This window comes from Algibacter sp. YIN40, from assembly GCF_057219435.1.
This window is the reverse complement of record NZ_JBXVVC010000002.1, coordinates 519,044-576,714: the sequence shown is the minus strand read 5'-3', so window position 1 is coordinate 576,714 and position 57,671 is coordinate 519,044. Positions and strand designations below refer to the sequence as shown.

Here is a 57,671-nt window from a genome sequence, read left to right as displayed (position 1 = left end):
GAGAAGCATCCTGCTTACCAGCTTCACTTGAAGTTGACATCACTAAAAATGGTGAAGTGTCTATAAAATTAATGGCGTGTTTGTCTAATTTTGGAAGAACTTTGTCTTTTGCTCTTCCCTTAGGATAACCGTATAATTCTCTAAGTTGTTTTTGATTGGTGATTTTCATTCTCCAAAGTTACGAGAAAATCATTGAACTAATTTCCTAATAATATCTTTTACAGGAAGTATGGCCTCGGTATGTTCTATACTTGGACCAGCCACCCAAACAGTTTTGTATGTTGCTTTGGTTGCGGCATTTTTAGTAGCGTTCATGCCTATTGAGAAACGAATCATTTTAACCCATTTCTTGAGTCTTTTGTTCTTGTTTAGTATGGATTCAATCCAAGTTTGCTTCGTGCCAATTTTTTGAACGTAAGGTGTGTTAATCACAGTACATGGTGTACCAGAAATACGCTCTGTCATTACAATATCTTCTGCTCCATAATCCACGCAGGCTTGTTTATACTCTTCGGTAACATTAGCTTCTATAGATGCTATAAAAGGACTTCCCACTGAAACACCTGCAGCTCCATAACTAAGCATCTTATCAATATCTGCTTTACATCCAACACCTCCAGCAGATATTACTGGAATGTTGCAATTGGAACTCAATTGCTTAGTTAGCTCCTCCGGGGAAAGCTCACCTCTATGTCCTCCTGCCTTACTATTTACTGCTATAATGGCATCGGCCCCTAATTCTTCCACTTTTTTGGCGAATTTTAAATCGGTTACATCACAAAATACTTTGATGCCAACCTTATGTGCCTGCTTTATAGTCTCCTCTGGACTACCTAAAGATGTTATAATAAAATCACATCCTTCCTCACAAATAACTTTTAACTGCCCTTTATACTTGACATTCGATTTGTTAACTATTAAGTTGAATCCAAACGCTCCTCCTTCAGGTTTTGCTGCTTTTAATTCACGTAAGGCAACATGTAGCTCATTTAAAGTTCTATAATTTAAAGCTGGAATACAACCCGCAATACCACCATTCATAGCCTCTTTAACCATTGGCACATTAGAAACCAAGAACATTGGAGCTTGTATAATTGGGTACTTTATTTTGAGAAGTTCTGTGAGTTTTGTTTCCATTGTTAAAAATTGATTTCAACAAATATAATAAATATATCAAACTATTATGCGTGCATAATAACCAACAAATAATATTACAAACATTCTATCAATAAAATTTTTAAATGACCGATAATGATACTTTAACAAAACAATTTTCGCAAGCTAATTAATTACTTACATTTTAATTTAATAATAAACTATAACTAAAAATGAAAAATGATAATGCAACCCTTCTAGACTGATAGATATCATTGTGAGAATTTTACAAAAAATATATCTTCATCATATTAATCATAAAACCTTAATATCATGAAAAAATCAATTTTAAATTTAGTTGTTTTTTGTTTGACATTTGGGATGTATTCTCAAATCACTCAACTACCCGAAGTTACTATAACAGCAGTGAATTATAAATATCTAAACGCTGTTGAAAATGAAGACGTCGATCTAAATGTACAAATGCTCCAAGAACAAGTAGCTATGTACGATTTAAAAAATTCAGATCTCTATGGTGATGAATATAGTACTTATACAGTATCTTTCTTCATACCTAATGGAAAAATACTAGCTGCATATGATGGGGATGGTAAGGTTATAAGAACTATTGAAAAATTTAAGAATGTGAAATTACCTAAAAATGTTAGAAACGCAGTCTTTAAAAGATTTCCTAATTGGTCATTAGAGAAGGATGTTTATCTAGTAAATTATCATAATAAAAATGAAAAAGTTTCCAAGGAATATAAAGTGAAACTTAAAAATGGTAAAAAAACTATGAGAGTAAAATTAGCAGAGAACGGAAATTTTCTGTAATTTTTAAATGTTATTAAAATAATAAGCCTAAAAAGTGTAATCATTGATTTGATTGCACTTTTTTAATTAAAAATGCAATGCTAATATTTTTTCAGTAACACATTAAAAACTATGCCTCATTAATAATACGATAATAGCCACATTTTAAATACGCCCCTTCTGAAAATGAAATTGGATGATCTAAATCATGTTGGGTTTTTAAGACAACTTTGAAAGGTCTATTTGATGAAGCTAAACTTTGATAATTAATCTCTAAAAAATCTTCAACTAAGACTCTTGATGAACAAGATGCTAAAACTAACAAACCATTTTTAGCGGTTAATTTCACTCCTAATTCTGCCAATTGCGCATATTTCTTTTTGGCCAAATCAATTTCAGAAGCCTGTTTAGCAAAACTTGGTGGATCGATAACCACAACATCAAACGTGATTTTATTTTTAATGAGATTTTTTAATTCAACAAAAGCATCACCTACAATGGTTTTATGTTTACCTGAGTAATTATTTAATTTACCATTTTGAATAGCAATCTCCAAAGCTTGTTTGCTAATATCCAAGCTAGTGACTTCTTTCGCACCATTATATAAAGCATGAACTGAAAATCCGCCAGCATACGAAAACACATCTAACACCGTTTTGCCTTTACTCCACTCGCCTACTTGTTTTCTATTGGCGCGATGGTCTAAAAAATAACCTGTTTTATGGCCTTTGATTACGTTTGCAGAAAAATTGACTCCATGTTCTACGAAGTTTACAACTTCATTTCTTAAAGTTCCATAAACCACTTCACCATTTTCAAGTTGATGTCGTTTTGATTTTTCTAAACCTCTACTTAATCGAATAACTACAGTTTCTGCTTCTGAGGTTTCTTGTAAACTTGGTATGATGGTTTCTAAATAAGGCAACCATATTTCAGAATATATTTTTACAACTAAAACTGAGGCATAAACATCCGCTATTAACCCTGGGAAACCATCGTTTTCACCAAATAAAAGACGGTAACTGTTTGTGTCTGTTTTTAATAGTGATTGTCTTTTATTATATGCTATTTCAATTTTATTATTAAAAAACGCTGCATTAATTTCTGCTTTTTCATGGCTACTATGGAGCATTTTAATGCGAATTGGCGAACTAGCATCATATAATCCCAAGCCTACAACGCGATTTTTATTCTTTCCAAAAATGATAGCTAAGTCTCCAAATTTTGCGTCGTCATTTATCTTAGTAATATTATTTGAAAACACCCACGGATGCCCTTGTACAACAAATTGTTCTCCTTTGGAGTTAAGTTTAACTGCTAAACGTTTTGGTTTGTAATTTGATTTGATTTTTGGAGAAAAGGACATTAATATAAATTAGACATCGAAAGTACAAAACTTCTATTTCATAACAACCTAATAAATAGGATGTCATTGTGAGGACGAAGGACGTGACAATCTTTTTAATTTAAACTCATTCATTAACAGATTGCCACAGCTAACAAAAAAGTTAGCTTCGCAATGACACAAAACAAAAAAACGCAACCAAATTAATGATTGCGCTTTATAACTTCAGTCTTCCGACTTCGAGCTTTTATCTTACTTCACTTCTTCGAAGTCTACGTCTTCAACATCACTACCTTCTGCTTGTCCGTTTTGGCTAGCATCTGGTCCTGGTTGCGCATCACCTCCACCTTGTGCGTCAGCTTGTGCTTTGTACATTTCTTCAGAAGCTACTTTCCAAGCTTCGTTTATTTTATCTAAAGCAGGTGTGATAACTTCTAAATCTTTAGTTTCGTAAGCTTTCTTCAACTCTTCTAAAGCTTCTTCGATTGGTTTTTTCTTATCATCAGATAATTTATCACCAAACTCCTCTAATTGTTTTTCAGTTTGGAAAATCATAGAATCTGCTTCATTCAGTTTTTGAGCTTGCTCCGCTGCTACTTTATCTGCTTCTGCATTTGCTTCTGCATCTGCTTTCATTTTTTGGATTTCTTCTTCACTTAAACCAGACGATGCTTCAATACGAATATCTTGTTTCTTGCCAGTTGCTTTATCTTCTGCAGATACTTTAATAATACCATTCGCATCAATATCAAACGTTACTTCAATTTGTGGCGTACCACGTCTTGCTGGTGGAATATCACTTAAATGAAAACGTCCAATTGTTTTATTATCTGCCGCCATAGCGCGTTCACCTTGTAATACATGAATCTCTACTGATGGTTGATTATCTGCTGCTGTAGAGAATACTTGAGATTTCTTAGTAGGAATCGTTGTATTCGCTTCAATCAACTTAGTAAATACATTACCCATAGTTTCGATACCTAGAGATAACGGAGTTACATCTAAAAGTAATACATCTTTAACATCGCCAGTTAAAACACCACCTTGAATACCAGCTCCTAAAGAAACAACTTCATCAGGATTAACACCTTTACTTGGGGCTTTTCCGAAGAACTTCTCAACAGCCGCTTGTACAGCAGGAATACGTGTAGAACCACCTACTAAAATTACTTCATCAATATCACTTTTACTTAAACCAGCCGCTTTTAATGCAGAGGCACATGGCTCAATAGTACGTTTTACTAAATCGTCAATTAACTGTTCAAATTTAGAACGCGTTAATGTGCGTACTAAGTGCTTAGGTCCGCTAGCCGTAGCCGTTATATATGGTAAGTTAATTTCTGTTTGCGCAGAAGACGATAATTCAATCTTCGCTTTTTCAGCAGCTTCTTTTAAACGTTGTAAAGACATTGGGTCTTTACGCAAATCCATATTTTCTTCAGCATTAAACTCATCGGCTAACCAGTTAATGATTTTCTCATCAACATCATCACCACCTAAGTGTGTATCACCATCTGTTGAAAGTACTTCAAATACACCATCACCTAATTCAAGGATAGATACATCATGCGTTCCTCCACCAAAGTCAAAAACCACTATTTTTTGGTCAGTCCCTTTTTTGTCCATACCGTAAGCTAAAGCTGCAGCAGTAGGCTCGTTAATAATACGTTCTACTTTTAAACCAGCAATTTCACCAGCTTCTTTAGTAGCTTGACGCTGGCTATCATTAAAATAAGCAGGGACGGTAATTACAGCGCGTGTTACATCAGTTCCTAAATAATCTTCGGCAGTTTTCTTCATTTTTTGAAGAATCATTGCTGATAATTCTTGAGGCGTATACAAACGACCTTCAATATCAACTCTAGGCGTATCATTATCACCTTTTACTACTTTATAAGGTACACGTTCCGCTTCTTTTTTAGATTCAGAATATTTGTTACCCATAAAACGTTTAATAGAATAAACTGTTTTAGTAGGGTTTGTTACCGCTTGTCTTTTCGCTGGATCACCAACCTTAATCTCTCCTCCTTCTACAAATGCAATCACCGATGGCGTAGTACGTTTACCTTCCGCGTTTGGGATTACAACAGGCTCGTTACCTTCCATCACAGAAACGCAAGAGTTGGTTGTTCCTAAATCGATTCCAATAATTTTACTCATAATATATTTTTTTATTGTGTTGAATGTTCATTTTTAAATTCAAAATGTATAAGTCAATCATTATGCCAACTGAAAATATCTGACACAGTGTCAGATTTTATTCAGTTTGCAGTCCTAATACCAATTTTTAATAAAAAAACAAGCCAGAATCTTTTAATACAAGTAGCTCTAGAAGACCAAAAAACAATTTATATTTGCCAAGCTATAACGTTTGCGTAATTATGGAATGTATTTCAGTTTTTGATATGCTAAAGATTGGTATTGGGCCTTCAAGTTCTCACACACTCGGTCCTTGGCGAGCTGCTGAACGATGGATTGCTGAACTTAAGAACACTAACAAATTTGACGACGTAGAAAAAATTACAGTCGACCTGTATGGTTCTTTATCGCTAACAGGAAAAGGGCATGCAACTGATTTTGCGGTAATGCTTGGTTTAGGTGGCTCCAACCCTGAAACTATTCCAACTGACAATATTGGAAAAACTATTGAACAGATAAAAAACACCAATACATTAAACTTTAACAATGAAAAAGTTTTAGAATTTAATCCAGAAACAGATATCGTTTTCAATAAGAAATTTTTACCATTTCATTCAAACGGAATAACTTTTACTGCCTTTATTAATGGAAAGAATTCAAAATCGACCTTCTACTCTATTGGTGGTGGTTTTGTTGTTAAAGAAGAACGTACAAACCATAAAAAAAATTTTGAAATAAAATGCTCATTCCCTTATCCTATTGATAAAGGCACTGAACTTATACAATTTTGTAAAAACTTAAGCCTTCCCATCTCTCAGGTTGTTTTAGAAAATGAAAAGTCTATTCGAGATGAACAAGAAATTGATTTTAAACTAAAACGTATTTGGGATACTATGTTAGAATGCATGTACGTTGGATGCCATACAGAAGGAAATCTTCCTGGAGGTTTAAATGTAAGACGGCGCGCGTTTGATATGCATAAAAGTTTACGTGGAAGCTCTCCCTACTCTAATCCAGTAGAATGGATTTATGCTATTAGAAATACTGAAGTAAAATTTAGACAAATACTTAAATGGGTAAGTTGTTTTGCTCTGGCTGTAAATGAAGTGAATGCGTCGCTTGGTCGGGTGGTAACTGCACCAACCAATGGAAGTGCAGGTGTTATTCCTTCGGTTCTAATGTATTATTTAGTTATTGAGAATCATGACGGTAATTTTGAAGATATTAAACGATTTTTATTAGTGGCAGGTGAAATTGGAAGTATTTTTAAAAAAGGAGCAACTATAAGTGCTGCGATGGGTGGTTGTCAAGCAGAAATTGGTGTGTCTTCTGCTATGGCAGCTGGAGCTCTAACAGAACTACTAGGTGGTACACCAGAGCAAGTATTAATTGCTGCCGAAATTGCCATGGAGCATCATTTGGGATTAACTTGCGATCCTATTGGTGGCTTAGTACAAATACCATGTATTGAACGGAATGCGATGGGCGCTATTAAAGCCATTAATGCCGCAGAATTGGCTTTAGATACTAATCCTGAAAATGTAAAAGTACCACTAGATAAAGTTGTAAATACTATGTGGGAAACAGCAAAAGATATGCATTCTAAATATAAAGAAACCTCTAAAGGTGGTTTGGCAGTAGGTGTTAACTTAACAGATTGCTAATCAGCTTTTATCACAAGTAGATTTTCTTCTAGTATCAATTAAATAGATGATTTTCCACTGATCACCATCTTTAAATAATTGAAATGAGTTAACTCCGCAATGACTAAAATTATCATTAAACCAGAATTCATAAGATGCCCAAGCATTTGCCATATTACCATCAACTTGAATACTATAATCTAAAAGGCGTTCATCCCATTTCTGGTCTTCGGGTCTATTAGCTATGGCGTTTATTAATTTTCCCGGTTCATCATTAACCAAAATATCTTTTCCTTCTTTGTTTCTATAAGCAGTCTGCATAATTACCTTATTCATCATAACAGATTTCATAAGAGTTGTATCTCCTTTATGAAATCCTTCAAAAAAAGTATCAACAGCTGCTTTTACTTTTATTTTTTCTTCCATTTGTGCTTCCATTGTAGATGTTAATAATAAAACTAAGACTACTACTACTCGTGTCATTTTTATAGAATTTTAAACTAATTTATAATATCGAGATTAATTCTGCTCGCTCTTAAAGAAAAGTTTAACACTATACTTTTTAATTTATTACTTTTACAAGCTATCACTTTAAACAAATTTATATGTCTGTTGCCAAGAAAGAATATAAACGTATTACTGTAAAAACATTAGTAGATATGAAAGCTAATGGTGAAAAAATATCTATGCTTACGGCCTATGATTATACCATGGCAAAAATTGTTGATGGTGCAGGTGTTGATGTTATTCTTGTAGGCGACTCTGCAAGTAATGTGATGGCTGGTCATGAAACCACACTTCCTATTACGCTAGATCAAATGATTTATCATGCCTCATCTGTGGTTCGCGCTATATATCGAGCTTTAATTGTGGTTGATTTACCTTTTGGAAGCTACCAAAGTGATCCAAAAGAAGCATTGCGTTCTGCAATTAGAATTATGAAAGAAAGTGGTGGGCATGCTGTAAAAATGGAAGGTGGCAAAGAAGTTAAAGAATCTATAAAGCGTATTTTAAATGCGGGAATTCCTGTTATGGGCCATTTAGGACTAACACCACAATCTATTTACAAATTCGGAACATATACTGTAAGAGCAAAAGAGGAACAGGAAGCTTTACAGCTTTTAGAAGATGCCAAAATGCTTGAACGAATTGGCTGCTTTGGAATTGTATTAGAAAAAATTCCAGCGGCATTAGCTAAACAAGTTGCGGAGAGTGTTAGCATTCCTATTATAGGTATTGGTGCTGGTAATGGTGTAGATGGTCAAGTACTTGTGCTACATGATATGCTTGGTATGACTCACGAATTTAATCCGCGATTTTTACGGCGTTATATGAACTTATATGAAGACATGACAACTGCTATGCAACAATATGTAACTGATGTAAAAAGTCATGATTTCCCTAATGACAGTGAACAATATTAAGTTTTCTGTCACAGTCTCAGTATTCTACTTCACTCATATGTCTTAAAATTTTGCAACTTTGCGCGACAAAAAATAATTAATGTCACAAAAAATCCTTTCAAATAAAAACAACCTTCAGGTTCTTTTTGAAGACAACCATATTATCATTGTAAACAAACGTGCTGGCGACATTGTTCAAGGTGATAAAACTGGCGACAAGCCTTTAAGCGATATTGTAAAAGACTATATTAAGGACAAGTATAATAAACCAGGGAATGTTTATTTAGGGACGGTCCACCGCTTAGATAGACCAACTACAGGTATTGTTATCTTTGCAAAGACAAGTAAGGTACTTCCAAGACTTAATAAATTATTTCTTTCAAAGGATATTCAAAAAACCTATTGGGCTATAGTTAAAAATCAACCATCAAAACCAGAAGGCACTTTAATTAATTGGTTAAAAAAAAATCCGAAAAACAATAAATCTTACGCGTACACGAAAGAAATTAAGGATAGTAAAAAAGCGATTCTTCATTATAAAACCTTAAAAAAATTAGATAATTATTATTTACTTGAAATTAACCTTGAAACTGGGAGACATCATCAAATCAGAACTCAATTATCAAACATTGGCTGTCCAATTAAAGGTGATTTAAAATATGGTTTCGATAGAAGTAACAAAGATGCCAGCATCAGTTTACACGCAAGGCATATTGAGTTTATTCATCCTGTTAAAAAAGGACCGGTTTCAATTGAAGCACCTCTACCTGATGATACTATTTGGAATGCTTGTTTGGTATAATTTTAGTGTTTTTTAATTATGATAACTGATAGTCCAACACCAATTGTACGCCTTCACTTGGTTTAGAATGTAATTCAAAATCGGCATTAATTAAAACTGCTCTGCTTTTCATATTAATTAAACCTGAACCTTCTTCAACATCAGTTACATCAAAACCTTTACCATCATCAAAAGCAGAAATTTTTAAATGATTTGGTTTATTATAATCCAAAATAACCGAAATGTTTTTTGCATCTGAATATTTAACAGAATTGGATAAAAATTCTTGTAAAATTCTGAAAACAATAATTTCATGCTTTTTATGGATAAAATCTATCCTATCTCCAATAATTTCAAGCTTAGCAGAATCAAACTTCATCTTTTTAAGCCTTTCTAACTCATTATTTATAGACTTAACTAAGCCAATATTTAAAACAACATCATTATTTAGTGTTTTTGAAAGTGATCTAACTTCTTTCAAACTATTACTTAAAGCTTCAGAAGTATCTTTAAAATTATCTTTAATGTCATCAGAAACTTGCATTTTGAGTATACTTAATTGCATGTTTGCAAAAGAGAGTAATTGCCCTATATTATCATGTAATTCCCATCCTATATTCTTTAATGTTTGCTCTTGTGTTTCTGTTTGTGCCTGTATAATTTCTTCTTCAAAAGCCTGCTGCTGTTCAATTTTATCTAACATCAATTTGTTTTTTCGTTTTAAGAAAACCACAAAAAAGACAATAACTAAAGTTGTCACGATCACCAATACAGCAATCATATATACCAATAAATAACGTTCTGATGATGTACTAGCTAATCGTTCTGAGGTTTGCACCATATTAAAGCAAATGTAAAGGTTGAATACATAAAAATATTTGCAAATAAATATAACAATCTTCTTAATTGTAGATAATTTAAATCTCTATTTTCTCCATAAATATCATAGAAAACAATTGGAGTAATGATTAACCACCAAATAAAAATAGCTACACTTATATAAAAATATATCGATTTATAAAAAATCAATATTTTATCACTTTGCAATAGTTCCATAAAATAAAAACCTACACAAAGAAATATAATAACTGCGCCTAAAACACTTATTATAGGGAAAAAACTAGTGAAATACTGATCCCAATTTAAGAGAATATAACTTACTGATATTAAAAGAAAAAAGTAACTGGCAGGCTTTAATATAGTTTTGTATATATATGTCTTTAGAATCTTATTGTAGAAAAAAACGAAAAACAAAATAGCTCCAATTTTCCAAAATAAGGTTGACCACCAATAATTTTCCTCTAATACAGTCCCTTCTAAAAAACTTAGAATTCCATTATTTTTAATAAGCTTTGTGTAATTACTAAAAAAATCACCTATTGAAAGATAGCATAGAAAATAAATAAAATATTTAACTGCTGTCAATTTATACTTTTTAAAAAGTAAAATTCCAGTAATAGCAGACAAAACTTCGACAAAACGCGTAAAAAGAGAATAATTTTTTAATATAAATTCTTCCACAAATTCTAGTCATTATAATCTCCAGGTCCTCCATCACCATCATTTAAAGGAGGCACAGGAATAGTACCGCTACCAGGCTGTAAAAAACTCATACTAGCCTCTGACCTTGATTTTTTACCAGTTGGTACAATAAACATAGTCGTCAAATCTTTTTTGTTTTGTCCTGCATTTTTACCGTAAACGCCTAGATATACACGAATACCTGTCATATCATACTTTATACTATCAGAATAATGTTTAGCGTAATCCAAATAGTCTTCAATGTCGTCTAACGACCATGAAACCCAACGATTATCTTTATTTCGACCTTGCTTTTTTGCAGCAGAATCAACTGCAGCTTGTCTGAAATCAGTCCAATTCTTATTTAATTCTTTGGCTTTTATAATAGAAATAACACCTTTTGGCTTTACTATGGCTATTTCTTCTTCCATAACAAGCGGTCTCGGACAAAAATAATACGTTAACAAAGCGCCTATAATAAAGCCGATAATAATGCTTCCCAATTTTTTCATTTAAAATAAATATTTAGTTAATAGTTTTATAAAAATAGAAAAAAGAAATAATAAACAGTAGCCAAATTGTAAATATTATTGTACAATAATCACTATGATGGAAAACCAAGCATTTCTCCCATTCCTACTGTAAACAACCAACAGCCATAAATAGCATGTTCAATCGACACTAAAACGGTAGACTCTGTTTTTTTATAAGTAATCGCAAATAATAACCCTCCTAAAAAAGTAAGAATTAAAACTAAAATATTTCTAAAGAATAAATGTGCCAAAGAAAACAGAATAGCGTTTAAAAAGATGAATAAGATTTTATTTCTAAAAAGGTAGTTATATCGATGAAAATAAAATGTTCGATAAATTAATTCTTGCGGGTATACTGAAAAAATGGTGTAAATAAATAATATGAACACCCATAACTTTGGTTTATTAATTACAACACTAAAAAGTGCCTGAGCATCGGTTTTCCAAACAAAAAATACTGTTAGCACTGCTATAATAGCTAATTTAATAAAGGTTTCTTTCCAAAATAATTTCCATTCTAACCGTTTGGCTAATTTGAATTTTAGATTTTCTACTTTTAGCAAGACTAAAATAATGTATATAAATCCTATTAAACCGATACATAATTTAATCCAAGCAGAAAAGTTTAAAGCAAAACTTATAGGGATTAATATATAGATAGCAAAAAATTCTATTGCTTTATAGCGGCTTGTTTTCATTTTAAAAAGTAATAACTGTAGAATGTTTGACTTCATTAATAACAAACATACTTTGCGTACTCCCAATATGATTAATTGTGGTTAACTTTTTAACCATAAATTCTCTAAATGCTGTCATATCTTCGACTAAAACCTTCAGAAGGTAGTCGTAATCGCCACTAATATGATAACACTCTAATACTTCATTTAATTTTTTTACTTCTTTTTCAAAGCTAACAACATATTCTTGACTGTGCTTTACCAGTTTTATATGGCAAAATACAACGAAGTCTTTTGCTACTTTTTCTTTATTCACCAAGGCAATATACCTATCTATAAAGCCTGCCTTTTCAAGTTTTTTTATACGTTCATAAACTGCGGTAACAGATAAATTCAGTTTATTGGATAGCTCTTTATTAGTCTGTTTACTATCTGTTTGTAAGTACTCAAGTAATTTCTTATCTATTATATCAAATATCATAAGTGAAGATTTTTAACTTAAAACTATATTTTGAATTAAAATACAATTAATAAATCTAAAATTATTCATAATATCAATTTTATTTTCTAAATAAATTACTAATCATTGTTATTTAATCTAAAATTATTCAATTTTGTAGTTATAAAACAGTAAGATTATGGAATTTAAACCAGCAAATAACATTCAAGATTTACAATACTTTGGGGAGTTTGGAGGTGTTAACCCTTCTATTTCAGATTCATCAACTTATACATTTTTATCTGCTAAAACTATGTTCGATACATTTGAAGGTAATGCCGATGGATGTTATTTATATTCGCGTCACTCCTCCCCTTCTAATTTATATTTAGGTGAAGCTTTAGCCGCCATGGAAGGCACAGAAACTGCTAATGTTTCTGCATCTGGCATGGGAGCCATAACACCGGTATTATTACAATTATGCAATACTGGTGACCACATAATTTCTAGTAGAACTATTTATGGTGGTACTTATGCCTTCTTAAAAAACTTTACACCAAAGTTTAATATTAAAACCTCTTTTGTAGATATTACCAAATTAGATATTGTAGAAGCAGCAATAACAAAGAATACTAAAATACTTTATTGTGAATCTGTGAGCAATCCACTTTTAGAAGTAGCGGATATTTCTGGTTTATCAGAAATTGCAAAAAAGCACAATTTAAAATTAGTCGTTGACAATACCTTTTCTCCATTATCAATTTCTCCAGTAATTTTGGGTGCTGACATTGTAGTGCACAGTTTAACAAAATTTATAAATGGATCTAGCGATACCGTTGGTGGTGTAATATGTGCAAGTCAAGAATTTATAAATGATCTAAGAAATGTTAATAATGGTGCCTCTATGCTTCTTGGTTCAACAATGGATAGTTTGAGAGCTGCATCCGTTCTAAAAAACTTGCGCACACTGCATATACGTATGCAGCAACATAGTAAAAATGCCATGTTTTTAGCTGAAAAATTTGAGAAAGATGGATTAAATACAGTCTATCCTGGATTAAAATCTCACCCATCTCATAATTTATTCAAAAGCATGATGAATGAACAATATGGTTTTGGTGGCATGTTAACTATTGATGTTGGCTCGCTAGACAAAGCCAATGAGTTAATGGAAATGATGCAAAACAAAAATTTAGGATATCTTGCTGTAAGCCTTGGCTTCTATAAAACGCTTTTTAGTGCACCAGGTAGTTCGACGTCTTCTGAAATTCCAGAGGATGAACAAAAGGAAATGGGTTTAAGTGATGGACTAATTCGTTTCTCAATTGGCTTAGATGCAGATATCGAACGGACCTACCAACTGATGCGAGCATGCATGGAAGAATTAAATATATTGAAAGGTAACAATAAGTTTGAATATGCTTAATTAAAATTTATTTGCCTTTTAGTCTTTCCCATAGAGTATTTAGGGCGTCTGAAACATTATCTTCATTTCGTTCAAAAGGCTTCATGTTTAATTCACTTTGATCTTCGAACAGACGAAACTTAAAAACCGATGAATTTGAGGCTTCGTCATTTGTGAGCGGGTAACGCAAATCATTATATTGATATTCATTATCGCTCAACTTGTAGATACTGTAATAATTGTTACTAAACCAGGCTAAATCTTTGATGCGTTTATAATCTTTGGTATTCAATGCACGTTCCTTATGTAACTCCTTAAAATCTGAGAATTTATTTTCTTTATCAAATAAAGAATAATAACCGACATAGTAAGTCGAATCAGTTTCGGCTACTCCATACCATAAAATATTGTTGAAAATTGTGGGTTGAGAGAAATACCGTTTATAGGCTATCTCATTAGTATGCAACGATGTTTTAAATAGTGCATCCATATATAGTTTATTCCCAAAGGTAAAAAGCAAGTACAGAGAACTAATAAAAATACCAATTTTTAGACAATAGCTTCTTTTCTTCGAAGTTCTCTTAAAGAACATTAAAACAATCATGCAAAGCAAAAAGGGAATGGTATATAATGGGTCGACCACCGCAATGTTATTTAAAGCAACTCTATAATTGGTGAAAGGTGTAAACAATTGTGTGCCATAAGGTGTAAAACAATCAAGAATTGGGTGCGTAAAAAGAGACCAAAAGAACAAACTTATCCAATTATGCTGCGTAGTTATATCTAGTCGTTTTCCAGAGTTATAAAGTTTGTATACCAACCATCCTAAAAGAAAAGCAGCAAGTACCGAGAACAAAATCGAGTGCATAAAACCTCTATGAAATAACATTGCATCAATTTCATTCCCATATAGTAAGTTCCCTACGTAAACGTCTAAGTCAGGAATGGTACCACCAATTGCACCAAAAAGCAATGCTTTATTTCCGATTTTTTTACCTAGAACAGCTTCACCACAAGCGGCACCTAAAACAATTTGGGTTAATGAATCCATAAAATTTCATATTGAAGTGTAAAAATACTGAACTATTTCCATTTGCATACATGAAGCTAAAATCGTAACATTACAAGACTAAAAACCCTTCTATGCAAGACGACAAGAATATTTCCAAGATTAAAATCGGAGACCAAAATATTATTGAAAACGCAGAATTAAATATTTGGGAAGCTTTGATTCCAGTTATAGCGTTAGTATGTATGCTGGCATACAATATTTATGTTTACGGCGATGACGCATTAAGCGGTAGTAATCAATTTATATTATTAATGGGAGCTGCCGTTGCGGCAATAATTGGTTTTAGAAATAAGGTAACATACAAAAGAATGTTAGAAGAAGTGGCAGAGAATGTAAAATCTACTACTGGAGCATTATTAATTTTATTAATGGTTGGAGCATTAGCTGGAACATGGCTAATCAGCGGCATAATTCCAACTATGATATATTATGGTTTACAAATATTAAATCCAACAATTTTTCTAGCTGCTTGCGTTATTATATGCTCAATAATATCCATTGCAACAGGAAGTTCATGGACTACTTCTGCTACTGTTGGTATTGCCTTAATTGGTATTGGAGAAGCGTTGGGTATTTCAATTGGAATGACTGCTGGTGCTGTACTTTCAGGCGCTTATTTTGGGGATAAAATGTCGCCTTTAAGTGATACTACAAATTTAGCTCCTGCCATGGCAGGAGCAGAATTGTTTTCTCATATTAAATATATGTCTTTAACAACAATTCCTACGATTTTAGTGACTTTATTAATTTTCATAATAATAGGGTTAAACCTTGATACAACAGGCACGCCTCAAATTCAGGATAAATTACAAGCTATAAATGAAGCCTTTAATATTTCGCCATGGCTATTTATTGTTCCAGCTATTGTTATAGTCATGATAATAAAGAAAACACCACCACTAATAGCTCTTTTAATTGGAGCCTTACTTGGAGGTGTTACAGCTATAATTGCGCAACCCAATATTGTTGCTACTATTGCAGGGTTTGAAAGCCTTACATTTCAATCTGCTTACAAAGGAGTAATGAATGCATTAACTGTCGATACAGCAGTCAAAACAAATAGCGCTGAATTAAACGATTTATTTACTGCCGGAGGAATGAAAGGTATGCTCGGAACAATATGGCTAATAGTATGTGCTATGGTATTTGGTGGTGTTATGGATGCTATTGGTGCATTAGCTAGAATCACCAAATCTTTGCTGAAATTAGCAACAACTACCTTTGGTCTTTTTGCAAGTACAGTAGCAAGTTGTCTCGCACTAAACCTTACGGCATCAGATCAATATTTAGCATTAGTAGTTCCAGGTAAAATGTTTAAAAAAGCATATGAAGACCGAGGTTTAGCACCTGAAAATTTAAGTAGAACACTTGAGGATTCAGGAACAGTTACTTCTGTACTTATCCCATGGAATACTTGTGGTGCATATCATTCAAAAGTACTTTTTGGTTATGCAGGAGCAACAGCTTATATTCCTTATGCTTTTTTTAGTATAATAAGTCCTTTTATGACGCTATTATTTGCAGGGTTTAATATTAAAATTAAACAAATTCAAGGCAAATTAGAATAAGTTATACTTATATAAATTTTTAAAATAATTAAGCATTGCCAGTCTCTTGGCATTGAATATATTTGCAGCCAATTAATAAAATCTAACAAAATTTATATATAAAAAATGGCTGTATTAGTAGGAAAAAAAGCACCACAATTTAATGCGCAAGCGGTGATAAATGGGGGCGAATTCGTTGAAAATTTTTCTTTAAATCAATTTATTGGAGAAAAGCATGTGATATTATTCTTTTATCCAAAAGATTTTACATTTGTGTGTCCAACTGAGCTACACGCATTTCAAGAAAAATTAGAAGCATTTGAATCTAGAAATACTGCGGTTATTGGTGTATCAACAGATACTGAGCAATCTCACTGGGGATGGTTGCAATTAGATAAAAACAATGGCGGAATCAAGGGAATTACATATCCATTAGTGGCAGATACCAACAAAACAATTTCAAAAAATTACGATGTTTTAGCTGGTGACTATTTTTATGATGATAACGATATGCTGCAAGCTAGTGGAGAATTAGTTGCTTATCGCGGTTTATTTTTAATCGATAAAGAAGGCATTGTGCGTCATCAAATTGTAAACGACTTACCGCTTGGTAGAAATGTAGATGAAGCATTGCGCATGGTAGATGCTTTGCAATTTAATGAAGAAAACGGTGAAGTATGCCCTGCTAACTGGAACAAAGGAGAAACAGGTATGCAAGCGACACATGAAGGTGTTGCAAAATTCTTGGAAAAGCACGTAAACTAGAAATACGCTAAATAGAATATTTTTAAAAGCTCAACTATTAAGTTGGGCTTTTTTATTTCTAAAAAATCTCTAAACTCCCTTTACCCTCTCTAACAACAATCGGTTCATCCTCCGATAAATCAATAACTGTAGATGGTTCGTTATCTCCATAACCACCATCGATGACTAAATCAACCAGACTATTCCATTTTTCTAATATGAGCTCAGGATCTGTGGTGTATTCTAGTACTTCATCTTCATCACGTATTGATGTAGAAATAATTGGGTTTCCCAACTGCTTCACAATTTCTAAAGCTATATTATTATTAGGAACTCGAATACCAATCGTTTTCTTTTTCTTAAACGGATTTGGCAAAGATTTTGCTCCAGGAAGAATAAACGTATAAGGTCCAGGAAGTGCTCGTTTTAATATTTTAAAGGTCGAAGTATCTATTTGCTTAACATAATCGCTTAGATTACTTAAATCATGACAAATAAATGAAAAATTAGATTTTTCGAGTTTTACACCTTTAATTCGAGCTACACGTTCTAAAGCTTTCAAATTTGAAATATCACAACCCAAGCCATACACTGTATCTGTTGGATAAATAATTAAACCACCGCGTTTAAGAATGTTTACAACCTTCTCAATCTCTTTTGGGTTTGGGTTTTCCTCATAAATTCTATAAAACTCTGCCATTACCCTATTATTTCCAACTTAGCAAATCGTAACAATAACTTTTTAACACCACCATGCTGAAAATTTATCTCAGCTTTTATATCGGCTCCTACTCCTTCAATTTTCATAACTTCACCAGTTCCAAACCGAATATGTTTTACAGTATTTCCAACAACTAACTTACTATCAAACAGATTTGTGTTTCCGTTTGTTTCAGCTACAGGTTTCAAGTTTTTAGGTGTTGTAACTTGAAACTTAGTCGGCTCGTTTTTAGCTGCTTTATTTTTATTAAATATAGGTTGCTTTGCTGGTTTATATCTAATTTTATTAGGCTCAACATCGCCAAAAATATCGGCACTTAACATTGGGTTAAATCGCCGTTCTTCAATTGGTGTTACAATATCCAAATATTGCTCATCAATTTCTTCAATAAATCGACTTGGTTCAGAATCAATAAGTTTTCCCCAACGATATCGGGATAATGCGTAGGTTAAATAGGCTTGTTTTTCGGCTCTTGTTAAGGCAACATAAAATAAACGTCGCTCCTCCTCTAGCTCACTGCGCGTGTTCATACTCATGGCGCTTGGGAATAAATCTTCTTCAAGTCCAACAACAAACACAGTAGGGAATTCTAATCCTTTAGCTAAATGTATTGTCATTAACGCCACATGGTTGCTATCTCCTTTATCGGCATCTAAATCAGTAGCTAAAGCTACATCTTCTAAAAACTCAGCCAAATTACCTGCTGTGTCGGCGATTTCTTTTTGACCTTCTACAAAGTCTTTCATACCATTTAAAAGCTCTTCAATATTTTCCATTTTAGCAACACCTTCTGGTGTACCATCTTTATTGAATTCTTTTATTAAACCTGTGGTTCTGGTAACATGTTCCGCTAATTCAAAAACATCAGCAGTTTGATTTAACACCTGAAAACTTTCAATTAGGGTCACAAAATTTTGAAGTTTGGTTCGTGTTCCTAAATTAATTTTAACATCCGTTTTATCAATATGCTTCATTACTTCAAAAATGGTTTTGTTATAACCATTTGCTGATACAATGAGTTTATCTACTGTAGTTTGACCAATCCCACGTGGTGGGAAATTAATAATCCGTTTAAGCGCTTCTTCATCAGCAGGATTAATAATTAATCGTAAATAAGATATGGTATCTTTAATCTCTTTACGTTGATAAAAGGACAAACCACCATAAATTCTATACGGAATATCGCGCTTTCTTAAAGCATCTTCAATGGAACGTGATTGTGCATTGGTTCTATACAAAATAGCAAAATCACTATTCTTTAACTGATTTTTCATTTTATCCTCCCAAATCGTGCTAGCCACATAACGTCCCTCATCGCCATCTGTTAAAGAACGGTTTACTTTAATCTTAGTTCCTTCATCATTAGCAGTCCAAACGATCTTATCAAGTTTGGTTTGATTTTTATCAATTATAGAATTCGCAGCGTTCACAATATTTTTAGTAGACCGATAATTTTGCTCTAATCTAAAAACTTTTACATCATCATAATCCTTCTGAAAATTTAAAATATTATTAATATTCGCGCCTCTAAAAGCGTAGATACTTTGAGCATCATCGCCTACCACGCAAATATTTTGAAACTTATCTGATAAGGCCCTAACAATTAAATATTGCGAATGGTTGGTATCTTGATACTCATCTACTAAAATATATTTAAATCGATTCTGGTATTTCGCTAAAACCTCTGGAAACCTAGTTAAGAGTTCATTAGTTTTAAGTAACAAATCATCGAAATCCATGGCACCTGCCTTAAAACAGCGTTCTACATATTCCTTATAAATATCGCCCATTCTTGGTCGGCGAGCCATAGCATCAGCCTCTAAAAGTTCTGGATTATTAAAATAAGCCTTAACTGTAATAAGACTGTTTTTATAAGATGAGATTCTTGAACGTACTTGCTTGTATTTATAAATATCCTTATCCAGACTCATTTCTTTAATAATAGATGCAATTAATCTATCTGAATCTTGCGTATCATAAATAGTAAAATTACTCGGATATCCTAACCTATCCGCTTCAATGCGCAAAATTTTAGCAAACACCGAGTGAAACGTTCCCATCCATAAATTTTTAGCTTCACTAGCTCCCACAATGGTAGCAATACGCTCCTTCATTTCACGTGCTGCTTTATTAGTAAATGTCAGCGACAAAATATTAAATGGGTCAACACCCTTACTCATCATATAAGCAATACGATACGTTAGCACACGTGTCTTTCCAGAACCAGCACCAGCAATTACTATCATAGGTCCGTCCATTTGTAATGTAGGAGCCAACTGCGCTTCATTTAACTGTTCTAAATATGCTTCCAAAATCATTGTAATTTAAGACGTGAAAATAACCAATGTTATGCGTTTAATTAAGTGTTCTTATTAATAATTATAAACAATTAAAGGATATACAATCCTTTATCAAATTTTGAATATCTTTAAGCTTCAAAATTTACTAATCTTATCTATTTAAATGAAGTACCTCCTATTAATTTTTAGCACAATATTGGCATTTAATACTCAAGCACAATCCAATCTCGATAAACAATTTGAAGAAATAGAATCAAAAGTCATTGAATGGCGGCGGCATTTTCATGAATATCCAGAATTATCAAACAGAGAATTTAAAACTGCTAAAACCATTGCTGAACATCTAACATCATTAGGTTTAGAAGTTAAAACAGGTGTAGCGCATACTGGTGTAGTGGCGATTTTGAAAGGGAGTCAACCAGGAAAGGTTATTGCTTTAAGAGCAGATATTGATGGCTTACCGGTAACGGAACGGAATGACCTTTCTTTTAAGTCTGAGGTAAAAACAACTTTTTTAAATACAGAAACTGGCGTGATGCATGCCTGTGGGCATGATACGCACACTGCTATTCTAATGGGTGTAGCTGAAATTTTGACTAAAAATAAGGAGAAAATTAAGGGAACAGTAAAATTCATTTTTCAGCCAGCTGAAGAAGGCCCGCTTCCAGGAGAAGAAGGTGGTGCTAAACTGATGATAAAAGAAGGTGTTTTAGATAATCCAAAAGTGGATGCTATTTTCGGATTACACATTCGTTCAAATTATGAAGTTGGTACCATTCATTATAAAAAAGGTGGTGTAATGGCATCCGTAGAGCGATTTGTAATAAATGTAAAAGGAAAGCAAACACATGGTGGTAGACCTTGGCAAGGTGTAGATCCCATATTAATTTCAGCAAAAATTATTGATGGTTTGCAGACTATAATAAGTAGAGAATCAAAACTAGTAAATGAAGCTGCGGTTATTACAGTGGGAAAAATTACAGCTGGAACACGTTTTAATATCATACCAGAAACTGCCGAACTCATTGGCACTGTAAGAACATTAGATCCAGAAATGAAAGCGCATATTCAAGAACGAATGACTGAAATGGTAACTACTTTAGCAAAAGCTTATGGTGGTGAAGCAACCATAAGTTTTCAAAATAACACCGCCATCACTTATAATGATTTCGATTTAGTTGATAAAATGTTACCAACACTTCAAAAAGTAGTTGGAACGGAAAATGTTCGTTTACGAAAAGCAACCACTGGTGGTGAAGATTTTTCATATTATCAAGAAATTGTTCCTGGTTTTTTCTTTTTCTTAGGCGGTATGACACCTGGTAATACGGAAGCATTTCCGCATCATACACCCGATTTTTTTATTGATGAAGGTGGGTTAATCTTTGGTGTAAAAGCATTAACACAAATATCGTTTGATTATTTAAATAATTAATATGGATTCAGTTTTAGATTTTTTAGCGAATATGCCTTGGTGGACTTGGGTTTTAATTTTCTTGGTTCTTGTAGCCATACGAGATGTGTTTTTTCAAAAATCACATACCATAAGTCACAACTATCCTATTGTTGGGCATTTACGATATTGGCTTGAAAGTATTGGTCCAGAAATGCGTCAATATTTTGTGGCGAATAATAGAGAAGAATTGCCTTTTAATAGAATTGAGCGTAGTTGGATTTATGCATCTGCAAAAAAAGAAAACAACTACGAAGGGTTTGGTACCGATAGAGATATTTATGAACATCAGCATATTTTTATCAATAATGCCATGATGCCTTTTCAAATTGATCAGAATCATCCTAATAGCATAGATAAAACCTTTCTCCCATGTGCTAAGGTAATAGGTGCTTTCAATAAAAGAAAAAAACCCTACAGGCCTGCTTCTATTATAAACGTATCAGCGATGAGTTTTGGTTCCCTCTCTGCAAAAGCGGTAGAATCATTAAATAAAGGTATTAAAATGGCTGGGGCTTATCATAATACTGGTGAGGGCGGGTTATCCCCTTATCACAGTCATGGTGGTGATGTTGTGTTTCATTTTGGAACAGGCTATTTTGGTGTTCGCTCTGAAGATGGTGGTTTTTCTATGGAGAAAATGAAAAAGCTTGTTAATGATAATCCATTTATTAGAGCTATAGAAGTCAAATTATCTCAAGGAGCTAAACCTGGAAAAGGAGGCGTTTTACCAGGAGCAAAAATAACTAAAGAAATTGCTAATATTCGAGGTGTTGAGGTAGGTAAAGATGTCTTATCTCCTCCTAATCACAAAGCTTTTTCTAACGTTCCGGAGATGGTTGACTTTATAGAGGATATTGCTGAAGCAACTGGCTTACCCGTTGGAATTAAAGCTGCCATTGGCAAATTAGAGCAATGGGAAGAATTGGCAGATATTATGGTTAAAACAGAGAAAGGCCCTGATTTTATTACTGTTGATGGTGGCGAAGGTGGTACTGGAGCTGCACCACCAAGTTTTGCAGACCATGTCTCCTTACCATGGGTTTATGGTTTTAGTGATTTATACAAACTATTTGAGAGTAAAGGATTAACTGAACGAATTGTTTTTATAGGAAGTGGAAAATTAGGTTTTCCTGCCAAAGCTGCTATGGCATTTGCAATGGGTGTAGACTGTATAAATGTTGCAAGAGAAGCTATGATGAGTATTGGGTGTATACAAGCCCAAGTGTGCCATACAAATCGATGCCCCAGTGGCGTAGCTACACAAAGTAAGTGGTTACAAAATGGTATTGACCCAACTCTAAAATCTGCTCGTTTGGCACAATATTTTATGACTTTTAGAAAAGAACTCGTAGAAATAACACATGCCGCTGGCTATGAGCACCCATGCCAGTTTAAAATGAGTGATATTGAAATAAATGTTGACGACCACAATCTTTCAAAAGAATTGAACAGAACCTATATGTATGTTAAATCCCCTGTTCCTTTTTCTGGTATGCAAAACTTAAAAGATTGTGTATATTTGGGAGGTAATAAATAACTTCAAATCTAATTACAATGGACGCAGAACGTATTGTTGACCTATTTATGTTTGCTATTCCTTCTTTAATTACAGGGGTATTAGCGTATTATTTTTTTAAAGAACACACTAAAAATGAAGATGGTAGAAGACGCTACTTGTTAAAAAAAGACATGCAAGTAACCGCTCTCCCAATTCGTTTACAAGCATATGAACGTTTGGCACTTTATTTAGAGCGAATTTCACCTAATAAACTACTAGTTAGGGTAAAGCCAACTTCTTCAAATAAAGAGGATTACGAATCTTTACTTATTTCAAGTATTGAACAAGAATTAGAACATAATTTATCGCAACAAATCTATATTAGTGATAGATGTTGGAGTATCATTTCAGCAGCTAAAAATGCTACCATTCAATTAATTAGAAAAGCAAGTTTGTTACCCAAAACCAATACATCTGAAAAATTAAGAGAAGTCATTTTAACAGAAATGATGGAACGTCGAGCACCAAGTGATGCTGCGCTTTCTTTTATTAAGGAAGAAGTAAGTGGTCTTTACTAATCTATTCGTAATTCGTTAGAACGTGCTTTATTTAATTTTTCTTCAGCATAATCATAACCTTGTTGCCACCACGAAGTCATCAATTTTTTATTAAAAATTAATGAGTTTTCTGTTAATTTTGATGGTGTGTAATACAAATTAAGCTGTACACCTTTATTTTTTGCAGCCAACTTTCCTATAGTAATATCATTTCTTTCTAATTGATCTGATAAATGTCCAAATAAATTAATCATCAAAGAAAATGGGTTTTTACCAAGCACTTTATTGTACTCCATAGACTCCTTTTCTAAAACAACAGCATCTATTTCTGTGGCTCCTCTAAGAATTGCTTCGCGTATTGGTACGACACACCCTAATCCCCCATCGGCATATTCAAAACCATCCTTTTCTACCAAAGACATGAAAGGTATGTAATTACACGAAATCCATATCCAATCACAAAACTCATCATATGAAAAATCTTTTATAGACTTATACTCTACTCTATTCTTTGATAAATTAGAGACTGTAACAACCACATCGTCCTTAGTTTCTTTAACCAAATTATACTCCTGTTCGGTAAAATTCTTTCTTATATAGCGGCGTAATGCTCTGCTTTCACCAAAAGTTCGTTTCATTTTAATAAACTGCCAAAGTGTATTGATAAAATCAATCGATACAAATTCTCGCCTACCTTTCTTTCTAATAACAAATGGATTCACACTAAAGATATTGTGCTGATTAACATTGGTAAAAATACCATAGAGTTTATCAATTTTTCCTGCTGCTAAGTGCGGCACCAATAGGCTACCTGTAGAAGTTCCTAAAAACATATCATAATTGTTTCCTGCTTCTTGAATCAAATACTGGGCAACACCACCAGCATAAGCACCTTTACTTCCTCCACCTGAAATTACTAATGCTTTCATATTAATTAATGTCTTTTAATAATTGTTTCGCAAATTTAGAAAACCGCCAGTTATGATGTTTCGTGGCTTGTTGTAAATTTTCCTGACAAACCTCTCCACAAGAACTAATCCACGCCAAATAGCTAAATGCATTTTGGCGGACTTCAAAACCATATTTGGAACCTGTATAATCTATTAATTCATTAAAATATAAATCATCGTTCTCAGGTTCATATTCATCAGTTAATAAAGCTAATGTTAACCATAGTGTTCTTATATTTTTATCACTAAAACCTTCTAATCCCCTTGTTTTAATTAAATATTTACTTTGCTCGTCTGGAAAACTATTCCATAATCCAAACAAGGCGGCCTCTATGGTTACATAAGATTTATCATTTAGAAGTGATTCGTATTCTATTTTTAATTCTGATGGGATTTTGGAAAATGATTGAGCAATTGCTTGACGCACTTTTAAACTATTTTTAAAATCTTTACTTTTTATTCTATTTGGCATCTGCCTAATAACCTTAATTTTGGCTTCATCAGAGATCCACGACGATAAATAATCTTTACACTTCGAAGTATATGCTTCACAATCTACCATCAAATATTCTTGTATAAAAGCAGATTTTTTAAGACTTTCTAAGACATCATTATAGTTGAAGCTTTTAGTTTTCAACCATGCTTCTATAAACTCTCTTAAATTTAAGCCACTTTCCTTCTCTACTTCATTTATAAAATCATTGGTGTCAACGTTTTTAAACTGATGCTTTAACAAATAATTCTTAATAGATGCTTTAAATGCATTATCACCCACCTTCTCTCTCAATAAATGTAATACCCAAGCTCCTTTTTTATAGAATGTTGTACTACTTGATTTTGGATCCAGAAGCGAAGTACTTTGCCGTGACTTATTTTGATCTAATAATTCTTGAGCATATTCATAAAGTCTCCAGTAATAATAATTTTCTCCAAAAATGTCACGTTCAGCTAATAACGCATAGTATGTTGCAAAACCCTCATGTAACCAATGGTGTGTTCCTGATGTTTCAGTTACCAAATCACCAAACCATTGATGCGCTAATTCATGAGCATTTACATTCACATAATTCTTATCAGTAAAACCAATAGAATCGACTACAAAGCTATCTGAAAAAATCGTTAAACTCGTGTTTTCCATGCCTGCATACAAGAAGTCCTTTACAGGAACTTGTTTATAATTTTGCCAAGGATAAGGCACGCCAATCTCTTCTTCTAAAAAATCGAACATACGCTTGGTATAAAGATAAGTAGGCTCAAATTTTAACGAATCTTCTGGATAATAATACATTTCTAAAGGAATACCGCTTTTAGAATACACTACTTTTTTATCATACTTCCCTATAGCTAACGCCACCAAGTAGCTTGACATGGGTTCTTGCATATCGTAATGCCAGGTGATTGTTGAGTCGTTGATTTGTTTATTTGTTAATTTACCATTAGCGAGGACTTCATAGTCTTTATCAAAAGTGATGCTTAAATCAAATTCGATTTTGTCATTCATATCATCAATTGATGGTAACCAATTACTGGTGTATTTCCCTTGGCCCTGGGTCCATATTTGCCCTGAGCTTGTCGAAGGGTCTTCCCAATCAATAAAATACATGGTTTTTTTTGGTTGAGCTTTCCAAACAATATCAAGTTTGTGTTTCGAATTGGCTTTAAAAGGATGCCTAACAATTAAATGGTTTCCATCATAGAGATTCCCTGTAATAGTATCGTTTAGAAGACATGCAATGCTTTCAAAATTTTTAGCATCAATAAAAATAGAATCCGAATCTTTTAAAATATTAAATGTGTATGAAATGATGCCTGAAACTTCTTTTTGCTTTACATCTTCAAAAGCAATATTGGCTTTTGCTGATTTAAAATCAACAAAGTCTGTTTGTTGAGAAGCACAAAAACGCGTTAGCAAAAAGAATATTAAGCAGCCTAAATATTTCATAAAACTAATATAGCAAACTTTAGTCCAAATTACTCCTTGCCATTACTTTCAAAAGAATTATTTTAGTTTTATGAATTCCAAACTCCAAACTCCAATAGACTATTTAAAAGGTGTCGGTCCTAATCGTGCCGATTTACTGCGTAAGGAGCTAGGCATTCATACCTATCAAGATTTAATTAATTTATTCCCAAATCGTTATTTAGACCGTACAAAATATTACAAAGTGAACCAATTACAGCGTAGTAATGCGGAAGTTCAAATAATTGGAGAAATAACAGGTTTTAAAGAAGTTGCCCAGAAACATGGCAAAAGGCTTGTAGCAACTTTTCAAGATGATACTGGAAGCATGGAACTCGTATGGTTTCGAGGACAGAAATGGATTAGAGAAAGTCTTAAATTAAACACTCCTTATGTGATTTTTGGCAAGACCAACTGGTTTAGTGGCAAGTTCTCCATGCCACATCCAGAAATTGAATTGATTTCAGAACATGAAAAAAATGTACGATCTGCTTTGCAGCCTATTTATCCTTCAACTGAAAAACTAACAAACAGAGGTATTACAAATCGCGTAATTAATAAAATTATGCAACAATTATTTCTGGAAACCAAAGGAAATTTCATTGAAACACTATCGAATGATATTCTCACTGAGTTGAAACTCATAAATAAAAAAGACGCTTTGTTGAATATTCATTTTCCTAAAAGTCAGGAATTATTAGCTAAATCGCAATACCGATTAAAATTTGAAGAGTTTTTTTATATACAACTTCAGTTAATTTTAAAAAATCTCATTCATAAATCTAAAATAAAAGGATTTCCTTTTGAGCAAGTTGGCAATCATTTTAATACTTTCTTTAAAGAGCATTTACCGTTCGAATTAACAAATGCTCAAAAACGAGTTTTAAAAGAAATTAGAGCAGATTTAGGAAGTAATGCGCAAATGAATCGGCTTCTTCAAGGTGATGTAGGTTCCGGAAAGACCATAGTCGCGTTCATGTCAATGCTTATAGCACTTGACAACGGTTTTCAGGCCTGTTTGATGGCGCCGACTGAAATTTTGTCAGTACAGCACTATAACGGGTTATTAAACTGGTGTAACTATTTAAATATCAGTATTAAAATACTAACAGGATCAACTAAAACTTTAAATAGAAGAGAAATTCATGAATCTTTAGAAAATGGTAATTTACAGATCCTTATTGGCACCCATGCCTTACTTGAAGACAAGGTTAAATTTAAAAATTTAGGGCTAGCAATAATTGATGAGCAACATCGGTTTGGTGTTGCTCAAAGAAGTAAGCTTTGGAAAAAAAATACAAATCCTCCACATGTTTTAGTTATGTCGGCTACCCCTATTCCACGTACATTAGCGATGTCTGTTTACGGTGATTTAGATATTTCTATAATAGATGAACTACCTCCTGGTAGAAAAGAAATTAAAACAGTTCATCGGTATGACAAAAACCGATTAAATGTATTCAAATTTATTCGTGATGAAATTGCAAAAGGCAGACAAGTATATGTAGTATATCCGTTAATTCAAGAAAGCGAAGCTTTAGATTATAAAGACCTAATGGATGGCTATGAAAGTATCTCAAGAGATTTTCCGCTTCCAGAATATCAAATATCTATTGTTCATGGGAAAATGAAACCAGCAGACAAAGATTTTGAAATGCAGCGTTTTATTAAAGCTGAAACACAAATAATGGTAGCCACAACCGTTATAGAAGTTGGTGTGAACGTTCCTAATGCTTCGGTTATGATAATTGAAAGCGCAGAACGTTTTGGTTTATCCCAACTACACCAATTAAGAGGACGTGTTGGTCGTGGTGCAGAGCAAAGCTACTGCATACTAATGACTGGATACAAGCTAAGTAATGATAGCAAAACACGCTTAAAGACTATGGTTAAATCCAATGATGGTTTTGATATTGCAGAAGTTGATTTGAAGTTACGTGGTCCTGGGGATATTATGGGAACCCAACAAAGTGGTGTTTTAAACCTAAGAATTGCTGATATTATTAAAGATAAAGACATACTACAAAATGCACGTTTTTATGCAAAGAAAATTCTCCATAATGACCCAACACTTGAGACCGATAAAAATGAGCCAATTTTAAATACTTATAAATCTATGGGGAAGTATAGGAATATTTGGAATTATATAAGTTAAAAAAAGCTCAATCATTAATTTGATTGAGCTTTTTAACTGTTGTAGTTTGATTGATGTTTCTTTTATTTAATTTATATCTTCTCCTTTTTTAAGTTTTTCAATATTTGCTTGAACCCGCCCTTTGGCCCCATCATTCGGTGCATTAGTCAACGCTTTTTCAATATGTTTAAGAGCCTCTTTGTGCTTCCCTAAGGCAGAATAACCCCTAGCCAATCCATAATGTACTGGCCAAGTATCTTTATTCTTTTCTGCATTCATTTTAAAAACCACCAAAGCTTTTTCCTTATTACCTTGACCTATTAGAGTTCTTCCGTACTGATGAATTTGAAAGATTGTAGCATGTTCTAAAGCTTCATCCATAAACTTTGATGATTCATCAACTTTACCCAATTTTGCGAGAATCTGAGATTTTATTTGAAGGTTATTAAATGTTTTCTGACTAAAGAATTGTCCGACTATAGCACTATCTATCCACCCAAGAGCTTCTTCTAAATCACCTCCATTGTTTAAAGCATAATTAGCTGCTTGTTCCCAATTTTGACGTTGAAAACCTGCTTGACCACTAAAATCTTTCCTAATATTTGCAAAAACAATATTAGCTACGTCTACTTCAACTTTAAATGGAAATTTCTTTTTTCCCCAACTAAGTGTTGCTACTGTAGAGTTTGTACTTACTTCATCAAAACTGTATGTTAATAATTCTGTATGTGAGCCAGTAGTAGTAGAAATATCTACTCTTAGAGCATCATTTTCTGGTACATAAAAATAACTACCCCAAGCTTTATAGTCTTTAGAAAATATTAGAGTAGCTGTTTCATTCTTGTTAACAATTATGTGAAAACCATATTTACCAGCTTTTAATGGCTGACCCTCAATTTTTACATCATGGGTGAATTTTATAGTGGTATTTTCATCTGCTCCAGCTCGCCATGGCGATTCTTTTGCTGTTCCAAATCCTAAGTTATTCATGCCGTAAGGCACTAAACTTCCCCAAATTTCCCTATCATTAACACTTGGTCTAGAATACTTTATATAAATATCTGTAATCCCTACACGTTGCGAGACAGTTGCTTGTTGACTACCCCGAGGAGTGTTTAATTGTGCATGTGTATTAGCACTAAATATAAATGCTAAACAAAAAAATAAATTGGTGAGTTTGTTGATTTTCATCTCTTGATTGTTTTTAGTTTGATGGTGAAGTTATAGACAATAAATAGCGGTAGTTGTTAGGGTTTTGTTAAAGAGAATAGCAAAACTGTTAATTAACTATTATTTAAGAAATAAGGGTTTCCATTTTTTTGACTAAAAAGTTAATATTAGAGTACTTATTCTAAACATTTTTTAAAACAAAGAGTGGCGCTATAAATAGCACCACTTTTAATTAAAAATATATTAATTTATTTTTATTCTTCTTCTTTATATATTTTAGATAGTTTCTCTTTTTTCTCTTTTACGCGCTCTTTACCTTTCTTTATAGCCTCATCTAGTTCGGCAAGTTTTTCTTCAGCTTTCGAAATTTTAGTTTCTTTTTCAGCAACTTCTTCATCTTCCAATTGGCCTTCTTCTTTAGCTTTAGTTAGTCGCTGTTTAGCCGCTTCTATACGCTCGCGACTTCTCTTTAAAAGAACATCTTTCTTTTCTAATCTTTCTTCTGCTTCATCCATTTTTTCTTCGGCCTCAGCTGCTCGTGCCTGACCAAATTCACGTCCAGTTAAATTGCCCTTATTTTTTCCATAGGCATTTCCTTGTCCTTTATTCTCTTTAGCTTCTTTGTGCTTTTTATGATCGCCATCATCACCATTATAAGCTTCTTCCAACTCTTTTATTTTTTCCTTTTCTTCTTTTTTTAATTCTTTTCTCTCTTCTTTTGCCGATTGCTTAGTTTGCTTCATTTCCTCTCTTAAAGATTCACGCTCTTCCGCAGTTGCATTCTTCATTTTCTCTTTCGATTCCTTAATATCTTCTTTTTTCTGCTTACCAACTTGTTTTAATTCTTTATCTGCATGTGCTTTTGCCTTATTAGATTGACCTTGCGCAAATACTGTTTGATTAGCTGCAAACACCAATAATACAGCCATAACCATAATATATTTTATATTTTTCATCTTAAATTATTTTAAATACTATCTAACTCTTTTAATGCAGCCTCTAATTCTTGAGCACTTTGCTCAACTTCGTCCGCTAATTCTTTAATTTCAGCTTCTACAGCTTCTATTTCTTGTAAAGCTGCCTTAGTTTCTTCTTCCTCCTTTTTAGTGTCTCTACATGAGACAAAACCAATTAAAAGAAGTGCTAACAATAGTTTAGTCATTAATTTCATAAATATGCTTTTTATTTTATTTAAGGAGAATAATATACAATTTATATACCATTGTTTGAATGCTTCGAGCAATCTTTTATCTTTGCTAGCTTAAATAGAAAATGATTTATGAAGATTTCATATAACTGGTTGAAACAATTTATAAAAGTTGATTGGACGCCAGAACAAACAGGAGAATTACTAACAGACTTAGGTCTTGAGGTTGAGGGTATTGAGAGCTACCAATCTGTAAAAGGAGGCCTAGAAGGTGTGGTAGTTGGCAAAGTACTAACCTGTGTTAAACATCCAAATGCTGATAAACTTAAAATCACCACCATAGATGTTGGTTCCGACTCACCATTGCAAATCGTATGTGGTGCACCAAATGTCGATGCTGGTCAGAAAGTACCTGTTGCAACTATTGGAACAACCTTATATACTAAAGAAGGAGAAGCTTGGAAAATTAAAAAAGGAAAAATTCGTGGTGAAGAGAGCCATGGTATGATTTGCGCTGAAGACGAATTAGGTTTAGGCAAATCACATGATGGTATCATGGTTTTAGATGATAAAATAAAAATAGGTACTCTAGCTGCGGATGTTTTTAAAATTGAAAACGATGCTATATTTGAAATTGGACTTACGCCAAACAGAGCAGACGCCATGAGCCATTATGGTGTGGCAAGAGACTTAAAAGCTGGATTAGTTCAAAAGGAAATTAACTTAGAACTTATTACACCATCGGCAAGCGCTTTTCATACAGATAATCGCACACTAAAAATTGATATAGATGTTAAAAACAAAGATTTAGCGCCAAGATATTGTGGTGTTACTATTTCTGGAATTAAAGTTGAAGAATCTCCAACTTGGTTGCAAAATCGACTAAAAGCTATTGGACTAAATCCAATAAACAATATTGTTGATGCTACTAATTATGTATTACATGAATTAGGACAACCTTTACATGCTTTTGATGCCGTAAAAATATCGGGCAATAAAATTGAAGTAAAAACCTTAAAAGCTGGCACAAAATTTACAACGCTCGATGGTATTGAAAGAGAATTGCATCCAGAAGATTTAATGATTTGCGATGCAAAGAAACCTATGTGTATTGCAGGTGTTTTTGGAGGTATTGAATCTGGTGTTACAGAAAATACGACAAGTATATTCTTAGAAAGTGCTTACTTTAATCCTGTTAGTATTCGTAAAACCGCAAAACGTCATGGACTAAACACTGATGCTTCTTTTAGATTTGAACGTGGTATCGATCCAAATATCACAGAATATGCATTAAAAAGGGCAGCTTTACTAATTCAAGAACTAGCTGGTGGTGAAATAACGAGTGATTTAATTGATGTTTATCCTAATAAAATAAAGGATTTTGAGGTGAGATTAAGTTTTGATAAGGCAAAAAAACTCATTGGAGAAGAAATTCCGAAAGAAATAATCAAGCGTATTCTTACGTCATTAGATATAAAGGTTAATAATGTTACTGAAACTGGTCTTGGACTTACAGTACCTTCTTATCGCAACGATGTGCAGCGTGAAGCCGACGTAATTGAGGAAATATTGCGCGTTTATGGTTATAACAATATTAAAACATCTGAAAAACTCAATGCCTCTATCTCTAATGCTTCAAGATTTGAAGATCATAAAATTCAAAATGTTGTTAGCAATCAACTGGCGTCTCAAGGTTTTTTCGAAATTCTTTCTAATTCGCTTACAATACCAAATTATATCGCGCTAAGTGAGCAGCTTAAAGAAGATCATAATATTTCGATGCTTAACCCTCTTAGTGGAGATTTATCTGTTTTAAGGCAGTCTTTATTGTTTTCTGGATTAGAAGCCGTGTCTTATAATATTAATAGAAAAAGACAAGACTTAAAGTTGTTTGAGTATGGAAAAACATATCACGGCTACAGCGATAAACGAGATGAAATAAAGCACTTAACGCTATTTGTAACTGGTAATCGATTTATAGAACAATGGCACACAAAAAATGAAAAAAGTGATTTTTTCTATTTAAAAGGCATTATTGTTTCTATTTTGGAACGTTTGGGAATCAATAGATATAATGAATCACCTATTAATAATGATTTATTTAGTGAAGGAATATCCTTTAGTTTAGGAAAAATTAAGCTACTTGAATTTGGGTTAGTTTCTAAATCAGTATTAAACCATTTTGATATATCACAAGAAGTTATTTATGCCGATTTTAATTGGGATAATATTTTAGAGATTGTGAAGAGAAATAAAATAACGTTTAAATCAATTCCAAAATATCCAGAAGTACGTCGTGACTTTGCTTTATTATTAGATGATAACGTTAGTTTTGAAGCTATCCATAAAATTGCAGAGCAGAGTGAGAAGCAATTATTGAAATCTGTTAATCTATTTGATGTTTATCAAGGCAAGAATTTACCCAAGGGTAAAAAGAGTTATGCTGTTAGTTTTACCTTGCAAGACGAAAACAAAACACTTACTGATAAGCAGATAGACAAAATTATGAGCAAACTTCAAAGTAATTTTGAAAAACAACTTAATGCTGAATTGAGGTAACTATTTTGAATTTATTTTACTAAAGCTACAATTCTTAGTGGACCACCACTTCCGCCTTTTATTTTCATGGGTAAAGCAACAATAGCGAAACCTTTAGTTGGTAACATTTCCAAATTTGTGAGATTCTCAAAAGCTGGAATATTTTCGCCTAAAAGAATGATGTGGCTTTTAAAATCTGTTGATTGCCCGTAATCAATACTTGGTGTATCTAAGCCAATAGCATGAATATTTCTATTTTCAATTAACCATGATGCAGCATATGGGTCTAATCCAGGAAAGTGCAAATCTTTTATGGCTTCTGGACCTCGCATTTCTGTACCTAAATATTTTAGTTTGTTTGGATAATGTCTAGAAAAGCCAGTTTCAAGCAAAATAATACATCCTTCTGGTATCTGCATGTTTTCAGATTCTTCCCAGTCTTTAAAATCGTCTATGCTTACTAAATATTCTGGATTGCTTAAAGCTTTTTTCGATATATCAATTTTTATAGCTTGTCCAATCAAATTCTCAATAGGTATTTCATCTACTGTTTGACCTTGTTTCGCAAAATGAATGGGTGCATCAATATGAGTACCTCCATGTTCGGCAGTAGTGAAGTTATTGGCAGCATAAAAGAACCCCTTGTCTGTATCACCATGTGCAACAGTATCAAGGTGAAATTCTTTTGCTGTAACCCAGTATATAGTTTCATCAGAAAAATCGTGAGTTAAATCAATTATTTGACTATATTCTATAATATTTGAATTTAAAGTATCGTCTTGTATAGTTACTTTTTCTTTACAAGATGTAATATGCAAGATACATATCGATAAAAATACTGTAGTTTTTTTCATAATTAATAAATTTTTAAAATGTAACCTAAAAAGAAGTTTTTTACTCCTTCTAATTTAATGATTTTATCCATTCATAGTTAATATCAATTCAATAAAACTTTTAATTATCCTTAATATTTTGTATCTTTAAGATGAACCTAAAATCCTTTTTAGCTATGACAGATTCTAATTATATTAAAGTTTTTACGGGTAATCTTGTAATAAGTGAGCACATAAAGCAAAGCTTAGAAGAAACAGGAATTAGTGCTGTTATAAAAGCACAAAACGAATCTAACCTCAATCCTATTTTTGGAGGTCATTTACTTAATGAAGTTTATGTACACAAGGATGAACTCGATAGAGCTGTAGAAGTTGTGCAAGGTATTACTGCCGAGTTAGAGTCTTAAAACAAAAAAATCCTGATGTCTCAGGATTTTAATTTTATCTATACGTTAACAGAATACATCTTGTCTCGTAGCTCTTTAATTTTCTTATCCTGCATATATTCATCAAAAGTTGTATATCTATCAATTACACCATTTGGAGTTAACTCCACAACTCTGTTTGCTACAGTTTGTGCAAATTCATGATCGTGTGTTGTAAACAAAACGGTCCCTTTGAAATTTTTAAGTGAATTATTAAATGCTGTAATACTTTCTAAATCAAGATGATTTGTAGGTTCGTCAAGTTGTAATACATTGGCTCTCATCATCATCATTCGTGATAACATACATCTTACTTTTTCTCCTCCAGACAAAACAGATGACTTTTTAAAAGCTTCTTCACCACTAAATATCATTTTGCCTAAAAACCCACGAATATTCACTTCTTCTCGCTCTTCTTCTGTAGTCGCCCATTGGCGTAACCAATCTATTAAAGTAAGTTCATTATTAAAAAACTCACTATTATCTAATGGTAAATAAGACTGAGTTGTAGTTACTCCCCAAGCAAATTTACCAGAATCAGCTTTTTCCTTATTATTTAAAATTTGATAAAATGCTGTGGTAGCTCTTGAATCTCTTGAGAACACAACTACTTTATCTCCTTTTGCTAAATTTAAATCTATACTTTTAAACAAAACTTCACCCTCTGTTGAAGCCGTAAGTTTGTCTAAATTCAATATTTGATCACCTGCTTCTCTATCACGTTCGAAAATAATAGCAGGATAACGACGACTTGTTCTTCTAATATCAGCGATATTAAGTTTTTCAATCATCTTTTTTCTACTAGTCGCTTGTTTACTTTTGGCAACGTTGGCTGAAAACCGTCTAATAAATTCCTCTAATTCTTTTTTCTTTTCTTCGGCTTTCTTATTCTGTTGAGCGTGCTGTCTCGCTGCTAATTGAGAAGACTCATACCAAAAAGTATAATTACCCGAAAAGTGATTTATTTTTCCAAAATCAATATCAGAAATATGCGTACAAACAGCATCTAAAAAGTGACGGTCATGCGAAACAACTATAACGCAGTTATCATAATTAGCCAAGAAGTTCTCCAACCATGCAATTGTTTCATAATCTAGATCATTAGTAGGCTCATCCATTATAAGTACATCTGGATTTCCAAAAAGCGCTTGTGCTAATAAAACACGTACTTTTTGTTTACCATCTAAATCTGCCATAAGTGCATAATGAAAGTCTTCTTTTATGCCTAAATTAGATAACATTGCAGCAGCATCACTATCGGCATTCCAACCATTCATTTCTTCAAACTCTACTTGTAGCTCTCCAATTTTTTCGGCGTTCTCATCAGAATAATCTGCGTATAAAGCATCTATTTCTGTTTTAATTTTGAATAATGGTTTGTTACCCATTAATACGGTTTCTAACACAGTATGTGCATCATACAAATTATGATTTTGTTCTAAAACAGACATACGCTTTCCTGCTTCTAATGAAACATGCCCAGAAGTAGGATCTTGTTTTCCAGATAAAATCTTTAAGAATGTAGATTTTCCAGAACCATTGGCACCAATAATCCCATAGCAGTTGCCATTATTAAAGGCCGTACTTACCTCATCAAACAATACGCGTTTTCCAAATTGAACTGATAGATTAGAAACTGATAACATAACTTTTATTAAAATTTTTGCAAAAGTAGAAAAATCAATCTGTTAGGCGAAATGTAACCTAGATATTTTTAAACTTTAGTGAATTAATTAGAATCTAACAATAATAACATTTAACAGCGTATTAACAGGTCATTTTAAATACAAGGCATATTTTTGTTGAGAATACTGGGAGTCTCACCTAAACAATGAGAAAGGGATTTATGAAATTATATATTGGAATACTATTAATTGCTTTTACTTTAATTGGTTGTAAAAAAGACAACAATTCTAGTCAAGATAATTATGCATATATAGGAGGACAAATTATTAATCCGAAAAACAACTTTGTAGTTATAACTAAATCTGAAACTACTTTAGATACAATTATTTTAGACGGTAATAACAGGTTTTTATTTAAAATAAACGATTTAGAACAAGGTTTATACACTTTTCGCCACGGTGATGAATTTCAAATGGTTCTTTTAGAACCCAGTGATAGCATAATTTTTAGATTGAATACTTTAGATTTTGACGAGTCACTTGTTTACACTGGCAAAGGGGATAAAAAAAACAACTATTTTATTAATGAGTTTCTTCAAAATGAAAAGAAAGAAAAGGAGGTCTTTAAACTTTGTCAATTAGATCCAGAAGCTTTTGAAAAACGAATTGAAGAACTGAAAGACCAGAAGCTTGATTATCTATATAGATTTAAAAATAAGCATGAAACTTCTTCCTTATTTAATAAAGTAGCGCATGCTAATATTGATTATAGTCATTATTTTAATAAAGAAATTTACCCTTTTGTTCATTACGGAAAAAACAAAGCTGATATTTTAGAATCCTTACCCGATAACTTTTATGCCTACCGCCAAAATGTTAATTACAATGACGACTTTTTAAAAGATTATTTTAGTTATCAATCTTTCTTAAAATCTAATTTTAACAATTTAGCTCTTAAAGAACATCTTGGACATGCTAAGAATGGTAAATTCAATGGTAAATCCGTTTGTTTCACTTTAGACAAGTTAAAAATTATTGATAGTTTAGTTGATAATGTATCGATTAAGAATGAGTTACTTTACCACTACACAATTAACTTTTTAACCAAAAATAAAAGTGAGGAATGCAGTGATGCAGTTTTAAAATCGTTTTTAGCTAAAAGCGAAAGTGATAAAAACAATACTCAAATTAAGCATTATGCTTCTTCAATTTATAGGCTAAAAAGAGGCAACAAATTACCAGAAATTTCTGTAGTAGATTGCGATAATAAAGAACAAGATATTAATGCCGTAATTAGTTCTACAACCGTATTATGCTTTTGGTCTCATTCTATATATGGCCATTTTAAAGATACTCACAAAAAATTGAAAGAATTAGAAGTAAAATACCCTGAAGTAACCTTTATTACTATTAACGTTGATGATTATAACTTAGAAATGATAACAAAAACATTGAAGCGAAATCATTTGTCGTTTGATAACAAATATCAATTTAAAGACCATAAAAAGGCTAGAGAAGTATTAGCTATCTACCCAATGACTAAGGCTATTATTATAGACAAACACAAGAAGATATTTGATAGTAACACCAACATATTCTACTCAGATTTTGAAGAACAACTGTTAGGATTATTAAATAACTAACAAATCACATAACAAACAAAAAGGCCTTTATAAATTTAGTAAAGGCTTTTTTTTTATTTTATAAATTCACTTGTTAATTTCCTTTTTTATAATCTGCTAAAAACTTAGCTAAACCAATATCTGTTAATGGGTGCTTAAGTAAACCTTCAATTGAACTAAGAGGTCCTGTCATTACATCAGCACCTAATTTAGCACAATCTATAACATGCATGGTATGACGCACAGAAGCGGCTAGTATTTCCGTATCGAAGGCATAGTTATCATAAATATGTCTAATCTCAGCAATTAAGTTTAAACCATCGGTAGAAATATCATCAAGACGACCAATAAAAGGAGAGACATAAGTTGCTCCTGCTTTAGCAGCTAAAAGAGCTTGACCCGCTGAAAAAACAAGCGTTACATTTGTTTTCACTCCTTTTTCTGAAAAATATTTACAAGCTTTAACACCATCTTTTATCATTGGTAGCTTAACAACTATTTGGTCATGTAATTCCGCTAGAGCTTCACCTTCTCGAATCATGCCATCAAAATCTGTAGCAATAACCTCTGCACTAACATCTCCATCTACTATATTACAAATATCAACGTAATGTTTCAAAATATTGTCATGACCAGTAATGCCCTCTTTAGCCATTAAAGATGGATTAGTCGTTACACCATCTAAAACTCCAAGGTCTTGAGCTTCTTTTATCTGATCTAGATTCGCTGTATCTATAAAAAATTTCATTCTAAAAAATAGTTTAGGTTATTATTTAATTAATAGGCGAATTTACAATAATATGCTAGTTTGCTCATTAAATTATATTAAAATATATTAACAACTTAAAAGAAGTTAATTGACTACCAGTCTATACCTTTCAATAGTAGTGTCTTCGCATAAACCATCACAATCATTCAATCGATTTTCACAATTGTCATAATAATCGTTAGCCTGTTCAACAGTTAAGCGAATAGAGAAATTATAAACCCCAGATTCTAACGGTTGCCCTTCAATGAATACGCTTCTATAATCTATAATAAATTCAAGTCCGCGCGGTAAATCACCATCAAATGAAAAATAATAGTAATAACTGTCATCACGTGGTTCATTATTGATATCGGCCCGAATTTCTTCAAAATAATAATTATTTACCTGACCTGTTGTAAGTCTTGCATTTTGCAGCTGTGGATGTCTGTTAATAACACACTCTAAGATGTCTTGACAAGAATTAAGTAAAAAGAAAGAAAGTAGTACTGTTATTGATAATGCTTGTTTCATGATTTACGAATTTAGAAACAGTAATATCAAATAACGTACCAATTAGCAACTTAAAGTTTATAATGGTTCATCAAGAGGCTTTCGTAAACCTTATCTGGAAGTATTCTTTTAAGAACAATAGAAAATTTTTGCATAAATTCTCCAACTTTATAATGTCCTTTAGGGTTTTCGGTATTTATTATTTTGAATATTTGTTGAGCCATCATATTAGGGTTACTACCACTATCAACATGTTCGTTCATTAATTTTAATGTATTCCCATAAGATTTATTATATGGAGAATCCTCCAAAAGAGGCGCATGGTAACGTCCCGACGCTATGTTGGTTGCGAAATCACCTGGAGCCACATTAACCATATTTATATTGAAGCCTTTTAATTCCATTCTAAAAGCTTCTGTTAAAAGCTCTAAAGCACCTTTACTCGCGCTGTAAATGCCACGATATGGTAAGCCCATATAACCAGCAATAGAAGTGATATTAATAATTAAACCTGCTTTTTGATTACGCATATATGGTAGCGCAGCTTTAATAACATTAATTGGCCCAAAAAAGTTCGTGTCAAAATTTGCTTTAATCTCCTTTTCTGGAGTTTCTTCAATAGGACCGGTTATACCAGCTCCAGCATTATTTATTAAAACATCTAGTTTTCCTTCTTTTTCTATGATACTAGTTATTACTTTTTCAATCGTATTAGTATCTTTAACATCAAGTTCGAGGATTGGGAAAACACTGCTTTTATAATTAGCGGGGTTTCTACTCGTACCATATACGGTATAGCCTTTTTCAGTTAGATATTCACCTGTAGATTTACCTATTCCAGATGAACCACCAGTAATTAAAACAACTTTCGACATAATAATTGAAAATATAAAATCAAAACACCAAAATACAATTTAAAATAATTTGAATTATAATTAGTATGATAAATTAATGTGACTCCCTCCCGATAGCTATCGGGATTCGAGGGAATGTTCAATAAACTAAAAAATCTTGACTAGCCAAAGCTTTCAAGATTTAATTTTATTGTACAAAAAAAGGCAAGCTACCTACATCACACTGCTACAACCGTATACCTTTGCTGCGTTCCCGCCCTGGAGGATTCAACAGGAGCTAGTTGTGTAGGACTTGCCGGCTGCAAAGATACAACCTTTTAAAATTTTCACAATGATTTTTTAAACTGATTTTAAATAAATATCTTGCTTAAAATTTAAGTTTAAAATGAAGTTATTTAAAGCTCTTATAATCATATTTTTAGCAGGATTAGTAATTTCTTGTGGTTCTAACTCTAGTCAAAAAAAAAGTGATTTTTCTATAAAAACTAATGCTAAAAAAGGGAATATTTCTATTTCTGAAACTTTAAACATTTCATTAATAAACAAAAAGAATCATCCTGTTGATTCTGTTAATTATACTTTAGAAGGAAAGGCCATAACTGAATCCCATAACTTATTAAATTTCAAGTTAGGAAAGCATACTATTGAGGCTATAGTATTTTTTAATAATGAGAGACAAGTGGCAACTAGTAAGATTACCATTTTAAACAATGAAGCCCCTAAAATATATACATATAACATTATAAACGAGTACCCGCACGATATAACATCATATACACAAGGTATTGAGTTTTTTAACGGAAAACTTTATGAAAGCACTGGGCAATATAAAGAATCTAAGCTTCGCCAAATAGACTATAAAACGGGTGAGGTTATAAAAAATATTGATTTGGCAGATGAATACTTTGGTGAAGGGCTTACCATATTAAATGATAAAATATATCAACTAACTTGGAAAGAAGGTACTGGCTTTGTTTACGATGTGAATACCTTTGATAAACTAAGTAGTTTTAAGTATGGTAACAGTAAAGAAGGTTGGGGTCTGTGCAACAACGAGAATATAATTTATAAAAGTGATGGAACTGAAAAAATATGGCTACTAAATCCTGGGACTTTAATAGAAGAAGATAATATTCAGGTTTACACGAATAAAGGAAAGATAATTGGCATTAATGAAATGGAATGGGTTAATGGTAGTATTTATGCTAATCGGTATCAAAAAGATGGTGTAGCTATTATCAATCCTAAAAACGGTGCTGTTATTGGAGTTATTGATTTTAAACCATTAAAAGCTAAAGTAACTCAGCATGACGGTTTAGATGTACTTAATGGTATAGCCTATAATCCAACAACAAAAACATTATTTGTTACTGGCAAGCGCTGGGATAAGCTTTTTGAGGTAGAAATTGTAGAGAAATAGATTTTAATACCTCACCCTTGTCTTTGTACATGGACAATTACTGATAGCACGTAAAAAGTTTAATCCAATAGTAACAACATGCGTTCCTGAATTATACGCAGATAATTCGTTAGTAGTTATTTGATAAGCATATCCGAAATAAACAATGGACTTATTAAAACCTACCATAGGTCCTATATTGAGTGGTTTTAAAAATTGATCGTTTAAGAAACGGTATGAAATACCTGCCCAAAAATAATCGTCATTTCTACCAAATTTTCTCATTTTAAAATTTAAATCGGTACTCGAACGTTTATCACTACTAAAGTATTGATAGAACATAGAAGGTTCGAATTCAATCCCATTCTTTTTAGTTTCACCAAAAGTAATACCAGAGTATACTTGATAATTCATAAGCAAATTAGGTTCTGCAACTCTAATTTCACTAACACTTTTTTCAAGAATATTATTTGCATTCAAACTAAAAAAGAATGCTTTATATCTATAAAGTGCTCCAATATCAAAATTTGTATTTGAAGTTCTTCTGTCATCTGTTACAAACGGATCAATAATTGGGTTTTCGTATGATGTATTAAAATTATGGATATCAATTTTAAAGTTATTTACATTCAGTGAAATACCTAATGACAAATATTGTTCTGAGCTAACATCCAAAATTAAATGATGTGCAAACGAAAATTTTGCACCTGATTGAATGGTGTTTCCATTTCTATCGCTATAAAATGAAAAACCTAAACCAGAACGGTCACCTAACCTTACATCTGCATAAACCGATTGATTATCTGGTGCTCCTTTTATACCAACCCATTGTGTTAATCCGTTAGCTCTAATTTTTAAATTATCCCCTATTCCAGCGTAAGTTGGAGAAACCACGAAATTGTTATCTGCCAAGTATTGTGTAAATACGGGCAAATTTAACTCCTGACCATAGTTGTAGGAGGCAACTAAAAGTAGTAGGTATATTATTGGTTTTCTTAGGTTCATAATTTTAATGTTTGAGGCATTCATTAATAATTTAGCGGTATAAAGTAAAATGTCCTACAAATTCTCGTCTATCTTTTTCATCGTTTAATTTCACAACATACCAATAGTCTCCGGTAGGTAGTTCTCGTCCATTATACTTACCGTCCCACTTCTCTCCTACTCGTAGGGTTACTATTTTACGACCATACCTATCAAAGATATCGAAGGTTAAGTCTCTATATTGATCGGTACATCCAGGTCCCCAACCATCTTGATTACCATCACCATTAGGTGTGAAATAATTGGTAATACATACGTCTACATATTCGAAATACGCTGTTGCTATTGCTATACAACCATTACTATCAGTTACAGTTACTGTATAATCACCAGATTCATAAATTAAAAAAGTACTAGTACTTCCATAAGATTCTCTATTTAAGGTATATTCATAATCTCCCGTTCCCCCTGATGCTACAGCAACAATTTCGTTTATCGCTCCATCTTCTAATACTAACTGTAAAGGCGCGTAATCTACTATATCAAATGGTAATGTTTGTTGAATACAACCGTTACTATGTCTCACATCTATGAAATGACCTATTCCAGCAGGCACATTTATAAACACATTACTTGCTTGATATGGCCCTCCGTTTAAAGAATAATCTAAATGCGTAAGATCTGTATTACTAGCATCAACCGTTACGGTAACTAAACTATTAGAGATATTATTAGTACAGCTATATTCTACTATCACTTCAGGGTTAATTATTACAGATTCTGGGAATGTGATATTCCATTCAGATTCACATCCCAAAGCATCACGCACATAAACAATATGGTCGCCGCCAATCAACCCAGTAAAATCAAACTGAGTTTGGGTCGCTGCTCCAGTAGTGTATATTCCATTAATATCATCTATACTTACACTATAAGGTAAATTACCACCAGAAATATCAATACTAAATTCACCATTCATATCACCATCACAAACTTCAGGTAAAATTGAATTTGGTAAGATGTTAACAGAAACTGGTATTGGATCCGATAATGTTTCAGTAAAGGTTACAAAACAACCTAATTCATCCTGTACGATTATATCATAAGTTCCAGGGGCAAGGTTATCAAATATTGGATCGTCAAAGAATTGATCTAAACGTGGAGAAATTGCGTATTTTATAATCCCTGTTCCGCCTGCTGCAGTTATTTCGATAATACCATCATCTCCTCCCGCACATGTTACTGGTGTAACCGTATGAGTTTCGCTTAAAGGTGCAGAGGGCTCTGTAATTGTAACTTGAACTGAAACTACTAAACAATCACCACTTTCTACTTGTACTTGATAGGTTCCAATAGGCAGATCTGTAAAAACTCCTGGACTATTTTGTGTTGCTCCTGGTAAATCATTTCCAGTACCATCTTGTAATGTATAAACGTAATTTCCTAAACCGCCTACGGCTTCAGCTACAATAACACCAGTACTATCTCCAGCACAGTTTATAGTCGCATTAGTGATGTCTAAATCTAATGCTAAAGCAGGTAATGGATCTATTGTTATTTCATTTGAAACATTAGCAATACAACCATTTACATCTCTCACATAATATGAATAAGTCCCAACTGCTACTGATAAAGTAATATTTGTTGTAAATGAACCTAATATGCTTGCAAAATTTGATGTATTACTATACTCATAAGAACCAGTCCCTCCATTTGCACTAAGGGTTAACGTCGCATTATTTGTACAAGTTTGCGATGTTGCTTTTACTAGGTCAACTTCAATCTGAGTTAGTTCATTTATTGTTACGTTTGGTGCAGTGAATTCACAATTATATCCATCGTTTACAACGACGTTGTAAGTTCCAGCTCCTAATCCTGTAAAGACATTAGATGTTTGAGGTCCAGATGTGCTTACGGCTGGCGCTACCATATTAAGTGTATATATGTAGTTAGAACCTTGACCACCTGTAACATTACTTATTGTAATGGTCGCATTATTATCCCCAAAACAGTCTAATAATGTTGGAGTAGCCGCAATAGTTGCTGCTATTGGTGGTGGAATAATTAGGGTTATATTATCTGAAATAATGCATCCTCCAGAATCTCTTACAAACACTGTATATGATCCTGCAGACAAACCTGTAAATGAACCATTAGATGAAAAACCTACAGAAGATGCACCAGTAAGTGCATATTCATAAGTGCCCCAACCTCCAGTTGCTACAGAAGTTATAGTTCCATTATCGTTATCACAAGAGACATTAGATGTTTCAGAAATTACTAAATCTAGTGGTAAAATAGGTGAATCGATAGTTATAATATTTGATGTTCCTGTACAAAACGGACTTGTAGTTTCTGTAACTTCAACATAATAATTACCGCCAGATAAACCAGAAACAACTAAAGGATTTGTTGATGTATTTCCAGTCATAGGTCCAATTACTAACGCACCAGTGTTATCATATACATTATAATTATAAGGCCCCGTATAACCACTTATATTTATTTCAAAAGCACCATTATTGTCTCCAAAACATGATACAGCCGTTGTAGCCGTCGCAACTACATCTATAATGTCGAAAGGTGCTACTGTAAATGGCGCTGTCGCTATAGTACATCCTGTGTCTAAATCGTTCACTTGGAAATAATAATCACCCGGATCTGTAATGTTAAATGTATTTGATCCTTGAGGTGTTCCATTAGGCAACATCTGATAACTGAAATTACCAGAGCCACCAGTTACAGTTATTGAAATTGTTCCTGTGCCGTTACAATCTATTGGAGTAGCACTAGCTACTGAAGCTGCAGTTAACGCGGGTAATGGATTTATTATAACTGTGTTTGTAGCAATACAACCATTTGAATCTCTTGTATAAATGTCTATATTTTGAATACTTCCATCATCTATAATGTCGAATATGTTTAAGGCGAAATAATTTATACCATCTATACTATAACCGTATGGTGCAATTCCTCCAACTTCTGTAATTGTAATAGTTGCAGTGTTAACCGAATTGTCAGGAGCACAAGAAAAATCTGTTGCCACACCAGAAACGTTTAAAAGCGTTGGCTCTCCAACTACTACGTTAGATGTTGTTGCACATCCTTTTCCAGAATTTACTTGAATTGTATAAGTTCCAACAGCTAATCCCGTAAATATATTTGATGTTTGAGGTGCCACAACAATCGGTGCTATAATTTCATACGTGTATGGCGGATTATCGTTACTTACAGGCAAGGTTATTGTTATTGTTCCTTCATTTCCACCATTACAGACTGCATCTGTTGCAACGGCAGTAAAAGTTACTGGTGTAGCTGGTTCCAATGTTATATTAGCGTCGCTTGTACATAATGTAGTCGTATCATTAATTCTCAATGTATATACTCCTGAAGCCAATCCAGAAAAGATATTTGACGCTTGAGGTGCAACTATAATTGGTGCTATAATTTCATATGTATATAAACCAGAGCCACCAAAACCTGTTACCGTAATTACGCCATCATTATCTGGGCAAGTTGGTAAAGCCGTTATTACTGGTGTTAAATTAAGTGGTGGGTAAATAATTATCGTATCTGTTGCAATACAACCATTCCCATCTCGGATAGTAACTGTATATGTCCCATCTGATGATACTATAAATGTTGGACTGGATTGGAAATTCACGCCATCAACACTATAGCTAACAGGTGCTACTTCTCCCCCTCCAGCTATTGCTGTAAATGTATATGAGCTGCCATTTGAAGTACATTGATCGTCTGCCAAGGTTGGTAAAGTTGCAGATGGCAATGGATCAGATGCAATAACAATATCTATAGGAGTAAGGATATCACATCCATTTGTATCTCTTACATAAACATCCCAATCCGTATTAATTGCAACATCTAAAATAGCTAAGTTATTAGTGGTCCAGTCACCAGCATTTGGTGCTACACCATCTTCAACAAAAGCATATTCATATGGCGGTGTTCCTCCACTACCATTTACGACTACTTGCGCATCTTGATTACAATTTGCATTGATGTTTGCTACTTCGGCTAGCAATAATTCTGTCGGTTGGCTTATTTGGAAATTAACAAGTGCTGTACATTGCGTTGAAGTAATATCAGTTTCAGTAATTAATAAATAATAATCACCTGGTGCTAAATTAGTAACGGTATCACTATAATTAGCTCCTGTTAATCCTAACGCACTCCCAGTAATTCCAGTTGATATGTTTGTTAAGTTATTAAATACTTCCCATCCTAAGGCATTTCCATTATAACTAGACACCGTAAAATCAAAGATTCCATTATCTAACCCTGGTACTTCATAACAAGTCACGTTAGTGGCGGTTCCTGTTACCGATATAGTTGAAGGACTTGATACAGCAGGAACTTGTTCAATATAAGAACAACCCGTATTTATATCTAATACTTCAAAAGAGTAACTAACATCAAACTGTAATCCTGAAAACTGATGGTTTCTTTCATTAGGAGATGCATCCGATGTTGGTAGTCCATTAGGTGCTATACCATCGGTTGGATTAAATGTTGTTGTTCCATCATAGATCCTAACTCTAAATGGTCCTGTTCCATTAAAGATGCTAATATTATAATCTACACCTGTTAAACAACTTCCAGATGCATTAGTCACTATATCTAGTTCGCTTACATCAGATGCCACTAAATATGGTCCAAAATTATATTCACAACCATTAGCGTCGATAACTCTTAAATAATAGTTCCCAAAATTCAAATCGTTAAACGTCACATTAGTGCTGCTAGTTGGTCCAACAGGATTTGTAGATGTGGTTGACGCCAAATTACCAGAACTATCCAATAATGAATATGTATAATCAGGTGTTCCTCCTGTTACATTTAAAATTTGAATGGCACCAAGTACATTTCCAGTTCCACTACAGGTAATAGGAATCACTATTTCTGTACCTAAATTTACTGCAAGCGGTTCATTAATAGTAGCGACACCATTAAATTCACATGAATTGTTATCTCTAACTGTATAATTATAATTACCAGAAGCTAACCCATTATATACTGTTTGAGAAGTAAATCCAGATCCGTTAAAACTTATTTGATATGGAGGTAAACCAACAGTTTCATCTACATCAATAACAACTATACCACTACTATCTCCATTACAAAAAACATCTGTTTCTATTGCAATTGCCGATGGATTAGTAATTGATTGAATAGCCACTACATTGGTTAAAGTCGTACAACCTAATGTATCTGTAATACGATATTGATAATCTCCAATTTGCACACTATTATAAGCGTATGGCGGATTCCCGGTTGCACTAAAAGCACCTCCGTTATAGGATACTTCGTAAGTATAAGGTGCCGTTCCTCCTGAAACTGAAATATCTATAACAGCGTTTGGTGATGCTGTACAATCCAATCCCTTTGTTAAAGTTGCTGTAGCCGTTAATTGATCTGCAATAGTTTGGCTTGGTACATTATAAATACAACCAAAAGCATCTCTTACAGTTATATAGTAATTTCCAGGTGTTAGGTTAGAAAACGTATTACTTAATCCATAAGGTCCACCATTAATATTGTATTCGTATGGCGCCACACCTCCAGAGGCATTCACTATTAAAGTTGCACCATCGGTGCCATCATAGCAATAATCTGATGATGCATCAATTGTTGCAGTTGGATTAGTTGGCACATTTAAGGTGAATGTTGTATTCTCCACACATACATTAGCATCTGTAACTACCGCCGTATAAGTTCCTGTTTGTGTAAGGTTAGTAAATGTATTATTCCCTTGAGGTCCAATAACCGTAGTATCTGGTTGGGTAATTTCATAAGTATATCCTCCCCAACCTCCAGTGGCATTAATAGTTACACTGCCATTTGCATTACAAGTAATTGGTGTAACGATTGTTGAAATATTTAATGCTGAAGGCGGTCCATTAACGGTGACTGTTTCAGTAGCAGAACAATTTGTCAAGTTGTCGGTTATTATAATTGTATAATCTCCCGATGATAATCCTGTTAAATTGATTATTGAAGTCCCTGCTGTTGAAGAACCTCCGTTAATGGTATAATTGAAGTTCGCAGTTCCTAAAATTGTGAATCTTGCAGAACCATCTGAAGCTCCCAAACAACTAACATCATTCAATACTTGCCCCACAATGGTTAATGCTGGCAATGCATCAATGGTATACGATTCACTATACGTACAGTCGTTAGCATCTCTAACTTGAAATGTATACGTTCCTGAGGCTAACCCAGTAAATACATTTGATGATTGATAAGCCGTAGCCGAACCTGAAGGTGCAATAATTTGATATTCCAATGGTGACGTACCTCCAGTACTTGTTAAGGTAACATCAGATGTATTTGAAGGACAAGTTAACGCCGAACTACTAAAATCTAAATCTGTTGGTGGATCTAAAGAATCTATTGTTATTGGTGCCAAGATTGAAGAACAATCATTAACATCTCTTATCGTTACGGTATAAGTTCCATCGGTTAAACCTGTAAACGTTGTACCACTTTGAAATGTTACACCATCAATACTATAGGTATAAGGTGCTGTACCTCCTGATACTCCTGTTATTGCAATTTCTCCATTTGCACTACAAGTATATGGTGCTGTAATAGTAGCTGTTCCTGTAATTGGTGTAGATGTAGTAATTGTGACTGTTTGAGGTGCAGTTACACATATAGCACCATCAATAGTATACTGCACAACTACATCATAATTTCCTGCCGAAAGACCAGAAAAAACTGGAGAGCTAACAAAAGTTATTCCATTATCTATACTATATTCTAAACTATTCCCATTAGGATTAGATACATTAACTGTTATCGTTCCACTATTAGGGTCATCTGAACAAAGAATATTTGTTGACGCCACTGTAAAATCTGGAGGCAATATAGCATCTACAGTAATAGACGTAGTTGCAGAACAATTATAAAAATCTCTTACGGTAATATCATAAACACCTGGGGTTGTAACCACATAGGTTGGTATGTCTTGAGAAACAGTTGTACTATTTATATAGTATGTATATGGTGGTGTTCCTCCTACTGGATAAATAGTGATTTCTCCATCTGTACATGTTAGAGGCACTGTAATAGCTGCCGTAACTGTAATTATTGGTGGGTCAATAATTTGAATATCTTCAGAATAAGTACAACCATCATCGGTTGTAACATTTACAGTATATAAACCAGGGTTTAATGATGAAAACGTATAATCACTTGCCGTAATTGGTCCAATACTATTTACTAGAACGCCACTTTCATAAATACTAAAATAGTATTGGGGAAGCGCATCATTAGCAGCTAAACTAATACTACCAAAATCACCATTACAATTAGGTTGAGTAACATTAGTAGTAACTGTAAAGTCACGTTCTCTAACTAATATGCTAGGTGTTTGAAAAATACATGGGTTTGTTGCAACACCAATTTGTCTGATATAAACTTGATAATAACCTGGAGTATTTATTACAAACGTATTAGAAGATTGAAATGGACCACTAGGGTCTAAACTATATTCATATCCCGATGGTACACCACCAACAGTTACACTTCCTGGTGTTGTACATAGAATATCTTCTGCTGTAATAGTTGGCGTTAATAAATTTTGATAAACATTAAAGTAGAATATACTAAAGCATCCACCTGGATAATTAATAACAACTCTAAATTCACCTGCTGTATCTGCAATATAATCGGCTCCCGTTCCTACTTGGTTCCAAGTACAGGTATCATCTTCATTAGCACAATCATCAACCGCTACTGGAGGACAACTCGTATCATCTAATTGCTCCCAGATTATTGAAACGGAATCACTAATGTTTGTATTAATAGTTCGTGTTTCATTTCCACCACATAAGAAAATATAAGGTAATACCTTCCCGTCATTTGGACATATAGGCAATAAATCTGCATAAGGGATTACCGGATTTGTTAAAGAACTTCCGTAAGTAATTACATTGAATTGTTCATTTATTGAAATACACGTTGCGACGGTCGTATTTTGAACATAATAAGTTCCTGTAGTTGTCGCCGTATACGTTTGACCTGTCCCTATAACTGGAGTTCCAGAAGGACTTGTAGACCACGAATAACTATCATAACCATCGGCTGCAGTTAAATCTACGCTAGAACCACATAATACTTCTGTTTGCTCGAAATCACAGTTAGAAATATCTACAATAAAATTGGTAGAAGTTGGAATGCCCAAACATACTGTTGTAGCAAAACTACCTTCTTCTACTATTTCTGTAGGATTAATGACGCCTCTATAGGTTGCAAAAGCCTGATTTCTAATTTCATTAGAACAAGCTTGACTTAGATCGTAACAATTTGGTACTACTTGAATTGCTAGGCGAATTACAAATTCTGGATCCCCTGCTTCAACTGAACCATCTGGTATATTAAAAATAAGTGTTCTTGTTACAGGGTCGTAAGATTGCAAGGTAGCACCTCCAGCATTGGTTAAATCTATATCTGTAGTTGGGTCAAATATTATATTGTCTGGCAGAATATCTTTTATAGTGAATTGTGTGACATTATCATTACCAACACTTTGATAGGTTATTTCATAGAATAATTGTTGCCCTAAAACCACATCGGCTCCATCAATTAAATTCCCTGCCGTATCTTTTACAACTTTGGTTAGGTCAATATCTGGTGAAATAACATCTACAGCAAAGGTGCTAAAAAATGCAAAAATCGGGTCTGCTTGACCACGGGCAACTTGTAATCTAAAATCGGCTGAAGTATCATTATTTCGTATAAATTCTGGTTCTGCATTTTGAATTTCAAGGAAACCCGTATCGTACCCGAGTGTATTAATACTAAATGGATTTCTAGGATGAGAAACCCCATTTTCGTTTTCTATTACTGAACCAAAAAACTTATTGGCAGTGCGCAATGGCGTAGTAACCTCCTTACCGTTTATTTCTAATTTGGTAGCTCGTTTTGTTCTATCACCATCTAATGCACCATAGGCAAACTGTAAATCTATATTACCTGCAGGAGGTGTAGTAAAACCAGTTACTGGAATTGTTTCTTGATGGCCATCGAAAATATGACTAAAACCATCGAATGAAGTAAACGATTTGGTATGCAAATTTGGATCTTCATAAATTACCAAAAGTGTCCAACCTGCAGCTAAACCTGTTGAAAAATTTGTTCCTTGTCCAGAAATAATATTAGCTGCTGTATAAGTTCCTTCTACATCAGTTAATCCTGCTAATAAATCAGTTACTTCTGCATAACAGGCATAAGGTGTATTTCCTGGTTCTCCTGTTTCTGCAACAATTGGATTTACAATAGCATCATATATAATTTCTCCTGTAATATCTGTATAAGTAGTTGTGCCTGGTACTTTAAACTTAATTTGGTTTATATTATCTCTGTTACCATCTTGTAAAATAGCTCCCCAATACAAACCCGCATATGCCACTCTGTAACATGTTGTTGGACTACCATCTGCTTGTGCATGTAACATTAAATCGGCACTACTAGAACTAAATGTAGAAGCATCACTATCAATATCAATGTATTGCATTGATATATCTTGATTATCTCTTGATAAATCGTTAAAAGGTTGGTTATCTTGACCTAGAATGGCATTTCCCACAACCAGCATACTTCCCCTTACCTCCATTTGCTTTCGCACTGTGAATGGCTTATAAGTTTGGGCAGCGCTACTAATTGATAATAGCAATAAAAATAATACAACAAGTGTTGAATTATAAAAAGTAGGTTTTTTCATGGCAACTCTATTTATCATTTCTTCTTATATGGGGCAAAAAAGAAATAGTACCTCTAGTTTTGTTTCATTAAATTATTATTTTATGATAAGTAAATTACCACTTAATGGACAACTCATCGTGATTTAATGATTTTAATCGGCATAAATATCGTAATAATTTTTGTAACAAAGAAGCAAATCCATAACTTTTGTGCTGTTTATCGATGTTTTTAGTCTATTAATCTAATTTAATTAATTATATTGTAGCTTTAAGATTACAATTAAAATTAATTATAGATAATTTAAAAGAAAATAGAAGATACTAATTGCAGTACACCTTTTATTAAGATGAGCAATTCTTATAAAAATTAAAGTAGTATTGACCCTATTTTAAAGAAAAATAATAGGACTCTTTTACATATTAGATAATATCATCAAAACATCTGTATATAGCTAAAGTTTTAATAAACTATTGAAAATAGTAATTTATATCAATATTAGTTCTCAATTTTCACCATAGACATATTCACATTATAAGGCTCAGTCCCCTTGGAATTAAGTGATTGATTGGCAGCATCAATAGAATCGTGCTTTTGATAATATATATAGTATTTACTTGTATTAATATCAAAGAAGAAATCAATATTAGATTGCCCTGCAGCAACTGCTTTTCTTAAAAACTCATCTCTTTTTTCAATGCTAGAATGTACGGCAACAACAATATAATAGCCATTCTCAACATTATTTACATCTTTTAAGATTTGGATATTACTTAGTATCTCACCAGAGTCAAAGTTTTCAGGTTTAAGTAGTTCACTACTTACTGTCGTATATTCTTTTATTTGCTTTAAGGCAGCTCTATCTTTTTGATATCTAACTTGATCATTATCAAATGCAGCACGTTTAATTCTACGTTTTCTTTCAATCTCCGTAGCTACTTTAATTGTTTCTAAGTTTGCTAGCAAACTAGATCTAGTTTTAATAGCTTGAGTTTGTTCCGATTTTAATTCTTGAATTTTATCAGCATAATATTGATTAGTAACATCACGTTTGTCACGAACAGTTTTTAACCTTTCGGTATATAATGTCTCCAATTCTTTAATATTTAGATCTCTAGATTTTATAACATTATTTAAGTTCAACTGGATTGCTGCCATAGCTGCATTTTCTGCAGAGATGCTCTTGAATGCTTTTGGAGCACTATATATACCTTGTTCACTTAAATCGTTTTCTTCTTTTAAATCATCAAGATCCTTTTGTTTACTTGCAATTTTTTGTTGTAATTGAGTTAACAAGTCTTGTTGCTCCAATTTAGAATTATTAGTTAACACAGTAATACCATTCATCTCTCTAGTTTCCCTATCTCTAGGAACTGGAACCATGACGCCATTTAGGTCTATCATTCCAATAATTTCCTCAGCAATTATCTCAGGCTGGGCTACTTCTTCTTTTTGTGCTTGAGCTTCTTGCACCGCTTTTAATCTAGCTTCTTCTGCAAGTTTGGCTCTTTCATCTTCTAATGCCTTTATTCTTGCTTCTTCAGCTAATTTATCCTGAGCCTCTTGTTCTGCTTTAATCCTAGCAGCTTCTTCTTGTTCTCTCTTAGCTTTTGCTTCTGCAGCTGCTTTCTGTTTAGCCTCTCTTGCTAATCGTACTTTTTCTTCTTGTTCAGCTTTAATACGTGCCGCTTCTTCTGCCTTTTGTTTAGCAATAGCATCACGTTTAGCTTTTGCTTCTACTTCAGCTTTAAGCTTTTCTTCTTCTTTACGCTTCTTAGCAAGTATTTCAATTGCCGCTAAACGTTGTTCTTCAATTAATTCTTCTTCTGTTTTCTCTTTAGGTTTTTCTGGTTCAACCTTAGCCACTTCATTTGACGCAGAAGTAGTGCCTGCTTTTGGTACATTTTCAACTATCTCTTTGGTAGCTATTGGAACACGTTTTTTTCGTGGTAAGTTTTTATATTTATTGGGTGTGCTTTTAGCAAGAACACGGTTAGATTTCTTTGAAGGCATAATTAAGGCTTCTTCATCGTCGTCATCACCATAATCATATCTATAATTCTTCTTGAATTTATATGCCAAAGTTATTTCATGTGAACTTCCGAAATTCGCAAAATCACCTAAAGCTTTTTCATAATTATATTCCAAAGCAATTTGTTGGGTAATGTTTAATCCAATCCCAGCCGATGCACCATAGAGTGTGTTATATCCCGCCTGAGCCCAGATACCCTTTGGAACGGTTATCATAGCGATTCCAGAAACTACGGTTTCGTCTTTTTTAAACTCTGATCTTATTAATGTTGAAAACTTACTCTGATTGAAAAAACCTCGCGTATTCATATAACCTGTATACATTAAATGTCCTTGCACACTTTGTTGCGGATTATCTTCAATCATTGCTGAAGTTGTGAAATTATATGTTGCCAAATTGTTTATGGATAATCCAAAATCGAAAAAAGCAGTCCCATAATTAATACCTGGGTTTATGGTAATTATAGAATTAGAAGGAATATTATTTAAGGATGGATCTTGAAAATTAGTAACAACACGTCCTTCATTAATGCCACTCTTATAAAAACCTAAATTCATACCAAAGGTTAGGTTACTTTCCCTTGTCAAACTAACATTATATGCAAAGTTTAATATGCCTCCAAATGTGGATAGGACACCATAATCTTGCTGAAATAAGCCAATACCAGCACCTATATTTTCTCTAAACCTACCAGAGTAGCTAAATAAATATGTTTGCGGTGCATCTTCAAATTGTACCCATTGCCTTTTATTAGTAAAACTTATATATCTATTTTGTTCTCTAACAAAACTAAATGCAGGGTTAATAGCATATCTATTAAATTTTAAAGAATTTCTAACAGGAAGTTCAAAAGCAACAACGCCATCCTCTTGAGAATGGAATTGCTGTAATGTACAGACAATAATTACTATATATAATAGATGCTTGTACATTTTATTTTATGATTGTAATCGATCCTTTTTTTTCTGATTTATTTTCAGGCTTAATTATGTAGTAAAACACAGGGTTAACCGATTTCAAATCTAGTTGGTTTTCTGGCCAATTATTTTGATAGTCATTCGTTTGCAGTACCACTTTACCCTGTGAACTCAAAATGATAACTTCTGTATTTGTACCACTAACATATTCTTGCGGAATAATCCAAGTATCATTTATAGTATCACCATTAGGACTAATTAGATTAGGTATTTTTGCTACTGAAGGAAAGGCTTCTAGTATATTGAAAAAAAGTTCGCTCGATGCTATACATCCTGACGTTTGAGAAATTATTACTTTGTAACTCCCTGTTTCTGAAGCTTCGTAATTATCATTTATAGCTCCTGAAATAAGCACATCATTTCTATACCATTGGTATTCTGGATTAATAGCATCTGTTGTTACTGCAACTACTAAGGTTTCTCCTTCATCTAAAAAATTATTTTCACCCACATCAATACTACTTACAAATCCTTCTGCATTAAGGGTAATTATTGATGTCTCCATACAATTACCTAAATCTATCTCTACCTTATATACTCCAGAATCATTAGTTTCATACATTTGATTGATTGCTCCTGCAATTTCAATATCATCTTTAAACCATTTATAGCTATTACCTGAAATAGCACTGAGCGTGGTTGGACCATCTCCAGAACAATAAGGGTTGCCAAGACTAGAACTAATTTGTATTGTTGAACCAGAACCAGATTGACTTACGGTTACACGATTTGAAAATGAATTTGATGTACATGAACCGTAATCAGTTTCAACAAAAAAAGTCCCAGAAGTACTTACTTCTAACGTTTCTCCCGACGACACGAATTCAAAATTACTATCACTAATTACTCTATACCATTTATAAGTAAGTGATGGATATTGTAATGGTGAATTATTTGAAGGTGCACCAGGATTATCGATAGTAAGTGTATAACTTTCTCCTGCACAAAAAACGGCAGATGGAATTAAATTATTTATTGTAAATGGTTCGTCTTGAACTTTATAATATGCCGGAAAAGCATCAGAAGCACTACTATTGGCCGCTGGTGATGTACTTTTTATTCTCAATTTATACGCTTCGCCATCTATAGACGTTGGAAATGAAAAAGTTAATGTAGCAGGTGATGTGGTAACACTACCTGCTGCTGATGTAAAAATTGTAGTTGCACTAGAAAAATCACCTGTTGCATCAGATAATTCTATTATAAATTGATTTGATGGTGTTAAATCACCTTCTGGGGAAAATGTAAACGTTACATTGTAAGTATTAAAAGAAGGGCTAGCACAAGCTTGACTAAAACCGAGGTTAGGTTTGCTCATTACTATTTGCGCACTACAAATATGAGCTAAAAGTAAAAAAATAGTAATATTAATAAATGTAATGTTCTTCACCATACTATTATTTTTTACCAAGTAATGACTTCTAAAAACTGAAACGATTTTTATTAAATAAATACTAGAAATCGTAAAATCTGAATCTATTTAAAAAAGCGATTATATTTTTACTTGTCATTTCCTTCTATATCGTTAGTTGCAATTATTTTATTAATTTTTAATCTATAGTCAGGGCTTCTTGTATTATTAGCATCAATAAATGTTTGTGAATCCATTCCTTTAGAATACACATTAAAAAAAGCACTATTACCATACCAATTCTCTAAATCTTCATTGTTTGAATTATATTCAACAAAAATATTTCCATTACAATTATTGAAATACATTTCAGAAAATTTAATTCTCTCAAGATTTGTTTGATTCACGGTAATTTTTTCATCAAATAGGACTGCAGGATTAAACCCAGATATAACTGTTTTATTCATATCTAATGCTGCATTTTCACCAACAAAAACAGATTCTTTTACAAGTCCCATTTTTATATCGTTAGCTAAATTGTCACTAGAATTAAGTAGTGTTAAATTGTCTGCATCAACATAGGTTCCTTTTTTATTAAAGTCTACATTCTGTTTATTTTCATAAGAAAGAACTTGAATACATCTTGAACCATTGACACTTGATATATAAGGTGAACGAACGGCTAAAGAGTTAAACAACTTCGATTGCGTACCGTTATTAAATTTAAAATCGTTTCCGTTAGATTTATAGGATACAGCATTATTTAAATTCACTTCACCTCCAATAATTTCAAACGAATTAGCTGCTGCGTAACTAACCATAATATTTTCTAAAACAGTTTCACTACCTACACAAGCCAAAAGTAAACCACTAAAGTAATCTGTTCTCCCTACCCTTTTTCCTGCATATTCAATTCTTACATATCGTAATACTCCTGAATTACTAGCAGCATCTTGCCCTCCATAATTTACATTGCCGTAAGAAGATGGGTCAAGATCGG

General features: G+C 33.1%; 43 protein-coding genes and 1 other RNA gene (2 of these 44 running past the window's edge). 15 read left to right on the top strand and 29 right to left on the bottom strand.

Features of this window, described 5'->3' with window-relative positions; genetic code table 11:
• Both AC2D6V_RS10310 and AC2D6V_RS10305 read right to left on the bottom strand, forming a co-directional pair.
• Positions 1 to 169, bottom strand: the 5' portion of a protein-coding gene (locus AC2D6V_RS10310) for a pyridoxamine 5'-phosphate oxidase family protein (RefSeq protein WP_484648063.1). Its footprint begins 437 nt before the window's first position; the window shows 169 of its 606 coding nt (coding positions 1–169); the start codon lies at positions 167 to 169; the stop codon falls past the left edge of the window.
• Positions 170 to 189: 20 nt separating this feature from the next.
• Complete coding sequence (locus tag AC2D6V_RS10305) at positions 190 to 1,137, bottom strand: NAD(P)H-dependent flavin oxidoreductase (protein WP_484648062.1); 948 nt, start codon at positions 1,135 to 1,137, stop codon at positions 190 to 192.
• A 291-nt stretch (positions 1,138 to 1,428) separates the two neighbouring features.
• On the opposite strand from AC2D6V_RS10305, the gene AC2D6V_RS10300 reads away from it, so the two are divergent.
• Positions 1,429 to 1,929 (top strand): nicotinate-nucleotide adenylyltransferase, encoded by a 501-nt coding sequence (locus AC2D6V_RS10300; RefSeq protein ID WP_484648061.1) that lies wholly within the window; start codon positions 1,429 to 1,431, stop codon positions 1,927 to 1,929.
• A 109-nt stretch (positions 1,930 to 2,038) separates the two neighbouring features.
• Here AC2D6V_RS10300 and AC2D6V_RS10295 read toward each other — a convergent pair whose 3' ends face one another.
• Both AC2D6V_RS10295 and dnaK read right to left on the bottom strand, forming a co-directional pair.
• Positions 2,039 to 3,274, bottom strand: coding sequence for a class I SAM-dependent rRNA methyltransferase (locus tag AC2D6V_RS10295; RefSeq protein ID WP_484648060.1), 1,236 nt, complete (start codon positions 3,272 to 3,274; stop codon positions 2,039 to 2,041).
• Between the two features lie 231 nt (positions 3,275 to 3,505).
• Entirely contained in the window at positions 3,506 to 5,413 is a 1,908-nt protein-coding gene (gene dnaK / locus AC2D6V_RS10290; RefSeq protein WP_484648059.1) for a molecular chaperone DnaK, read from the bottom strand.
• Between the two features lie 221 nt (positions 5,414 to 5,634).
• On the opposite strand from dnaK, the gene AC2D6V_RS10285 reads away from it, so the two are divergent.
• A complete protein-coding gene (locus AC2D6V_RS10285; RefSeq protein WP_484648058.1) occupies positions 5,635 to 7,056 on the top strand; it encodes an L-serine ammonia-lyase in 1,422 nt (473 codons plus the stop codon).
• Here the strand turns inward: AC2D6V_RS10285 and AC2D6V_RS10280 are convergent, their stop codons facing one another.
• The gene (locus tag AC2D6V_RS10280; protein WP_484648057.1) at positions 7,057 to 7,518 is read right to left on the bottom strand and encodes a nuclear transport factor 2 family protein; all 462 of its coding nucleotides are present in this window, start codon (positions 7,516 to 7,518) and stop codon (positions 7,057 to 7,059) included.
• A gap of 122 nt (positions 7,519 to 7,640) precedes the next feature.
• Between AC2D6V_RS10280 and panB the strand changes: the two genes are divergently transcribed.
• On the top strand, positions 7,641 to 8,459 hold the full coding sequence (panB, locus tag AC2D6V_RS10275; RefSeq protein WP_484648056.1) for a 3-methyl-2-oxobutanoate hydroxymethyltransferase: 819 nt from the start codon (positions 7,641 to 7,643) through the stop codon (positions 8,457 to 8,459).
• A gap of 79 nt (positions 8,460 to 8,538) precedes the next feature.
• Positions 8,539 to 9,240, top strand: coding sequence for an RluA family pseudouridine synthase (locus AC2D6V_RS10270; RefSeq protein ID WP_484648055.1), 702 nt, complete (start codon positions 8,539 to 8,541; stop codon positions 9,238 to 9,240).
• A gap of 16 nt (positions 9,241 to 9,256) precedes the next feature.
• On the opposite strand, the gene AC2D6V_RS10265 is transcribed toward AC2D6V_RS10270, so the two are convergent.
• The 5 genes from AC2D6V_RS10265 to AC2D6V_RS10245 all read right to left on the bottom strand — a co-directional run bounded on the left by AC2D6V_RS10265 (position 9,257) and on the right by AC2D6V_RS10245 (position 12,431).
• Positions 9,257 to 10,060, bottom strand: coding sequence for a sensor histidine kinase (locus AC2D6V_RS10265; RefSeq protein ID WP_484648054.1), 804 nt, complete (start codon positions 10,058 to 10,060; stop codon positions 9,257 to 9,259).
• Positions 10,036 to 10,740 carry a hypothetical protein gene (locus AC2D6V_RS10260; RefSeq protein ID WP_484648053.1) on the bottom strand — a complete coding sequence of 235 codons (705 nt, stop codon included), beginning with the start codon at positions 10,738 to 10,740 and terminating at the stop codon, positions 10,036 to 10,038. The genes AC2D6V_RS10265 and AC2D6V_RS10260 overlap by 25 nt, the downstream gene beginning before the upstream one ends.
• A 5-nt stretch (positions 10,741 to 10,745) precedes the next feature.
• Positions 10,746 to 11,252 (bottom strand): hypothetical protein, encoded by a 507-nt coding sequence (locus AC2D6V_RS10255; RefSeq protein ID WP_484648052.1) that lies wholly within the window; start codon positions 11,250 to 11,252, stop codon positions 10,746 to 10,748.
• A gap of 92 nt (positions 11,253 to 11,344) precedes the next feature.
• Positions 11,345 to 11,971: a CPBP family intramembrane glutamic endopeptidase gene (locus AC2D6V_RS10250; RefSeq protein WP_484648051.1), complete on the bottom strand. Its 627-nt coding sequence runs from the start codon at positions 11,969 to 11,971 to the stop codon at positions 11,345 to 11,347.
• 1 nt (position 11,972) lies between these two features.
• Entirely contained in the window at positions 11,973 to 12,431 is a 459-nt protein-coding gene (locus AC2D6V_RS10245; RefSeq protein WP_484648049.1) for an Lrp/AsnC family transcriptional regulator, read from the bottom strand.
• 157 nt (positions 12,432 to 12,588) lie between these two features.
• Here AC2D6V_RS10245 and AC2D6V_RS10240 point away from each other — a divergent pair, with 157 nt between their 5' ends.
• Positions 12,589 to 13,815, top strand: a complete 1,227-nt coding sequence (locus AC2D6V_RS10240) for an aminotransferase class I/II-fold pyridoxal phosphate-dependent enzyme (protein ID WP_484648048.1) — start codon at positions 12,589 to 12,591, stop codon at positions 13,813 to 13,815.
• Between the two features lie 7 nt (positions 13,816 to 13,822).
• Here AC2D6V_RS10240 and AC2D6V_RS10235 read toward each other — a convergent pair whose 3' ends face one another.
• Entirely contained in the window at positions 13,823 to 14,845 is a 1,023-nt protein-coding gene (locus AC2D6V_RS10235) for a metal-dependent hydrolase (protein WP_484648047.1), read from the bottom strand.
• 92 nt (positions 14,846 to 14,937) lie between these two features.
• Between AC2D6V_RS10235 and nhaC the strand changes: the two genes are divergently transcribed.
• Together nhaC and AC2D6V_RS10225 are read left to right on the top strand one after the other, a co-directional pair.
• The gene (gene nhaC, locus AC2D6V_RS10230; protein WP_484648045.1) at positions 14,938 to 16,434 is read left to right on the top strand and encodes a Na+/H+ antiporter NhaC; all 1,497 of its coding nucleotides are present in this window, start codon (positions 14,938 to 14,940) and stop codon (positions 16,432 to 16,434) included.
• A gap of 105 nt (positions 16,435 to 16,539) precedes the next feature.
• Positions 16,540 to 17,178 carry a peroxiredoxin gene (locus tag AC2D6V_RS10225; RefSeq protein ID WP_484648044.1) on the top strand — a complete coding sequence of 213 codons (639 nt, stop codon included), beginning with the start codon at positions 16,540 to 16,542 and terminating at the stop codon, positions 17,176 to 17,178.
• Between the two features lie 58 nt (positions 17,179 to 17,236).
• Here AC2D6V_RS10225 and AC2D6V_RS10220 read toward each other — a convergent pair whose 3' ends face one another.
• On the bottom strand, positions 17,237 to 17,857 hold the full coding sequence (locus tag AC2D6V_RS10220) for an L-threonylcarbamoyladenylate synthase (RefSeq protein WP_484648042.1): 621 nt from the start codon (positions 17,855 to 17,857) through the stop codon (positions 17,237 to 17,239).
• A complete protein-coding gene (locus AC2D6V_RS10215) occupies positions 17,857 to 20,190 on the bottom strand; it encodes an ATP-dependent helicase (protein ID WP_484648041.1) in 2,334 nt (777 codons plus the stop codon). The genes AC2D6V_RS10220 and AC2D6V_RS10215 overlap by 1 nt, the downstream gene beginning before the upstream one ends.
• Before the next feature lie 151 nt (positions 20,191 to 20,341).
• Between AC2D6V_RS10215 and AC2D6V_RS10210 the strand changes: the two genes are divergently transcribed.
• The 3 genes from AC2D6V_RS10210 to AC2D6V_RS10200 are packed head-to-tail and all read left to right on the top strand — an operon-like array spanning position 20,342 to position 23,710.
• Positions 20,342 to 21,613 carry an amidohydrolase gene (locus tag AC2D6V_RS10210; protein ID WP_484648039.1) on the top strand — a complete coding sequence of 424 codons (1,272 nt, stop codon included), beginning with the start codon at positions 20,342 to 20,344 and terminating at the stop codon, positions 21,611 to 21,613.
• A 1-nt stretch (position 21,614) separates the two neighbouring features.
• Positions 21,615 to 23,171 carry an FMN-binding glutamate synthase family protein gene (locus AC2D6V_RS10205; RefSeq protein WP_484648038.1) on the top strand — a complete coding sequence of 519 codons (1,557 nt, stop codon included), beginning with the start codon at positions 21,615 to 21,617 and terminating at the stop codon, positions 23,169 to 23,171.
• A 17-nt stretch (positions 23,172 to 23,188) separates the two neighbouring features.
• Complete coding sequence (locus tag AC2D6V_RS10200; RefSeq protein WP_484648037.1) at positions 23,189 to 23,710, top strand: DUF7935 family protein; 522 nt, start codon at positions 23,189 to 23,191, stop codon at positions 23,708 to 23,710.
• On the opposite strand, the gene AC2D6V_RS10195 is transcribed toward AC2D6V_RS10200, so the two are convergent.
• The gene (locus AC2D6V_RS10195) at positions 23,707 to 24,618 is read right to left on the bottom strand and encodes a patatin-like phospholipase family protein (RefSeq protein WP_484648036.1); all 912 of its coding nucleotides are present in this window, start codon (positions 24,616 to 24,618) and stop codon (positions 23,707 to 23,709) included. The two genes, AC2D6V_RS10200 and AC2D6V_RS10195, sit on opposite strands and share 4 nt — an antisense overlap.
• Position 24,619: 1 nt before the next feature.
• Positions 24,620 to 26,581 (bottom strand): M1 family metallopeptidase, encoded by a 1,962-nt coding sequence (locus AC2D6V_RS10190; RefSeq protein ID WP_484648035.1) that lies wholly within the window; start codon positions 26,579 to 26,581, stop codon positions 24,620 to 24,622.
• Between the two features lie 70 nt (positions 26,582 to 26,651).
• Between AC2D6V_RS10190 and recG the strand changes: the two genes are divergently transcribed.
• The gene (gene recG, locus AC2D6V_RS10185) at positions 26,652 to 28,754 is read left to right on the top strand and encodes an ATP-dependent DNA helicase RecG (RefSeq protein WP_484648034.1); all 2,103 of its coding nucleotides are present in this window, start codon (positions 26,652 to 26,654) and stop codon (positions 28,752 to 28,754) included.
• Between the two features lie 66 nt (positions 28,755 to 28,820).
• On the opposite strand, the gene AC2D6V_RS10180 is transcribed toward recG, so the two are convergent.
• From AC2D6V_RS10180 to AC2D6V_RS10170, 3 genes are all read right to left on the bottom strand, one after another.
• A complete protein-coding gene (locus AC2D6V_RS10180) occupies positions 28,821 to 29,924 on the bottom strand; it encodes a DUF2911 domain-containing protein (RefSeq protein ID WP_484648033.1) in 1,104 nt (367 codons plus the stop codon).
• A 233-nt stretch (positions 29,925 to 30,157) separates the two neighbouring features.
• Complete coding sequence (locus tag AC2D6V_RS10175; protein WP_484648032.1) at positions 30,158 to 30,859, bottom strand: hypothetical protein; 702 nt, start codon at positions 30,857 to 30,859, stop codon at positions 30,158 to 30,160.
• Positions 30,860 to 30,870: 11 nt separating this feature from the next.
• A complete protein-coding gene (locus AC2D6V_RS10170) occupies positions 30,871 to 31,074 on the bottom strand; it encodes a hypothetical protein (RefSeq protein ID WP_484648031.1) in 204 nt (67 codons plus the stop codon).
• A 108-nt stretch (positions 31,075 to 31,182) separates the two neighbouring features.
• Between AC2D6V_RS10170 and pheT the strand changes: the two genes are divergently transcribed.
• Entirely contained in the window at positions 31,183 to 33,609 is a 2,427-nt protein-coding gene (gene pheT, locus AC2D6V_RS10165) for a phenylalanine--tRNA ligase subunit beta (RefSeq protein ID WP_484648030.1), read from the top strand.
• Between the two features lie 11 nt (positions 33,610 to 33,620).
• Here the strand turns inward: pheT and AC2D6V_RS10160 are convergent, their stop codons facing one another.
• Positions 33,621 to 34,442: a cyclase family protein gene (locus AC2D6V_RS10160; protein WP_484648029.1), complete on the bottom strand. Its 822-nt coding sequence runs from the start codon at positions 34,440 to 34,442 to the stop codon at positions 33,621 to 33,623.
• Positions 34,443 to 34,597: 155 nt separating this feature from the next.
• Between AC2D6V_RS10160 and AC2D6V_RS10155 the strand changes: the two genes are divergently transcribed.
• On the top strand, positions 34,598 to 34,828 hold the full coding sequence (locus AC2D6V_RS10155) for a putative signal transducing protein (RefSeq protein WP_484648028.1): 231 nt from the start codon (positions 34,598 to 34,600) through the stop codon (positions 34,826 to 34,828).
• 38 nt (positions 34,829 to 34,866) lie between these two features.
• Here AC2D6V_RS10155 and AC2D6V_RS10150 read toward each other — a convergent pair whose 3' ends face one another.
• Positions 34,867 to 36,492 carry an ABC-F family ATP-binding cassette domain-containing protein gene (locus AC2D6V_RS10150; RefSeq protein WP_484648027.1) on the bottom strand — a complete coding sequence of 542 codons (1,626 nt, stop codon included), beginning with the start codon at positions 36,490 to 36,492 and terminating at the stop codon, positions 34,867 to 34,869.
• Positions 36,493 to 36,692: 200 nt separating this feature from the next.
• On the opposite strand from AC2D6V_RS10150, the gene AC2D6V_RS10145 reads away from it, so the two are divergent.
• Positions 36,693 to 38,114, top strand: coding sequence for a TlpA family protein disulfide reductase (locus AC2D6V_RS10145; protein ID WP_484648026.1), 1,422 nt, complete (start codon positions 36,693 to 36,695; stop codon positions 38,112 to 38,114).
• A 73-nt stretch (positions 38,115 to 38,187) separates the two neighbouring features.
• Here the strand turns inward: AC2D6V_RS10145 and fsa are convergent, their stop codons facing one another.
• The 4 genes from fsa to ffs form a co-directional block, all read right to left on the bottom strand.
• A complete protein-coding gene (fsa, locus tag AC2D6V_RS10140; RefSeq protein ID WP_484648025.1) occupies positions 38,188 to 38,841 on the bottom strand; it encodes a fructose-6-phosphate aldolase in 654 nt (217 codons plus the stop codon).
• A 105-nt stretch (positions 38,842 to 38,946) separates the two neighbouring features.
• Positions 38,947 to 39,372: a hypothetical protein gene (locus AC2D6V_RS10135; RefSeq protein ID WP_484648024.1), complete on the bottom strand. Its 426-nt coding sequence runs from the start codon at positions 39,370 to 39,372 to the stop codon at positions 38,947 to 38,949.
• Positions 39,373 to 39,422: 50 nt separating this feature from the next.
• Positions 39,423 to 40,226, bottom strand: a complete 804-nt coding sequence (locus AC2D6V_RS10130; RefSeq protein WP_484648022.1) for an SDR family oxidoreductase — start codon at positions 40,224 to 40,226, stop codon at positions 39,423 to 39,425.
• A gap of 178 nt (positions 40,227 to 40,404) precedes the next feature.
• An RNA gene (ffs, locus tag AC2D6V_RS10125) (signal recognition particle sRNA small type) lies at positions 40,405 to 40,503 on the bottom strand.
• A gap of 87 nt (positions 40,504 to 40,590) precedes the next feature.
• On the opposite strand from ffs, the gene AC2D6V_RS10120 reads away from it, so the two are divergent.
• Positions 40,591 to 41,625, top strand: a complete 1,035-nt coding sequence (locus AC2D6V_RS10120; protein ID WP_484648021.1) for a glutaminyl-peptide cyclotransferase — start codon at positions 40,591 to 40,593, stop codon at positions 41,623 to 41,625.
• A 3-nt stretch (positions 41,626 to 41,628) separates the two neighbouring features.
• Here the strand turns inward: AC2D6V_RS10120 and AC2D6V_RS10115 are convergent, their stop codons facing one another.
• The 5 genes from AC2D6V_RS10115 to AC2D6V_RS10095 all read right to left on the bottom strand — a co-directional run.
• Positions 41,629 to 42,609: a PorP/SprF family type IX secretion system membrane protein gene (locus tag AC2D6V_RS10115; RefSeq protein ID WP_484648020.1), complete on the bottom strand. Its 981-nt coding sequence runs from the start codon at positions 42,607 to 42,609 to the stop codon at positions 41,629 to 41,631.
• 31 nt (positions 42,610 to 42,640) lie between these two features.
• Positions 42,641 to 52,333 carry a T9SS type B sorting domain-containing protein gene (locus AC2D6V_RS10110; protein ID WP_484648019.1) on the bottom strand — a complete coding sequence of 3,231 codons (9,693 nt, stop codon included), beginning with the start codon at positions 52,331 to 52,333 and terminating at the stop codon, positions 42,641 to 42,643.
• Between the two features lie 476 nt (positions 52,334 to 52,809).
• Positions 52,810 to 55,275 carry a PorP/SprF family type IX secretion system membrane protein gene (locus AC2D6V_RS10105; RefSeq protein ID WP_484648018.1) on the bottom strand — a complete coding sequence of 822 codons (2,466 nt, stop codon included), beginning with the start codon at positions 55,273 to 55,275 and terminating at the stop codon, positions 52,810 to 52,812.
• A 1-nt stretch (position 55,276) separates the two neighbouring features.
• Complete coding sequence (locus AC2D6V_RS10100; RefSeq protein ID WP_484648017.1) at positions 55,277 to 56,713, bottom strand: T9SS type B sorting domain-containing protein; 1,437 nt, start codon at positions 56,711 to 56,713, stop codon at positions 55,277 to 55,279.
• A 107-nt stretch (positions 56,714 to 56,820) separates the two neighbouring features.
• Positions 56,821 to 57,671 carry the 3' portion of a hypothetical protein gene (locus AC2D6V_RS10095; protein ID WP_484648016.1) on the bottom strand. It continues 469 nt past the right edge of the window, so the window shows 851 of its 1,320 coding nt (coding positions 470–1,320); its start codon lies beyond the right edge, outside the window — the gene reads right to left on this strand; the stop codon is at positions 56,821 to 56,823.

Coding starts and splice junctions, on each gene's coding strand:
- AC2D6V_RS10120 (WP_484648021.1), top strand. CDS start 40,591: ATGAAGTTATTTAAAGCTCTTATAATCATATTTTTAGCAGGATTAGTA.
- AC2D6V_RS10285 (WP_484648058.1), top strand. CDS start 5,635: ATGGAATGTATTTCAGTTTTTGATATGCTAAAGATTGGTATTGGGCCT.
- AC2D6V_RS10255 (WP_484648052.1), bottom strand. CDS start 11,252: ATGAAAAAATTGGGAAGCATTATTATCGGCTTTATTATAGGCGCTTTG.
- AC2D6V_RS10195 (WP_484648036.1), bottom strand. CDS start 24,618: ATGAAAGCATTAGTAATTTCAGGTGGAGGAAGTAAAGGTGCTTATGCT.
- AC2D6V_RS10225 (WP_484648044.1), top strand. CDS start 16,540: ATGGCTGTATTAGTAGGAAAAAAAGCACCACAATTTAATGCGCAAGCG.
- AC2D6V_RS10240 (WP_484648048.1), top strand. CDS start 12,589: ATGGAATTTAAACCAGCAAATAACATTCAAGATTTACAATACTTTGGG.
- recG (WP_484648034.1), top strand. CDS start 26,652: ATGAATTCCAAACTCCAAACTCCAATAGACTATTTAAAAGGTGTCGGT.
- AC2D6V_RS10160 (WP_484648029.1), bottom strand. CDS start 34,442: ATGAAAAAAACTACAGTATTTTTATCGATATGTATCTTGCATATTACA.
- AC2D6V_RS10105 (WP_484648018.1), bottom strand. CDS start 55,275: ATGTACAAGCATCTATTATATATAGTAATTATTGTCTGTACATTACAG.
- AC2D6V_RS10190 (WP_484648035.1), bottom strand. CDS start 26,581: ATGAAATATTTAGGCTGCTTAATATTCTTTTTGCTAACGCGTTTTTGT.
- pheT (WP_484648030.1), top strand. CDS start 31,183: ATGAAGATTTCATATAACTGGTTGAAACAATTTATAAAAGTTGATTGG.
- dnaK (WP_484648059.1), bottom strand. CDS start 5,413: ATGAGTAAAATTATTGGAATCGATTTAGGAACAACCAACTCTTGCGTT.
- AC2D6V_RS10300 (WP_484648061.1), top strand. CDS start 1,429: ATGAAAAAATCAATTTTAAATTTAGTTGTTTTTTGTTTGACATTTGGG.
- AC2D6V_RS10210 (WP_484648039.1), top strand. CDS start 20,342: ATGAAGTACCTCCTATTAATTTTTAGCACAATATTGGCATTTAATACT.
- AC2D6V_RS10220 (WP_484648042.1), bottom strand. CDS start 17,857: ATGGCAGAGTTTTATAGAATTTATGAGGAAAACCCAAACCCAAAAGAG.
- AC2D6V_RS10250 (WP_484648051.1), bottom strand. CDS start 11,971: ATGAAAACAAGCCGCTATAAAGCAATAGAATTTTTTGCTATCTATATA.
- AC2D6V_RS10170 (WP_484648031.1), bottom strand. CDS start 31,074: ATGAAATTAATGACTAAACTATTGTTAGCACTTCTTTTAATTGGTTTT.
- AC2D6V_RS10280 (WP_484648057.1), bottom strand. CDS start 7,518: ATGACACGAGTAGTAGTAGTCTTAGTTTTATTATTAACATCTACAATG.
- AC2D6V_RS10155 (WP_484648028.1), top strand. CDS start 34,598: ATGACAGATTCTAATTATATTAAAGTTTTTACGGGTAATCTTGTAATA.
- AC2D6V_RS10115 (WP_484648020.1), bottom strand. CDS start 42,609: ATGAACCTAAGAAAACCAATAATATACCTACTACTTTTAGTTGCCTCC.
- AC2D6V_RS10175 (WP_484648032.1), bottom strand. CDS start 30,859: ATGAAAAATATAAAATATATTATGGTTATGGCTGTATTATTGGTGTTT.
- AC2D6V_RS10245 (WP_484648049.1), bottom strand. CDS start 12,431: ATGATATTTGATATAATAGATAAGAAATTACTTGAGTACTTACAAACA.
- AC2D6V_RS10270 (WP_484648055.1), top strand. CDS start 8,539: ATGTCACAAAAAATCCTTTCAAATAAAAACAACCTTCAGGTTCTTTTT.
- fsa (WP_484648025.1), bottom strand. CDS start 38,841: ATGAAATTTTTTATAGATACAGCGAATCTAGATCAGATAAAAGAAGCT.
- AC2D6V_RS10130 (WP_484648022.1), bottom strand. CDS start 40,226: ATGTCGAAAGTTGTTTTAATTACTGGTGGTTCATCTGGAATAGGTAAA.
- AC2D6V_RS10235 (WP_484648047.1), bottom strand. CDS start 14,845: ATGGATTCATTAACCCAAATTGTTTTAGGTGCCGCTTGTGGTGAAGCT.
- AC2D6V_RS10265 (WP_484648054.1), bottom strand. CDS start 10,060: ATGGTGCAAACCTCAGAACGATTAGCTAGTACATCATCAGAACGTTAT.
- AC2D6V_RS10295 (WP_484648060.1), bottom strand. CDS start 3,274: ATGTCCTTTTCTCCAAAAATCAAATCAAATTACAAACCAAAACGTTTA.
- AC2D6V_RS10100 (WP_484648017.1), bottom strand. CDS start 56,713: ATGGTGAAGAACATTACATTTATTAATATTACTATTTTTTTACTTTTA.
- AC2D6V_RS10180 (WP_484648033.1), bottom strand. CDS start 29,924: ATGAAAATCAACAAACTCACCAATTTATTTTTTTGTTTAGCATTTATA.
- AC2D6V_RS10110 (WP_484648019.1), bottom strand. CDS start 52,333: ATGAAAAAACCTACTTTTTATAATTCAACACTTGTTGTATTATTTTTA.
- panB (WP_484648056.1), top strand. CDS start 7,641: ATGTCTGTTGCCAAGAAAGAATATAAACGTATTACTGTAAAAACATTA.
- AC2D6V_RS10145 (WP_484648026.1), top strand. CDS start 36,693: ATGAAATTATATATTGGAATACTATTAATTGCTTTTACTTTAATTGGT.
- AC2D6V_RS10135 (WP_484648024.1), bottom strand. CDS start 39,372: ATGAAACAAGCATTATCAATAACAGTACTACTTTCTTTCTTTTTACTT.
- AC2D6V_RS10150 (WP_484648027.1), bottom strand. CDS start 36,492: ATGTTATCAGTTTCTAATCTATCAGTTCAATTTGGAAAACGCGTATTG.
- AC2D6V_RS10305 (WP_484648062.1), bottom strand. CDS start 1,137: ATGGAAACAAAACTCACAGAACTTCTCAAAATAAAGTACCCAATTATA.
- AC2D6V_RS10200 (WP_484648037.1), top strand. CDS start 23,189: ATGGACGCAGAACGTATTGTTGACCTATTTATGTTTGCTATTCCTTCT.
- nhaC (WP_484648045.1), top strand. CDS start 14,938: ATGCAAGACGACAAGAATATTTCCAAGATTAAAATCGGAGACCAAAAT.
- AC2D6V_RS10205 (WP_484648038.1), top strand. CDS start 21,615: ATGGATTCAGTTTTAGATTTTTTAGCGAATATGCCTTGGTGGACTTGG.